The sequence below is a fragment of the Micromonospora sp. HK10 genome, from assembly GCF_000982955.1.
Taxonomy (GTDB): domain Bacteria; phylum Actinomycetota; class Actinomycetes; order Mycobacteriales; family Micromonosporaceae; genus Micromonospora.
The window spans coordinates 1-57,080 of sequence record NZ_KQ058850.1 but is presented as its reverse complement, the minus strand read 5'-3'; the positions used below and the strand labels follow the sequence as shown (position 1 = coordinate 57,080).

General features: G+C 71.3%; 53 protein-coding genes and 1 pseudogene (1 of these 54 running past the window's edge). 29 read left to right on the top strand and 25 right to left on the bottom strand.

From position 1 onward, the window contains the following. On the top strand, nt 1-448 hold the 3' portion of the coding sequence (locus LQ51_RS21020; protein WP_046568261.1) for a response regulator. The gene continues 200 nt to the left of window position 1, outside the view; 448 of the gene's 648 nt are visible here — the last part of the coding sequence; the start codon falls outside the window, past its left edge; its stop codon occupies nt 446-448. A 38-nt stretch (nt 449-486) separates the two neighbouring features. Here the strand turns inward: LQ51_RS21020 and LQ51_RS21015 are convergent, their stop codons facing one another. Next, the gene (locus tag LQ51_RS21015; RefSeq protein ID WP_046568259.1) at nt 487-1,575 is read right to left on the bottom strand and encodes an epoxide hydrolase family protein; all 1,089 of its coding nucleotides are present in this window, start codon (nt 1,573-1,575) and stop codon (nt 487-489) included. 120 nt (nt 1,576-1,695) lie between these two features. Between LQ51_RS21015 and LQ51_RS21010 the strand changes: the two genes are divergently transcribed. Both LQ51_RS21010 and LQ51_RS21005 read left to right on the top strand, forming a co-directional pair. Further along, on the top strand, nt 1,696-1,914 hold the full coding sequence (locus LQ51_RS21010) for a helix-turn-helix domain-containing protein (protein WP_046568257.1): 219 nt from the start codon (nt 1,696-1,698) through the stop codon (nt 1,912-1,914). Then, a complete protein-coding gene (locus LQ51_RS21005; RefSeq protein WP_046568256.1) occupies nt 1,914-2,621 on the top strand; it encodes a Clp protease N-terminal domain-containing protein in 708 nt (235 codons plus the stop codon). Before LQ51_RS21010 ends, LQ51_RS21005 begins: the two co-directional genes overlap by 1 nt. A 60-nt stretch (nt 2,622-2,681) precedes the next feature. On the opposite strand, the gene aceE is transcribed toward LQ51_RS21005, so the two are convergent. From aceE to LQ51_RS20990, 3 genes are all read right to left on the bottom strand, one after another. Then, nucleotides 2,682-5,384, bottom strand: a complete 2,703-nt coding sequence (gene aceE, locus LQ51_RS21000; protein ID WP_046568255.1) for a pyruvate dehydrogenase (acetyl-transferring), homodimeric type — start codon at nt 5,382-5,384, stop codon at nt 2,682-2,684. A 162-nt stretch (nt 5,385-5,546) separates the two neighbouring features. Next, the gene (locus tag LQ51_RS20995) at nt 5,547-6,566 is read right to left on the bottom strand and encodes an Acg family FMN-binding oxidoreductase (RefSeq protein ID WP_046568254.1); all 1,020 of its coding nucleotides are present in this window, start codon (nt 6,564-6,566) and stop codon (nt 5,547-5,549) included. 76 nt (nt 6,567-6,642) lie between these two features. Next, complete coding sequence (locus tag LQ51_RS20990) at nt 6,643-7,167, bottom strand: universal stress protein (RefSeq protein WP_046568253.1); 525 nt, start codon at nt 7,165-7,167, stop codon at nt 6,643-6,645. Here LQ51_RS20990 and LQ51_RS20985 point away from each other — a divergent pair. The 3 genes from LQ51_RS20985 (at nt 7,150) to LQ51_RS20975 (ending at nt 10,062) form a co-directional block, all read left to right on the top strand. After that, the gene (locus LQ51_RS20985) at nt 7,150-7,878 is read left to right on the top strand and encodes a helix-turn-helix transcriptional regulator (RefSeq protein ID WP_197087860.1); all 729 of its coding nucleotides are present in this window, start codon (nt 7,150-7,152) and stop codon (nt 7,876-7,878) included. The two genes, LQ51_RS20990 and LQ51_RS20985, sit on opposite strands and share 18 nt — an antisense overlap. Nucleotides 7,879-8,179: 301 nt before the next feature. After that, nucleotides 8,180-8,686, top strand: coding sequence for a SigE family RNA polymerase sigma factor (locus LQ51_RS20980; RefSeq protein WP_231605819.1), 507 nt, complete (start codon nt 8,180-8,182; stop codon nt 8,684-8,686). Further along, nucleotides 8,683-10,062, top strand: coding sequence for a WD40 repeat domain-containing protein (locus LQ51_RS20975; RefSeq protein ID WP_046568251.1), 1,380 nt, complete (start codon nt 8,683-8,685; stop codon nt 10,060-10,062). The genes LQ51_RS20980 and LQ51_RS20975 overlap by 4 nt, the downstream gene beginning before the upstream one ends. Before the next feature lie 141 nt (nt 10,063-10,203). Here the strand turns inward: LQ51_RS20975 and LQ51_RS20970 are convergent, their stop codons facing one another. Next, nucleotides 10,204-10,626, bottom strand: coding sequence for a hypothetical protein (locus tag LQ51_RS20970; protein WP_046568249.1), 423 nt, complete (start codon nt 10,624-10,626; stop codon nt 10,204-10,206). Nucleotides 10,627-10,732: 106 nt separating this feature from the next. Beyond that, a complete protein-coding gene (locus LQ51_RS31445; protein ID WP_052745016.1) occupies nt 10,733-11,221 on the bottom strand; it encodes a hypothetical protein in 489 nt (162 codons plus the stop codon). 114 nt (nt 11,222-11,335) lie between these two features. On the opposite strand from LQ51_RS31445, the gene LQ51_RS20960 reads away from it, so the two are divergent. Continuing rightward, entirely contained in the window at nt 11,336-11,878 is a 543-nt protein-coding gene (locus LQ51_RS20960; protein WP_046568247.1) for an NB-ARC domain-containing protein, read from the top strand. Between the two features lie 84 nt (nt 11,879-11,962). Here LQ51_RS20960 and LQ51_RS20955 read toward each other — a convergent pair whose 3' ends face one another. Then, nucleotides 11,963-12,628, bottom strand: a complete 666-nt coding sequence (locus tag LQ51_RS20955) for a response regulator (protein ID WP_046568245.1) — start codon at nt 12,626-12,628, stop codon at nt 11,963-11,965. Continuing rightward, nucleotides 12,625-13,782: a sensor histidine kinase gene (locus LQ51_RS20950; protein WP_231605818.1), complete on the bottom strand. Its 1,158-nt coding sequence runs from the start codon at nt 13,780-13,782 to the stop codon at nt 12,625-12,627. The genes LQ51_RS20955 and LQ51_RS20950 overlap by 4 nt, the downstream gene beginning before the upstream one ends. Before the next feature lie 169 nt (nt 13,783-13,951). On the opposite strand from LQ51_RS20950, the gene LQ51_RS20945 reads away from it, so the two are divergent. Genes LQ51_RS20945 through LQ51_RS20935 form a run of 3 tightly spaced genes read left to right on the top strand, consistent with a single transcriptional unit; the run spans nt 13,952 to nt 17,860 of the window. After that, nucleotides 13,952-14,716, top strand: a complete 765-nt coding sequence (locus LQ51_RS20945; RefSeq protein WP_046568244.1) for an ABC transporter ATP-binding protein — start codon at nt 13,952-13,954, stop codon at nt 14,714-14,716. After that, nucleotides 14,710-17,124 carry an ABC transporter permease gene (locus LQ51_RS20940; protein ID WP_046568242.1) on the top strand — a complete coding sequence of 805 codons (2,415 nt, stop codon included), beginning with the start codon at nt 14,710-14,712 and terminating at the stop codon, nt 17,122-17,124. Before LQ51_RS20945 ends, LQ51_RS20940 begins: the two co-directional genes overlap by 7 nt. A 43-nt stretch (nt 17,125-17,167) precedes the next feature. After that, nucleotides 17,168-17,860 carry a cytidylate kinase family protein gene (locus tag LQ51_RS20935; RefSeq protein WP_046568240.1) on the top strand — a complete coding sequence of 231 codons (693 nt, stop codon included), beginning with the start codon at nt 17,168-17,170 and terminating at the stop codon, nt 17,858-17,860. A gap of 147 nt (nt 17,861-18,007) precedes the next feature. Here LQ51_RS20935 and LQ51_RS20930 read toward each other — a convergent pair whose 3' ends face one another. The 4 genes from LQ51_RS20930 to LQ51_RS20915 form a co-directional block, all read right to left on the bottom strand. After that, nucleotides 18,008-18,580 carry a DUF3592 domain-containing protein gene (locus LQ51_RS20930; protein WP_156313188.1) on the bottom strand — a complete coding sequence of 191 codons (573 nt, stop codon included), beginning with the start codon at nt 18,578-18,580 and terminating at the stop codon, nt 18,008-18,010. A 404-nt stretch (nt 18,581-18,984) separates the two neighbouring features. Continuing rightward, complete coding sequence (locus LQ51_RS34040; protein WP_052745012.1) at nt 18,985-19,338, bottom strand: nitrilase-related carbon-nitrogen hydrolase; 354 nt, start codon at nt 19,336-19,338, stop codon at nt 18,985-18,987. Nucleotides 19,339-19,548: 210 nt separating this feature from the next. Then, nucleotides 19,549-20,238, bottom strand: a complete 690-nt coding sequence (locus tag LQ51_RS20920; protein WP_046568239.1) for a DUF899 domain-containing protein — start codon at nt 20,236-20,238, stop codon at nt 19,549-19,551. Nucleotides 20,239-20,340: 102 nt separating this feature from the next. Continuing rightward, on the bottom strand, nt 20,341-20,733 hold the full coding sequence (locus tag LQ51_RS20915; protein ID WP_046568237.1) for a nuclear transport factor 2 family protein: 393 nt from the start codon (nt 20,731-20,733) through the stop codon (nt 20,341-20,343). 179 nt (nt 20,734-20,912) lie between these two features. Between LQ51_RS20915 and LQ51_RS20910 the strand changes: the two genes are divergently transcribed. Continuing rightward, entirely contained in the window at nt 20,913-21,323 is a 411-nt protein-coding gene (locus LQ51_RS20910; RefSeq protein WP_046568236.1) for a VOC family protein, read from the top strand. 243 nt (nt 21,324-21,566) lie between these two features. Beyond that, entirely contained in the window at nt 21,567-21,935 is a 369-nt protein-coding gene (locus LQ51_RS31430) for a hypothetical protein (RefSeq protein WP_052745011.1), read from the top strand. 74 nt (nt 21,936-22,009) lie between these two features. Here LQ51_RS31430 and LQ51_RS20900 read toward each other — a convergent pair whose 3' ends face one another. The 3 genes from LQ51_RS20900 to LQ51_RS20890 all read right to left on the bottom strand — a co-directional run bounded on the left by LQ51_RS20900 (nt 22,010) and on the right by LQ51_RS20890 (nt 23,780). Further along, nucleotides 22,010-22,462, bottom strand: a complete 453-nt coding sequence (locus tag LQ51_RS20900; RefSeq protein ID WP_046568359.1) for a hypothetical protein — start codon at nt 22,460-22,462, stop codon at nt 22,010-22,012. A gap of 127 nt (nt 22,463-22,589) precedes the next feature. After that, nucleotides 22,590-23,153 carry a sugar O-acetyltransferase gene (locus tag LQ51_RS34395; protein ID WP_046568234.1) on the bottom strand — a complete coding sequence of 188 codons (564 nt, stop codon included), beginning with the start codon at nt 23,151-23,153 and terminating at the stop codon, nt 22,590-22,592. Between the two features lie 63 nt (nt 23,154-23,216). Beyond that, complete coding sequence (locus tag LQ51_RS20890; RefSeq protein ID WP_046568232.1) at nt 23,217-23,780, bottom strand: dihydrofolate reductase family protein; 564 nt, start codon at nt 23,778-23,780, stop codon at nt 23,217-23,219. A 273-nt stretch (nt 23,781-24,053) separates the two neighbouring features. On the opposite strand from LQ51_RS20890, the gene LQ51_RS20885 reads away from it, so the two are divergent. Further along, complete coding sequence (locus tag LQ51_RS20885; RefSeq protein ID WP_052745010.1) at nt 24,054-25,244, top strand: low temperature requirement protein A; 1,191 nt, start codon at nt 24,054-24,056, stop codon at nt 25,242-25,244. Here LQ51_RS20885 and LQ51_RS20880 read toward each other — a convergent pair. Continuing rightward, nucleotides 25,241-25,645 carry a hypothetical protein gene (locus tag LQ51_RS20880; RefSeq protein ID WP_052745009.1) on the bottom strand — a complete coding sequence of 135 codons (405 nt, stop codon included), beginning with the start codon at nt 25,643-25,645 and terminating at the stop codon, nt 25,241-25,243. The genes LQ51_RS20885 and LQ51_RS20880 overlap by 4 nt on opposite strands. A gap of 176 nt (nt 25,646-25,821) precedes the next feature. Between LQ51_RS20880 and LQ51_RS20875 the strand changes: the two genes are divergently transcribed. Both LQ51_RS20875 and LQ51_RS20870 read left to right on the top strand, forming a co-directional pair. Continuing rightward, complete coding sequence (locus LQ51_RS20875; RefSeq protein WP_046568230.1) at nt 25,822-26,373, top strand: P-loop nucleotide/nucleoside kinase family protein; 552 nt, start codon at nt 25,822-25,824, stop codon at nt 26,371-26,373. Beyond that, nucleotides 26,370-27,356 carry a serine hydrolase domain-containing protein gene (locus LQ51_RS20870; protein WP_046568353.1) on the top strand — a complete coding sequence of 329 codons (987 nt, stop codon included), beginning with the start codon at nt 26,370-26,372 and terminating at the stop codon, nt 27,354-27,356. The genes LQ51_RS20875 and LQ51_RS20870 overlap by 4 nt, the downstream gene beginning before the upstream one ends. A gap of 52 nt (nt 27,357-27,408) precedes the next feature. Here the strand turns inward: LQ51_RS20870 and LQ51_RS20865 are convergent, their stop codons facing one another. Next, a complete protein-coding gene (locus LQ51_RS20865) occupies nt 27,409-27,972 on the bottom strand; it encodes a MarR family winged helix-turn-helix transcriptional regulator (RefSeq protein WP_046568229.1) in 564 nt (187 codons plus the stop codon). A 131-nt stretch (nt 27,973-28,103) separates the two neighbouring features. Here LQ51_RS20865 and LQ51_RS20860 point away from each other — a divergent pair, with 131 nt between their 5' ends. Together LQ51_RS20860 and LQ51_RS20855 are read left to right on the top strand one after the other, a co-directional pair. Next, nucleotides 28,104-29,036 carry an NADP-dependent oxidoreductase gene (locus tag LQ51_RS20860; RefSeq protein ID WP_046568227.1) on the top strand — a complete coding sequence of 311 codons (933 nt, stop codon included), beginning with the start codon at nt 28,104-28,106 and terminating at the stop codon, nt 29,034-29,036. Between the two features lie 75 nt (nt 29,037-29,111). After that, on the top strand, nt 29,112-30,200 hold the full coding sequence (locus tag LQ51_RS20855) for an alkene reductase (RefSeq protein ID WP_046568226.1): 1,089 nt from the start codon (nt 29,112-29,114) through the stop codon (nt 30,198-30,200). Nucleotides 30,201-30,693: 493 nt separating this feature from the next. Here LQ51_RS20855 and LQ51_RS20850 read toward each other — a convergent pair whose 3' ends face one another. Then, the gene (locus tag LQ51_RS20850) at nt 30,694-31,371 is read right to left on the bottom strand and encodes a GAP family protein (protein ID WP_231605817.1); all 678 of its coding nucleotides are present in this window, start codon (nt 31,369-31,371) and stop codon (nt 30,694-30,696) included. A 115-nt stretch (nt 31,372-31,486) separates the two neighbouring features. On the opposite strand from LQ51_RS20850, the gene LQ51_RS34290 reads away from it, so the two are divergent. From LQ51_RS34290 to LQ51_RS20840, 3 genes are all read left to right on the top strand, one after another. Beyond that, on the top strand, nt 31,487-31,609 hold the full coding sequence (locus LQ51_RS34290; protein WP_255352246.1) for a hypothetical protein: 123 nt from the start codon (nt 31,487-31,489) through the stop codon (nt 31,607-31,609). Between the two features lie 130 nt (nt 31,610-31,739). Further along, nucleotides 31,740-32,207, top strand: coding sequence for a hypothetical protein (locus tag LQ51_RS32910; protein WP_046568225.1), 468 nt, complete (start codon nt 31,740-31,742; stop codon nt 32,205-32,207). Further along, nucleotides 32,200-33,114: an alpha/beta fold hydrolase gene (locus tag LQ51_RS20840; protein WP_046568224.1), complete on the top strand. Its 915-nt coding sequence runs from the start codon at nt 32,200-32,202 to the stop codon at nt 33,112-33,114. Before LQ51_RS32910 ends, LQ51_RS20840 begins: the two co-directional genes overlap by 8 nt. A gap of 69 nt (nt 33,115-33,183) precedes the next feature. On the opposite strand, the gene LQ51_RS31425 is transcribed toward LQ51_RS20840, so the two are convergent. Both LQ51_RS31425 and LQ51_RS20830 read right to left on the bottom strand, forming a co-directional pair. After that, complete coding sequence (locus LQ51_RS31425) at nt 33,184-33,843, bottom strand: hypothetical protein (protein WP_052745008.1); 660 nt, start codon at nt 33,841-33,843, stop codon at nt 33,184-33,186. Between the two features lie 194 nt (nt 33,844-34,037). Next, complete coding sequence (locus LQ51_RS20830) at nt 34,038-34,436, bottom strand: CPCC family cysteine-rich protein (RefSeq protein WP_046568223.1); 399 nt, start codon at nt 34,434-34,436, stop codon at nt 34,038-34,040. Nucleotides 34,437-34,560: 124 nt separating this feature from the next. On the opposite strand from LQ51_RS20830, the gene LQ51_RS20825 reads away from it, so the two are divergent. After that, nucleotides 34,561-35,136, top strand: a complete 576-nt coding sequence (locus tag LQ51_RS20825; protein WP_046568222.1) for an ArsR/SmtB family transcription factor — start codon at nt 34,561-34,563, stop codon at nt 35,134-35,136. Further along, nucleotides 35,136-36,437, top strand: coding sequence for an MFS transporter (locus tag LQ51_RS20820; protein ID WP_046568220.1), 1,302 nt, complete (start codon nt 35,136-35,138; stop codon nt 36,435-36,437). Before LQ51_RS20825 ends, LQ51_RS20820 begins: the two co-directional genes overlap by 1 nt. Nucleotides 36,438-36,593: 156 nt before the next feature. Here LQ51_RS20820 and LQ51_RS20815 read toward each other — a convergent pair whose 3' ends face one another. Both LQ51_RS20815 and LQ51_RS20810 read right to left on the bottom strand, forming a co-directional pair. Continuing rightward, nucleotides 36,594-37,487 carry an RICIN domain-containing protein gene (locus LQ51_RS20815; protein ID WP_197087859.1) on the bottom strand — a complete coding sequence of 298 codons (894 nt, stop codon included), beginning with the start codon at nt 37,485-37,487 and terminating at the stop codon, nt 36,594-36,596. 29 nt (nt 37,488-37,516) lie between these two features. Then, entirely contained in the window at nt 37,517-42,160 is a 4,644-nt protein-coding gene (locus LQ51_RS20810; RefSeq protein WP_052745007.1) for a golvesin C-terminal-like domain-containing protein, read from the bottom strand. A 272-nt stretch (nt 42,161-42,432) separates the two neighbouring features. On the opposite strand from LQ51_RS20810, the gene LQ51_RS20805 reads away from it, so the two are divergent. From LQ51_RS20805 to LQ51_RS34585, 3 genes and pseudogenes are all read left to right on the top strand, one after another. Continuing rightward, nucleotides 42,433-45,717, top strand: a complete 3,285-nt coding sequence (locus LQ51_RS20805; protein WP_082159565.1) for an AfsR/SARP family transcriptional regulator — start codon at nt 42,433-42,435, stop codon at nt 45,715-45,717. A gap of 149 nt (nt 45,718-45,866) precedes the next feature. Further along, entirely contained in the window at nt 45,867-47,057 is a 1,191-nt protein-coding gene (gene eis, locus LQ51_RS20800) for a GNAT family N-acetyltransferase (RefSeq protein ID WP_046568217.1), read from the top strand. A 54-nt stretch (nt 47,058-47,111) separates the two neighbouring features. Further along, nucleotides 47,112-47,380: pseudogene (locus LQ51_RS34585) on the top strand (DinB family protein); the annotation flags it as partial. A gap of 96 nt (nt 47,381-47,476) precedes the next feature. On the opposite strand, the gene LQ51_RS20790 reads toward LQ51_RS34585, so the two are convergent. Beyond that, on the bottom strand, nt 47,477-48,040 hold the full coding sequence (locus tag LQ51_RS20790; RefSeq protein ID WP_231605815.1) for a GNAT family N-acetyltransferase: 564 nt from the start codon (nt 48,038-48,040) through the stop codon (nt 47,477-47,479). Nucleotides 48,041-48,192: 152 nt separating this feature from the next. On the opposite strand from LQ51_RS20790, the gene LQ51_RS20785 reads away from it, so the two are divergent. Continuing rightward, nucleotides 48,193-48,573: a hypothetical protein gene (locus LQ51_RS20785; RefSeq protein WP_046568214.1), complete on the top strand. Its 381-nt coding sequence runs from the start codon at nt 48,193-48,195 to the stop codon at nt 48,571-48,573. 240 nt (nt 48,574-48,813) lie between these two features. Here the strand turns inward: LQ51_RS20785 and LQ51_RS20780 are convergent, their stop codons facing one another. Further along, entirely contained in the window at nt 48,814-49,146 is a 333-nt protein-coding gene (locus LQ51_RS20780) for a hypothetical protein (protein WP_046568212.1), read from the bottom strand. A gap of 144 nt (nt 49,147-49,290) precedes the next feature. Further along, a complete protein-coding gene (locus tag LQ51_RS20775) occupies nt 49,291-50,418 on the bottom strand; it encodes a barstar family protein (RefSeq protein ID WP_052745005.1) in 1,128 nt (375 codons plus the stop codon). Nucleotides 50,419-51,213: 795 nt separating this feature from the next. On the opposite strand from LQ51_RS20775, the gene fsxC reads away from it, so the two are divergent. The 3 genes from fsxC to fxsT are packed head-to-tail and all read left to right on the top strand — an operon-like array spanning nt 51,214 to nt 57,064. After that, a complete protein-coding gene (gene fsxC / locus LQ51_RS20770) occupies nt 51,214-52,410 on the top strand; it encodes an FxsC protein (RefSeq protein ID WP_046568210.1) in 1,197 nt (398 codons plus the stop codon). After that, nucleotides 52,407-53,144: a TIR-like protein FxsC gene (locus tag LQ51_RS20765; protein WP_046568208.1), complete on the top strand. Its 738-nt coding sequence runs from the start codon at nt 52,407-52,409 to the stop codon at nt 53,142-53,144. Before fsxC ends, LQ51_RS20765 begins: the two co-directional genes overlap by 4 nt. Before the next feature lie 29 nt (nt 53,145-53,173). Continuing rightward, entirely contained in the window at nt 53,174-57,064 is a 3,891-nt protein-coding gene (fxsT, locus tag LQ51_RS20760) for an FxSxx-COOH system tetratricopeptide repeat protein (RefSeq protein WP_046568206.1), read from the top strand. Nucleotides 57,065-57,080 lie beyond the last annotated feature (16 nt).

Below are 57,080 nucleotides of genomic sequence, written 5' to 3'. Positions count from 1 at the left end.
CCGCGAGCTGGCCGCGATCCCGCACGCCCCGGCCGTGATCGTGGTGACCACCTTCGACGACGACGCCTACGTCCTGGACGCCGTCGCCGCCGGCGCGCGCGGATTCCTGCTCAAGCGGGGCAGCGCCCGCGACCTGATCGCCGCGGTGCGCACCGTCGCGGCCGGGGAGGCGATCCTCTCCGCCGAGGTCACCGGCGCCGTCCTCGACCGGGTACGCGCGACCGGACCGGCGACCCGCGTGGAGCTGGCGGCCTACCAGCTGACCGCCCGGGAGACCGACGTGCTCGCCCTGATCGGTGCCGGGCTCAACAACACCGAGATCGCCGAGCGGCTCTACCTCTCGATGAGCACCGTCAAGACGCACGTCACCAACGTGCTGGCCAAGACCGGCAGCCGGGACCGGGTACGCGCCGCCATCCTGGCGATCCAGGCCGGTCTTTCCCCCTGACCGGACCCGGCAGCGGTGCCGCCGGTCGAGCGCCCGGGTCACCGCAGCGCGCCGAAGAAGGCGCGCAGGTCGGCGGCGAGCAGGTCGGGCTCTTCCTGGGCGAAGAAGTGGCCGCCGACCGTGGGCTCGCGCCAGTGGGTGAGGTTGGCGTAGGTGCGTTCGGCGAACGACCGGGGCAGGCCGGCGTCCTCGACGCTGACCGTGATGCCGGCGGGCACGGTGACCATCGGCAGATCCGGGGCCAGGCGGTCGTCCCGGTACGGCCGGAAGGACGTGCCGATGCAGTTGGTGACCCAGTACAGCATCACGGTGGTGAGCAGTTCGTCGAAGTCGAACCGGCGGGAGATGTCGCCGCCACAGTCGCTCCAGCGCTGGTACTTCTCGATGATCCATGCGGCCAGTCCGGACGGCGAGTCGCTCAGCGCGGCGGCGAGGGTGTCGGGCCGGGTCCCCTGGATGATGCCGTAGCCCCAGTCGTCGTCGGCCTTCGCGTCGAGCATCGCGACGAACGCCTCCTCGGCGGCGCTGAGGTCGCCCCTGCGGTCTGCCGGCGGGAACTTGATGTGCTGCGAGAAGACGCCGATGACCCGTTCCGCGTGGCGGGCGCCGAGCCAGGTCGACACGCCCGACCCGAGGTCGCCACCGTAGGCGCCGAACCGCTGGTAGCCCAGATCGGTCATCAGCTCAGCCCACACGTCCGCGACGGCCGCCTCGGTCGTCGGGCCCTCGGCGAGTGGTCCGGAGAAGACGAAGCCGGGCAGGCTCGGTATGACGAGGTCGAAGTCCGCGAGCCGGGACACCAGGGGCAGCATCTCCGTGTACGTGCCGGGCCAGCCGTGGGTCAGGATCAGCGCCGTGGCGCCGGGCGATGCCGAGCGGACATGGACGAAGTGGACCGGCGCGCCGCGGACCGTGGTGACGAACTGGGGGTACCGATTCAGTGCGCGCTCGACCGCACGCCAGTCGAATCCGTCGCGCCAGTACCGCACCAGCGCCGCCAGGTACCCCGGGTCGGTGCCGGCAGCCCACGGCTCGCCGGGGGTGGCCGGCGCGAGCCGGGCCCGTGACAGCCGCTCCCGCAGGTCGACCAGGACGGCTTCGGGCACGTCGATGTGGAAGGGCGTCATCCGGTCATGATCCCACCGGCCGCAAGCGGTCGAACGCCGCGCGCATCGGGGCCCGGGTGGCTGGGAAGGCCCCCGTCAGCATCTATTGACGACGGCGTGGCGTCAGCATATGCTGACGCCATGTCCGCGATCGCCGACCTTGACCGCGCCGCCCGCGGCAGCGATCCCGACACCGCCCTGCGCGCCGTGGCCCGCCTGCGCCGCCTGCTGGAACAGCTGGAAATCGAGCAGGTCGCCGCGGCGCGCCGAGCCGGCTGGTCCTGGCAGGAGATCGCCGTCCGGCTGGGCGTCACCAAACAGACCGTGCACCGCAAGTACCGCCGCTACGAGGAGGCTTGATGTTCCAGGGCGATCACCCCGAGCTCCACCGCGCGGTGGGCCACGCTTCGGCCCTGGCCCGCCGGCTCGGCCACCGCCGCGTCGGCAGCGAGCACCTCCTGCTGGCCCTCGGCGCGGCGGGTGGCGCGGTCAGTGCCGTGCTCAGCCGGCTCGGTGCGACCGGGGCGGCCGTCGAGGAGGCGGTGTGCCAGGCCGGGCCGCTGGGCGCCGGGGCCGCCGCCGACCGCGACACGCTGGCGCCGCTCGGCATCGACGCGGACCGGCTGCTGTCCCGGCTGGGCCCGGCCGGCCTGGATCGGCCGACCGCAGCCGAACCCCGGCTGCCGTTCGGGGCGGCCAGGGCACGACGGCGTTGCGCTCGGATGAACCCGCCGCTCGGCCTCGACGCCCAGGCGGCCTACGAGGCGTCACTGCGGCTCGCGCTCGCCCGCCGCGACCGCGAACACCGTCCGGAACACCTCGCGCTGACCCTCGTCGCGCTCGACCCGGGCGCCGGGTGGGTCCTACGGGCCGCCGGCGTCGACCCCGTGGCCCTCCTCGCCGAGTTGGCCAGCGCCTTTCCCCCACCGCGGCGCAACCCGCTGCTGCGCGCCGAACGCTGGATCGGTCGGCGATCCCGCCACCAGGATCTCGTCCGGCGCTACCAGCGCACGACCGGGCGCGCGGTCACCTCGGACGGCGCAGTCGCCGCACTCATCGCGGGCTGACCCGCATCCGGCTGCCGCGGAACCGGATGCGGACCGGCGACCCGGAATCCGTGCCGCCTCTCATCCGGTGCCGGCGTACGCCGCCTGCGCCTCGCGGAGCGTGGCCCGGTCCACCGGTCCGCTCGCGACCAGTTCCTGCATCACGCGCAGGGCGATCGATGCCGCATCGGTGTGGAAATGCCGGCGCAGGGCCGGGCGGGTGTCGCTCCTGCCGAATCCGTCGGTGCCCAGAGAAGCCCATCGATCGGGTACGAAGCGGGCGATCTGGTCCGGTACCGCGCGCATCCAGTCGGACACGGCCACCACAGGCGCGGTGTGCTCGCGCAGCCGGCGGGTGACGTACGGGACGCGGGGCGGCTCGTCCGGATGGTGCAGGTTCCACCCGTCGGCGGCGAGGGCCTCGCGGCGCAGTTCGGTCCAGGAGGTCACCGACCAGACGTCGGCGGCCACGCCCCAGTCGTCACTGAGCAGGCGTTGCGCGGCCAGCGCGGCCGGCACGGCGATACCGGATGCCAGGATGTGCGCCGCCGGTGCCCCGGCGTTGCCGGCGCCACGGAGCCGGTGCATCCCGGCCACGATGCCCTCGACGTCGACGTCATCCGGTTCGGCCGGCTGGAAGATCGGCTCGTTGTAGACGGTGAGGTAGTAGAAGATGTTCTCCTGCGCCTCGCCGTACATGCGACGCAGGCCGTCCCGCACGATGTGACCCAGCTCGTAGGCGTAGGCCGCGTCGTAGGCCACGCAGGCGGGATTGGTCGAGGCGAGCAGGAGCGAGTGGCCGTCCTGATGCTGCAGGCCCTCGCCGTTGAGTGTGGTGCGGCCGGCGGTCGCGCCGAGCAGGAAGCCCCGTGCCATCTGGTCGGCCGCGGCCCAGAGCCCGTCGCCGGTGCGCTGGAAGCCGAACATCGAGTAGAAGATGTAGAGCGGGATCATCGGTTCCCCGTGCGTGGCGTACGACGTGCCGACGGCCGTCCAGGACGCCGTCGCGCCGGCCTCGGTAATCCCCTCGTGCAGGAGCTGGCCGTCGGTCGCCTCCTGGTAGGACAGCAGCAGCTCCCGGTCGACCGAGGTGTAGGTCTGCCCGTGCGGTGAGTAGATCTTCCTGGTGGGGAAGAGCGCGTCCAGCCCGAAGGTGCGCGCCTCGTCCGGAATGATCGGCACCAGCCGGTGCCCGATCCCGGGATCTTTGATCAGGTCCTTGACCAGCCGTACCAGGGCCATGGTGGTGGCCACCGCCTGGCCGCCCGAGCCACGTTTCACGCTCGCGTACGCGGCGTCGCTGGGCAGGCTCAGCGGCTGGCTCCGGATCACCCGACTCGGCAGGTAGCCGCCGAGTTGCTTGCGCCGTTCGTGTAGGTATTCGATTTCGTCGGAGGTGTCGGCGGGGCGGTAGTAGGGCGGGAGGTAGGGGTTCTCCTCCAGCTGCTTGTCGGGGATGTCGAGGTAGAGGCGGTCGCGGAAGAGCTTGAGGTCCTCCAGCGTCAGCTTCTTCATCTGGTGGGTGGCGTTGCGGGCCTCGAAGTGCGAGCCCAGCGTCCAGCCCTTGATGGTCTTGGCCAGGATCACCGTGGGCTGGCCGGTGTGCTCCATGGCCGCCTTGTAGGCCGCGTAGAGCTTGCGGTAGTCGTGACCACCCCGCTTGAGGTTCCAGATCTCGTCGTCGGACAGGTGCTCGACCATCTTGCGGGTGCGCGGGTCACGGCCGAAGAAGTGCTCCCGCACGTACGCCCCGGACTCGGCCTTGTAGGTCTGGTAGTCACCGTCGGGGGTGGTGTTCATGAGGTTGACCAACGCGCCGTCGGTGTCCGCCGCGAGCAGCGGGTCCCATTCCCGACCCCACACCACCTTGATCACGTTCCAGCCGGCGCCCCGGAAGAACGCCTCCAACTCCTGCATGACCTTGCCGTTGCCCCGGACCGGGCCGTCCAGGCGCTGCAGGTTGCAGTTGATCACGAAGGTGAGGTTGTCCAACTCCTCCCGGGCGGCCACGCCGATCGCGCCGAGGGACTCCACCTCGTCCATCTCACCGTCGCCCAGGAACGCCCACACGTGCTGCTGGGAGGTGTCCTTGATGCCCCGGTGGTGCAGGTACCGGTTGAACCGCGCCTGGTAGATCGCGTTCATCGGCCCCAGACCCATCGACACGGTCGGGAACTCCCAGAAGTCCGGCATCAGCCGCGGGTGCGGGTACGACGGCAGACCACCGCCCGGGTGCGACAGCTCCTGCCGGAACCCGTCGAGCTGATCGGCGCTGAGCCGGCCCTCCAGAAACGCCCGCGCGTACATGCCGGGGGAGGCGTGGCCCTGGTAGAAGATGTGGTCGCCGCCGCCCGGGTGGTCCTTGCCCCGGAAGAAGTGGTTGAAGCCCACCTCGTACAACGACGCCGAACTGGCGAACGTGGAGATGTGACCGCCCACGCCGATCTCGGGGCGCTGCGCCCGGTGCACCAGCATGGCGGCGTTCCAGCGGATGTAGGCCCGGATCCGCCGCTCGATGTGCTCGTCACCGGGGAACCACGGCTCCCGCTCCGGCGGGATGGTGTTGATGTAATCGGTCGTCGTCAGCGACGGCACCCCGACCTGACGCTCGCGGGCCCGCTCGAGCAGGCGCAGCATCACGTAGCGGGCGCGCTTGGTTCCGCGCTCGTCGATGACACCATCAAGCGACTCGACCCATTCACTGGTCTCTTCAGGGTCGATGTCCGGAAGCTGGCTCGGCAGACCAGTGCTGATCACCGGGCGTCGCCCGGGCCTACGTTCCATCGTCGTTCCTTTCTCCAGGGCTCATCCGGGCGTTCGCCTGGAGGCAGCTACCGCCTGGGCGGGCCGGGTGGTGCCGACGAATCGCGGCGCACCGATCCGCTCGGCCCGACCTCGGCCGCGCGTTGCGCTCGGCCGAGGTGTCCCGGTGGCCGGCCGTCGTCGTCAGTGGTCTCGGAAGGCGCCGGGCGCGAGCACCTCGACGACCTGATCGGTCGGTAGTCGAGGGGTGCGCGGCGGTCGGCCCGGCACCGGGTCGGCGACCCCCAGCCGCAACGCCAGGTACGGGCGGTCGCAGGGCTTCAGCATCCGGCGCAGGGCTTCCCGGGTGCCGGGGACCGCGATGACGTCGCTCATCGGCAGCACCGACACCTCCATCGCGGTCGCGGTGAGCCAGCTGGCGGACAGCGTCTCGCCAGCCTGCAGCCACCAGGCCGGATCGTCGCCTCCGCCGTAGAGCAGCGCATACGTCGCGGCCCGGTCGTGGCCGGCCCCGGTCGGCAGGGTTCCTCGATGGCCGAACCCGCGGCCCGGAACGGTGGTCTGTGGCGGCCGGTCCGGCAGCACCTCCGGGGGCAGCCCGACGCCGTCGGTCGTGGGCCGGCTCGTCCAGCAATTCAACTCGTCGCGGGCGAACGGGTCCTGGCTCTGCACCGCGTCGGCTCTCGACACGGCGGCGGCCAGCTCGATGACCTGCTCGGCGGTCAGGATCTGCAGGCCGACGGCACCGGGGGCGCTGGCGGTGATGGCACGGATGATGGGCGATGCGATGGGCTGGTCGCTGACGGGCCGCCGGTCGGTGCGTCGCGTCCGCATGGCCTGTTCCTGCTGGCGCGTGGCCGGGGTGACCGTGGCCGCTTCGAAGCCGTGCAGCACGGCCAGCGGTACGGTCGGGGACATGCTGGGGGTGCGGACGATCCGCGCGGTCCAGCCCTGGGCGGCCAGGGCGACGCACGCGTGGTGCAGGAGGATGCCGCAACTGAGGATCAGCATCCGACCGTCGGGGTCGGTGGCGGTCAGGTGACGACGGGGTTCGGCGAACAATTCCAGCCGGTCCGCACGTACCCGCCATCGCCACGGCTGGGTGTTGAGGATCGATGGGGCGTAGCGCGCGGCGGCGGCCGCGGCGCTGGCGAGCACGTCCGACGGGATTGTCATCTCGGTGTACGACGTCGTGGGTCTCATGGCTGCCTTCTTCGCAACGATGCTCGCCGTGTCCGGCCGGACCGGGCCGGTGCCGTGGCTGGAGGCGGTACGGCGTTCAGCTCCTCGGTGGTATGACCCGGTGGTCCACATCGGCCCAGCCGAGCGACTGGGCAGACGGGCGGTGCGGCACGGCCGGGGCGATCAGGACCGGGCAGGTCGCGCGTTGCACGCACTGGTGGCTGACCGAGCCCAGCAGCAGGCCGGCGAGGGTGCCGTGCGTGGGTGCGCCGAGGACCAGCAGTTGCGCGGATCTGGCGGCGTGGAGCAGCTCCTCGACGGGAAGCCCTCGTAGCACGCGGGGGCGGATCGGCACCGAACGGCCGTACTGGCGGGTCACCTCGACCAGCGTGTCCAGCAACGCCGTCTCGGCGGCGCTGGCGAGGTCATCCACGGCGAGCGCGACCGGCAGGTAGGCGTAGTGGGCCGGTTCCGGCGTCCAGACGTTCACCGCCTCGACGTCGGCGGCGGTCCGCTCGGCCTGCTCGAGCGCCCAGCGCAAGGCGGTCTTCGATCCGGAGGAGCCGTCGACGCCGACGACGATCGTTCGCCGGCGCGACCAACGGTGATCATCCTGCCTCATCATGTCGCCTCCCTGCGGTTATTTTTTACCATACTCGTTGTGTATATTCATGGGGTGCCTGACGACGTGACCTTCGGCGCACTCGCCGTCCCCAGCAGACGACAGTTGCTGCAGGCGCTGCGGTCCGCCGCCGCGCCGCTGGACGCCGCTGCGCTGGCCGCTGCCACCGGCCTGCATCCCAACACCGTCCGGTTCCACCTCGACGTGCTGATCAGGACGGGCTTCGTGCGGGAAAGTCCAGCCCGGCAAGGCCGGCGTGGCCGGCCGCGCACCGTGTACGAGCCGACAACCGCCGGGACGCAGGACACCGGGTACGCGCTTCTCGCGACCGTCCTCGTCGACCACCTGGACAGCACCGACGGCGGCGAAGCCGCCCGGAGCGCCGGCCGGGCCTGGGCGCACCGACTCCGCCCGAAACCCGCTGACCGGCCCGACGACCCGCAGGACATCACCAGTACGGTCACCGCGCTGTTCACCGAGTTCGGCTTCCAGCCCACCGTCACAGCGGACGGCGGAGACACGCGGATAACCCTGCATGCGTGCCCGTTCCGGCCGCTGGCGGAAAACCATCCGGGCATCGTCTGCGCCATGCACCTCGGGCTGCTGCAAGGCCTCGTCGAACAGGGCGGCCGGACGGCGATCGACGCGCGCCTGACCCCGTTCGTCCGGCCACACGAATGTCAGGTTGACCTGGTCACCGCGGGGGCGTAGCTCGCCGGCCCGACGTGCCGGACGCCCCGGAAACCGTCGGTGCACCGCGGTGACTACAGTGCGCGCTGATCGGGTGCTCGTCTTCACCGCGCAGTCTCGCGAGCCCGGCATCGCGGCCGCGCGCGACGCCGTGCAGTGGATGCTGGCCCTCGACTGAGCCGGGACGACCCCCGCCACGCCCGCCGTCGGCCCACCCGGCGCAGTACACGACCTGCGGGCCTCGACCACCGCTCAACTTCGAGCACGACCCCCACAACCGGAACGGGCACCGACCCACTCCTAGTGTTGGTGGGAGGCTGGCTTGCGGAGTGAACGGGAGTACGTCGAGTACGTGCAGGCGCGCATGCCCTGGCTGCGACGGCTGGCGTACCGGCTGTGCGGGCAGTGGTCGGCCGCGGACGACCTGGTGCAGGAGTGCCTCGTCGCGCTCTACCGGCATTGGCGCAAGGCGTCGGCAGCGGAGTCGGTCGACGCCTACGTGCGGGCGGTGCTGATCCACGCCTACCTGGCCGAGCGCGAGCGGTCCTGGACCCGCCGGGTCCGACCCGTGGCCGACGTGACCGGGCCCCCCGTGACGCCGCTGGCCGGCGCCGACCACCGCGTCGACCTGCTGGACGCGCTCACGAAACTGTCTCGCGGGCAGCGCGCGGTGCTGGTCCTGCGCTACTGGGAGGACCTCGACGTCGCGCAGACCGCCGCGGCACTGGGGTGCTCGACCGGCACCGTGAAGAGCCAGACCTCGTACGCCATCGCGGCGCTGCGCCGCCTGCTGCCCAACTACGTGCCCGGAGGGGTGGACACGCCATGAGAGAACTGTTCGCCACCCTGCCGGACGAGCCCCCGCCGCTGCCGCCCGGATACCTGGACACCGTACTCACCCGGGCTCGCCGCTCGGTCCGGCGCCGCCGGATGGCCGCCACGGCGGCGTGCGCCGCCGTCGTGCTCGTCCTGGCCGGTCTGGTCGCGCCCGGCGTTCCGCTCCCGGTCCGGCCGGCAGCCCCGGCGGCCACGCCGAGCCTGCCGGACCGCTTCGCCGGGTACTCGATGCTCACCAGCACCGTCACGAAAGCCCCGCCCGGCCGCGCGATAGCCCTCTACGGTTACGGCAACGGCGAGACGTTCAACATGTTCCAGTCGCTGATCGTCGGGGCCGACGCGGACACGTACCGGCGGGTCGACGCCATGGAGGAGCGCGACCGCCCCTCGGCGTTGCTCGCCCCGGACGGCACCCGCGTGCTGCTCGGCGACGATCGCGGCGCGACCCGCGACCTGCTCCTGGTCGACCTGGCCACGGGCAAGCGCCGGTCGATCCCGCTCGGAGACCCGGTCGGCGTGCGGCTGCTGGCCTGGTCGCCGGACGGCCGCCACGTCGCCTACAGCGCTGCCCCCCTCAGCCACTCCGGAGAGTTCGGCACCGTGAACGTCGTCGAGGCCGAGGTGGCCCGCACCGGTACGCTGCGCCTGCTCGACCTGTCGAGCGGGCGGAGCACCGAGGTGCCTGCGATCAGGCCGGCGTGGACGGCGGCGTTCGCGGCGGACAGCCGACGGCTCGCCGTACAGGTGGGTCAGACGGCCCACCTCGTCGACCTCGACGGCCGCGAGCTTCGCCGGGTGCAGATCCCGCGCGGACGCGAGCTGGCGGCCGAGGTCGGCTGGTCGCCGGACGGTACGTTCCTGGCCACCGTGCCCTGGCTCGCGGACGGGCCGTTCACCGGCAGCACGGGTGGCGACACCAGTCACGGTGTCTTCCTGTGGAAGGTGGGCGACGTCCAGTTCCTGCCCCTTTCCGGGGTCCGGACACCACCGGCGGCGGTCCCGGACGTCGTGCAACTGCTCGGCTGGCGCGCGGCGGACAGCGTGGTCGTCGCCACCGTCAACGACGCGGGACACGCCTCGCTGGCCGAGGTGCGACTCGATGCCGGCTCCCGGCGGACCCTGTCCTCGTTCGACACGGGTAGCAGCTGCGAACTGGGCTCCCAGAGCTGCCAGCTTTTCGACCTGCACCTCGCCACCGGCCTGCTGCCCGACCTGACCGTCCGGAACGCCGGTCGTCCGCAGCGCGGCCCCCGGCCGATGCTCGTGGACGCGCTCATCGGGGTCGTCGTGCTCGGCGGCGCGCTCCTGTTCTGGCGCCGCAGATCGCGTCCGCCCCGGCGGACATCACCGGCTGCGCGAACGCCGTGACCATCGCCGGCAAGATAGCCGGCGACGGGCCCGAGCCGCCCGAACCACCTGCCAGCGATGTGCCGCAAAGCACGGGAGCGGCCGGTGCGGCCCGCGCGAGACCCCCGGCCCCTCGGCCTCCTCGGCGGTGCCGTCCGGGGATCAGCGGCAGGTGATCTCCCGATCGAAGTGGGCGCGCAGCGTGTCGTAGCTGAGCAGCCCGTCGTCGGTGTCGAAGGAGAGCGCCGTCGGCGGCGTGTCGGCCGGGAACTGCGCCACCTGCTCGGGCAGGGCGACCGCGTCGGAGTACGACCGCCCGTCCGCCGTGTCCACCGCGACCGAGAGCGTGCGGCCGAACTGTGCGGGCGGGGCCCGCCGGACGGTGCCGAAGCCGGCCCCGAGGACGATCAGCCCGTCACGGGTGTCCGCCCCGGCCGGACCCGCTCCGACCGGGTCCGCCGCCTCCCAGAGCAGCACCGAGTTGCCACTCTTTTCCGGCGGGGGAACCGCGTGCACCTGGATGGCCTGCACCGTGTCGCCGGGACAGATCGGGGTGTAGACGGCCAGCCGGTCACCGAGACGCACGAAGCCGATCTGGTAGTCCGGGCGGGGCGGGTGCTGGCAGGCCGCGCCGACCTGCTGAGGCAGAGCAGCAGCCCCGCCAGCAGCCAGAGCCGGCGCCGTCCGCGATTCAGCATTGGCCGTATGACTTTCCCTTGGCGTCAGCCGCGACCTCGTACCGGTTCTGGCACGGGTCATTGCCCACCCAGATGTTCTCCACGGTGTACATGTAGCCGAAAACGTTACCGTACTTCTTCCACTGGGCCACGTGCTCCTTCTCGTGGGCGATGGTCTTGGCCGAGAACGGTCCCGGATCGTCGGTTAGGAAGGTGTTGCCGTAGGTGGTGCCGCCACGCTGGGACAGCGCACCTCCGCCGCCCCGGCAGACCCGCAGCCCGTCCTGCATCGTGCAGTTACCGCCGTTGATCTCGGCGATACCCGCGACGAACAGGCCGGTTGCCTGGGCCTGGGCGTTGCGTAGCCAGCCCGGCTGGGCCTGGGCCAGGGTGCCGACCACCTGGTGGTTCCAGAACCGGACGACCGGCCGCGCGGTGTTCACGTACCCGTTGATGACCGTGTTGGCCGCCCGCTGCTTGGCGGCCGGTGCCGACCCCCGCACCCTCGCCGGGTGCCTCGCCCGCCCCGACCTGCACCAGCGGCTGCGCCCCGGGCGTGGTGGAGATCTTGATCAGCATGCACCGACCCGGCGGGCCAGGCCCCGGCGACGGCCCAGGTGGTCCGCACCTTCCTGGCCGCGTTGGGGGTGCCGGCCCACCGTGTCCCCGCTGACCTGGCCGGGCAGGTCAACCTCTACCGGACCCTGCTGTACGGCCGGCGCATGCTGGTGCTGCTGGACAACGCCCGCGACGCCGGGCAGGCGCAGCCGCTGCTGCCCGGCGCCGTCGGCTGCCTGATCGTGGTGACCAGCCGCGACCATCTGCTGCCGCTGGTCGCCCGGCAGGGGGCGTACCCGGTGCCGCTGACCCCGCTCACCGCCGAGGAGGCGTACGAACTGCTCCGCCAGCGGCTCGGCACCGGGCGGTTGGCGGCCGACCCGGCGGCCACCGGCGACCTCATCACCGGCTGCGCCGGCCTGCCGCAGGCCTTGGCGATGGTGGCCGCGCACGCCGCCACCCATCCGGAGCTGCCGCTACGCCAGCTCGCCGACCGGATCGACGGACCGCGTGGGCCCGGACGGGCGGACCGGCGCGGCGCCGCCCGGCCGCTGGTTTCCGCCGGACGGCCGGACAGCGCCGGATGCCTGCCGGCTGGGTGATCCGTCGCGCGGCTCCCTGGTGGTGTCGTCCGGGCCCGTCCCACTGCTCGTCGGTGACCGGGTGCGGCCGGCGCCGGCCGCGGTTCAGCGCGGGCCGCGCCCGACCAGGCCCGTTTCGTAGGCGACGATGACCAGTTGGGCCCGATCGCGTACCGCCAGCTTGGTCAACAACCGCCCGACGTGCGTCTTTACGGTGGGCAGGCTGAGCCGGAGGTGCTCGGCCAGCTCCGCGTTCGACAGGCCACGGCCGATCAGCGTGAGCACTTCCCGTTCCCGCTCGGTCACCCCGTCCAACCGTCGCGGCAGCGGCCGGGCCGGCTCCGGCCGGCGCGCGAACTCGTCGATCAGGCGGCGGGTCACCGACGGTGCGAGCAGCCCTTCACCGGCGGCCACCACCCGGATGCCGGCCAGCAGTTCCGCCGGCGGGGTGTCCTTGAGCAGGAACCCGCTCGCTCCGGCGCGCAGTGCCCCGTAGACGTACTCGTCCAGGTCGAACGTGGTCAGGATGATGACCCGGGTGCCGGCTGTCGCCGGGTCGGCGCAGATCCGTCGGGTCGCCTCGATGCCGTCCATCTCCGGCATCCGCACGTCCATCAGCACCACATCCGGCCGGTGCTCGGCCGTCAGCGCCACGGCTTCCGCGCCGGTGCCCGCCTCGCCGACCGTGGTGAAATCCGGGGTCGAATCGACCAGCAGCCGAAAGCTGCCGCGCAGCAGCGCCTGGTCGTCGACGATCAGCACCCGGGTCACGTGGCCGCCCGGTAGGGCAGGCTGGCGGTCACCGCGAAGCCGCCGCCGGAGCGCGGTCCGGCGTTGAACTCGCCCCCGTGCAGGGTCACCCGTTCCCGCATGCCGATCAGCCCGTGTCCCTCCCCGACGGCCAGGACCGGCCGGCGGCCGTCGTCGGTCACCTCGATCCGGACCTCGCACGGCGTGACCGTCACCGTCGCCCGGCAGGCGGCTGGCGCCGCGTGTTTGACCACGTTGGTCACCGCTTCCTGCACGATCCGGTAGACCGACAGGCCCACCGACTCCGGCACCGTCGCGGCCGGTTCCTCCCGCCGTACGTCGAGCCGTACGTCGACACCGCCGATCGCCGCCTGCTCGGCGAGCGCGGGCAACTCGTCCAGCCCCGGCGTCGGGGCGTACGGGGTGCCCTCGCGCAGCGCGCCGAGCACCCGGCGGATGTCGGTCAGCGCGGTGCGCCCGGTCGCCTCGATCACCCGCAGGGCGGCCCCCGCCTCGCGCGGGTCGGTCTCGGCGACGTGGTTGGCGACGGCCGCCTTCACCACGATGAGGCTGAGCGTGTGCGCGACCACGTCGTGCAGTTCCCGCGCCACCCGTAACCGCTCCTCGGCGGCGGCCTGGCGGACCAGGTGCTCGCCCTGCCGGGCGGCGAGGGCGCGTCGCTCGCGGACCAGCCAGCCGATCATCCAGGCGGGCACGACCATGACGGCGGCATAGCCGACCGCGCCGGTCCGCGACCAGAGGTCGCTCGCGGTCAGCACCAGGGCGACGCTCACCAGCGCGAGACAACCGGCGCCGCCGAGCACCGCCCGGCGCGTGGTCGCCGAGACGGCCACCGGGTAGACGGACAGGCCGATGGCGAGCCCGGGAGCGGCAGCGGCATAGTTGGGAATCACGCCGGTGACCAGGGCAACGGCGGCGACGGAGCTGATCACGAGCGCGACGGTGACCGGCCACCGTCGCCGGACGGCCAGCGGCAGCCCGAGTGCCATCCCGACGAGCACCGACACCCAGAGCGGCTCGCGGACCCCACCGTGCAGCGGCGATTCCAGTGCCGCGTACGGGCCGAGCAGCCCGCCGACCGCCGCGGAGAGCAGGGCGTCCGCGGTGGCCAGTTCCGCCGGCCGCAGCCGCCGGGTCAGCAGGAGGGCGGTCACCTGTCGAAGCGTATCGACCGGCCGGGCCGGCCGCGTCCACCCGCGGGTGGTCATCCTCGGGCATGACGTCCGGCCACGTCGCCGACCCCGGCTCCGCCCTGCGGATGGCCGGAAAGTGTCCACGCCGGCACGACGCCCCACACCCGCCGGAGCCGGCACCCTGACGGTCATGACCACACAGACGGTGACCCTGACAGGGCTGCGTGCGGTGTACGGCAGGGGGGCCCGGCGGGTGACGGCGCTCGACGGCGTGACGACCAGCTTCGCGAGCGGCACGTTCACGGCGGTGATGGGCCCGTCGGGCTCGGGGAAGTCCACCCTCCTGCACTGCGCGGCCGGGCTCGACAGGCCGGCCGAGGGGACCGTCACGATCGACGGCAGGCGCCTCGACGATCTGGGCGAGAACGAGTTGACCCGGCTGCGCCGGGACCGCATCGGCTTCGTGTTCCAGGCGTTCAACCTGGTGTCCACGCTGACCGCGGCGCAGAACGTCGAGTTGCCGCTGCGCCTGGCCGGGCGCCGTCCCCCGGCCCGGGACGTCACTGCCGCGCTCGACGCGGTGGGACTGGCCGACCGGGCCGGGCACCGGCCGAGCGAACTGTCCGGCGGTGAACAGCAGCGCGTCGCCGTGGCTCGGGCGCTGGTCACCCGTCCCGCGGTGGTGTTCGCCGACGAACCCACCGGGGCGCTGGACAGCGCGGCGTCCCGGCAGGTGCTCCGGCTGCTACGCGGGCTCGTCGACGACCACCGGCAGACCGTCGTGATGGTGACCCACGATCCCACCGCCGCCGCGTACGCCGACCGGGTCCTCCTGCTCGCCGACGGTCGCGTCGTGGACGAGTTGACCGGCGCGATCACCGCGGCGGTCGTCGCCGCGCGGATCGCCGAGCGGGAGACGGTTCCGGCGGAGAGCGTCGGGGAGGCGTCGTGCTGAGCATCCGGCGGTCGGCCGGTGCGTTCGTGGCCGTCGCCATCGGCGTCACCCTGGTCGCGGCGGCCACCCTGCTGCTCGCCTCCGGCCGCCCACGGGTGCCCGACCGGCTGGCGTACGCGGCCGTCGTGGTGCAGAGCCCGGACGCGGGTGCGCCGGCCGACTCGTTCGCGCCGACCCGGCCGTGGTCCGCCGCCAGGACGGCGGAACTCACCGGCAGGTTGGCCGACGTGCCGGGTGTCACGGCGGCGGTGCCGGACCGGACCTTCTACGCCCAGGCGCTCGTCGACGGCCGCCCGCCGGCCACCGATGCGCGGCGGGAGGACGCTCACCAGGGGCACGGCTGGTCCAGCAGCCGGCTGGGTGGACTCCGTCTCACGGCCGGCGAGCCGCCCCGGCAGGCCGGAGAGGTGGTCGTCGACCGCGCATTGGGGCTGCGTCCCGGCGGGCCGGTCACCCTGCTCACGGCGGCGGGACCGGAGCCGTACACCGTCACCGGTCTGGTGGACGCGCCCGGCGTCTGGGTCGCGGACGGGGTCGCCGCCGCGCTCGCGCCCGGCGTCCGGGCCATCGGTCTGCTGGTCGCGCCGAGCACCGATGCCGAGGAGGTCGCCGAGACCGTTCGCGGTGTCGTCGGCGGCGACGGACGGGTGCTGACCGGCGACGCGCGCGGCGCCGTGGAGCCTCGGGGTGACGCCCGTACCCGCTGGATCGGCCGGCAGGTGCTCACCGCCATGGCGGCCCTCGCCGGCTTCGTCACGGTCTTCGTGGTCGCCTCCACCTTCGCGTTCACCGTGGCGCAGCGTCGCCGTGAGCTGGGCCTGCTGCGCGCCGTCGGCGCCACTCCCCGTCAGGTCCGCCGCCTGGTCCACGCCGAGGCGCTCGTGGTCGGTGCCACGGCCGGAGTCGCCGGCCTGCTGGCCGGCGCGGCGATCGCTCCGGGGTTGGGTCGGCTGCTCGTGGACGTCGGCTTCGAGCCGGCGACCTTCCAGGTCCGGTACGAGCCCTGGCCGCTCGCGGTCTCGTTCCTCGCCGGTCCGGCGATCGCGCTGCTGGCCGTCTGGGCGGCGTCGCGTCGAGCGGCACGGGTCAGCCCGCTGGAGGCGTTACGCGAGGCGGCGGCGGACCAGCGACCGGTCGGGCGGCTGCGCGTCGCCACCGGGGTGCTCCTCGTCGCGGCGGGGGCCGCCCTCAGCCTGGGCACCGCGACGTCCGACGACGCCCGCAGCGGTGCCACATTCGCCCTCTACGCGGTGATGGCCCTGGTGGCCGGCGCGACCGTGCTGGCGCCGGCGGTCGTCGGCCCGGTGGTGCGGCTGCTGCGGTCGCCGGTGCGTCGGCCGGGTGGCGCGATCGGGATGCTGGTCCGGGCCGGGGCGTTGACCGCGACCCGGCGGACGGCTTCGATCGCGGCCCCGGTGCTGCTCACGGTCGCGTTCGCGGTGCTGGTCTCCGGGATGGTGCGCACCACCACGGCCGCGTACGCGGCGGGCCGGGCCGACAACGTGAACGCCGGCTGGGTCGTGGTGCCCGACCGCGCGCCGGGCCTGTCGGACCAGGCCGTCGCGGCGACCGGAGGCACCGCGCTCCTGCCCACGACGGTCTTCCGGAGTGACCCGGGCACGCCGCCGGAGAACCGGCCGCTGACCGCGCTCGGCGTGGATCCGGCGGGCTTCGCCGCCGCGAACCGGGCGCTCACCGTCGTCGCCGGCACCCTGAACGACCTGAGGGGCGACGACACGGTGGTCGTTCCCGCCTCGGCGAACCGGCAACCGACGCAGCCGTACGCGCTGGTCTTCGCCGACGGGGAGTCGGTGTCGCTGCGCGTCGTCGCGGTGGTCACCGACGACTCGATCCGCGGCGACCTGCTGCTGCCCCGGTCGGTGGTGCGGGCGCACGACCCGTCGGCGCTCACCTCCGCGGTGTACCTGCGGGACCGGATCGAGCCTCCGCTCGGCGCGCGGATCGTCGACGTGTCGGTGTGGGCGGCCGAGGCAGATCGGGCCGAGGATCGCCTCGTCTGGCTCTTCACGCTGCTGCTGATCGGTGTGTCGGCCGGCTACGGTGCGGTAGCGGTGGCCAACACGTTGCTGATGGCCGCCGCCGGCCGGGTGGCCGACCTGCGGCTGATCCGGCTGGCCGGTGCGCTCCGGAGGCAGGTCATCTGGCTGGTCACGGCCGAGTCGGCGCTGGTGGTGCTGATCGGTGCGCTGCTCGGCGGTGCGGTCGCGTTCGTCGGTCTGCTGAGCATCCGTGCCGGCCTCGCCGAGCAGGTCGGCGTACCGGTCGACCTGGTGGTGCCGTGGTCGGTGGTCGGCGGCGTGGTGGGCCTCTGTCTGCTGCTGGCGGTGCTGGCCAGCGCGCTGTCGGCCTGGCGGTCGCTGTCGAGCAGGACAGGCCGGCGGGCCTGAGGTCGGCCCGACACCACCGTCGGCGAGGTAGGAGGGGTAGGACATGGAGCGAGGTATCCGCGACGAGTTGCTCGGCCGTCTGGCGGAGGCGGTCGGGTCGGTCCGCGTCGCCCATCCGATCCGGGTGGCCATCGACGGACCACCCGCCGCTGGCAAGACCACCCTCGCCGATGAACTGGCCGATGTCCTGCGGACGCAGGGCCGCCACGTCATCCGGGCGTCGGTCGACGACTTCCTCTTCCCGCGGGCCCAGCGCTATCCGCGGGGCGAGTACTCGGCCGAAGGCTGTTACTTCGACACCCACGACCACGGGGCACTGAACCGGGTCCTGCTCGATCCGCTCGGTCCGGGCGGGGACCGGCGCTTCCAAGACGCGGTCTACGACCACACCGCGGACGCCGTCCTCTCCCCGCCGACCAGGACTGCCCCCGCCGACGCGGTGCTGGTCTTCGACGGCGTCTTCCTCATGCGCCCGGAACTGGTCGATCGGTGGGAGCTGCGTGTCTTCGTGTCGACGGCGCTCGACAGGACCGTGGATCGGGCGGTGCTCCGGGAGCGCCGGGTGTCAGCACCGGCCGACGTCGAACGGCGCTGGCGGGAGCGTTACATCCCTTCCCAACAGTTCTACCTCGCTACGGTCCGCCCCACCGAGCACGTCGACGTCATCGTGCACAACGACGAACCCCAGCAGCCCGGCTGGGAGACCGGCCCGGCCCGATCACCCCGCTCGGTGTGACGTCTCGGCGAGCGGGTCGGGTCGAACTCGAGGCGAGGCCGGGTGGTCACCGCACGGTGTCGGGGTAGACCTCCACGTCGGCCGCATGTGCTGACAAGCGGATATTCCGCAGCCCGTGCGGTCATCGAAATGGCTCCCGATCTTGATTTAGTTCTTCTTCCGCCACCGTCTGCTCGGCTTGCCTTCTGTCCTGGCCCTGGCTCGCCCGATCTGTTGTCGGCGCTGGTCTCGTTGTTGCTGCTGCCAGTGACGTTGCCTGCGGTCGCGTCGTTGCCGGTCGAGGCGGCTGACCGTGGCAAGCACCATTGATCCGGACAGCACTAGGCCCGCCGCCCCGGTCACGCCTTGGACCCGGCCCCGATGCCCGCTTAACGTCCCGAACTCGGTCACGAAATCACCCGCGTCTTCGGGGTTGACCCAGATCCGCACTTGAGTGCCGGCAGGAAGGCAGGCCTCCCAACAGCCGACCTCAGCCCGACGCTCGGCTCCTGCCAACTCGTAGCGCAGATGCATGGTGTCGCTGTTGCGTCCTTTGTGCACGAACTCGTCGATCACGGCCTGGACTGGCACGCCGTCCGCTCGCAGCCGATCCTCCCAAGCATCGTTGTCATTCCCGGTCTTGAAAGGCAGCCATATCATGACCAGTCCGACCATGATTCCGAGCAGGTAGAACGGGTAACGCACGCGCCACCAGGTCCGGAAGATCTGCACGGTGGTCATGGTGGCAGCCGATCTCCACTTGTCCATGGCACTCTCATGCCGCTCCCGGCGTGCTGGCGTTCATCCGCACAACATGCAGAGCGCCGCCCGGCACACAGACCCGCGGACCACGATGCGCTACGACCAGGCCCGCATGTCCCGCAGGCTATACGGGCTGTGTCTCGGGTAGATCAGTTCCGTGGTATGCCAGGGAGAGCACGTCCTGGCGACGCTGCCCGAGGTACCAGCTTCCGGTCTCGTCAAGATTGAGGGTGTGCCGCAGAAGGTCGGAGCGCCCGCCGGGAAGTTCGCCGAGGACTTCGCCTCGCGGTGACACCACCAGGCTGGGGCAGTGCTGGTCGGGATGGGCGATGTTGGCGGACGCGAGGAAACGCTGGTTCTCGGCAGCGCGGCTGATCAGGTGGCTACGCCACACGCCTTCGGGTTCGCGGGTTGATCTTCCGGTAGACCTGGTACGCGCCGTTGGTCGGGAAGAACAGGCCGGCGTTGCACCATCCGCCCTCCAACGCCAGCAGCGATCCGCAGAAGATGTGCACCTGCTTCTGCTTGGCAAGCTGAGCCACCTGTGCGACGGCGTGGTTCACCGCAGCGGGCTCCATCGCGGCCAGCGGCGCCAGGTCGTCGCCATAGCCGGACAGCATTCCTTCGGGCAGGACGACCACGTCGCCGGCGCGTGTCTCGCTGAGGACCTCCTGCACAGTGATCAGGTTGGCGTCTACGTCCCATACGGCCGGAACCTGGGCGACCACGATCGACATCTGCACCCAGCAATCTTGAACGACCGCCGGACGTCCACGCCCACCGGGCTCAGCCAGCGGCCAAGCACTCGTGAGTTGGGTCCCCTGATCGAGCCGCGCTGAGCGCGACCCCGTCACGGACCGTGCGCGCGTCCGCAACGCGGCGTGAGGATCATGTCAACCGTCTGGTCAGTCTTCACACGTCGCCGACATCTACCAAGGGCCAGATTCTCACGCATCTGGCCCGTAGAGCGCGGCAATGTCTTCGGAGCTGGCCCACCGGCTGTACGTAGGCGACTGCGGCCAACCCTCGGGCGAGTCCTGCCACTCCTCCTGCCGCCCGTAGGGCAGCAGATCGATCAGCGCGAAGGTATAGCTGAGCTGCTCGGTGCCACGGCCGTTGGTGTGCCAGGTGCGATACACGGTGTCGCCATCGCGCAGGAACACATTGACCGCGAATCCGCCGCCGGGCGGTGCGCCGACATCGCCGCCGAACGGACTGTTGGCGGTGGAGTACCAGGTCATCTTGTTCCCGACCCGCCGCTTGTATTCGAGTGCCTCCTCGATCGGACCCTGGGTGACGATCACAAAGCGGGCGTCGTAGTTGTCCAGCACCTCCAACCGGGTGAACTGCGAGGTGAACCCGGTGCAGCCGGGACACTGCCACTGCTTGTGGGGAAACCACATGTGGTGATAGGCGATCAGCTGTGACCTGCCATCGAACACGTCGACCAGCCGGATCGGCCCCTGCTCCCCCTCCAAGGTGTAGTCGGGCATCTCCACCATCGGCAGTCGCCGGCGCTGCGCGGCGATAGCGTCGAGTTCCCGGGTTGCCGCCTTCTCCCGAGCACGCAGTGCGTCGAGCTGGCGCTGCCACGTGCCGGCGTCGACAACGGGGGGTAATGCTGCAGGGGCGGCCATGGCATCTCCTTGCGGATCATGATCGGGCTTACGGTCTACAGGTGTAGACCCCGCCCGGCCGCCAAACTCATCGGTGGCTCGCCACGTGATGGCGTGTCCGGGTCAGCTTCCAGCGGGACGGGCGGTGGTCGGCTGCGCCGGCCGGAACGGCCACTCCTCGAACGAGCTGCAGCGCCCGTCCTCGGCGAACCGCATGATCCACAGGTCGCGGTACGCCTGGTCGACTGGGTCGCCGTACCGGACCTCCACCCGCGCCACCGCGGTGTCGGCCTCGACCGCGACGACCTCACTGGTCATCTGGAACACCTCACCGGAGCCGTCCCGCTCGTCTTCCCACATCCGGGCGATGGCTGGCAGACCGATGATCGGTTTCTGGTAGGGCCCCTGCAGATAGCTGGCCTGCGCGGTGAAGATCGTGGCGAGCACCTGCGTCCCCGGCGTCCGCCACGCTTGCACGTAGGCCGCGATCCAGCCGGTCGCCTGCTTCCTGTCCACGAGTGCCAGCCTGCCATCTGGCCGAGTGCTCAACGGCGTTATCCGGTCATGCCGCGGACCGCGCGTCACCGGGTGCGGCCGGCTGTCCGGAGGTGGCGCCGCACGGACGTACCAATGGGCGTGCCGGTCGCGGCAGCTGATCTGGCGGACGTCCGCCCGCTTTCCTAGGATCGACTGCCATGGAACTGATACGAAACGTGGTCGTTTTCGACGCCGCTGACCTACATGCGGAGAGTGCGTTCTGGGCCGGAATGCTCGATGGGCACGTCTTTGAGGATGAGACGTTCCACAGCATCATCGACGCGGCAGGTGAGTGGCGGATGGGCGTCCAGCTCGCACCGGAGCACGTTCCTCCCGACTGGCCGGAGGGCGCGCCTCAGCAGGTACACCTGGACCTCCACGTCGAGAACCCCGGGCAGGCGCACGAACAGGCGATGAGGCTCGGTGCCCGCCTGCTCCAAGCCGGTGACCTGGAAAGCAACGAGGGGCACCAGGTGTACGCAGATCCAGCCGGCCACCCGTTCTGCATCGGCTGGGGGCATCCCTCCCGAGAGGCGCTGGCCAGGTACGTCCGCGAGAGGTTGGGATAGGCGCGGGTCGGCCACGGCCACGGCCACGGCAGCCTCCGCGGCCCGGCAGTCGACATCGTTTGTCCGGCAGACTGGGCCGATGACGAGCGTTGGCTCCGTACGCAGTTTCGACCCGGCCGAGGGGTGGGGAGTCATCGATGGCGCCGACGTGCCGGGCGGATGCTGGGTGCACTTCTCGGCCCTCGCCATGGAGGGCTACCGCACCCTGACGGCCGGTACTTCGGGCACAACTGGGACGCGCTCGTGGACTGCCTGCACGACTGGCACGGCCACGGGGCTCGCACGCGGGGCATCGCGGTGCTGATCGACAGGGCCGACGAGCTGCTCGATGCCGCGTTTCTGGGTCTCTTCGTATCGGCGCTCTGTGAGGCGGCGTGGAAGGCGAACCTCCAGCTTGACGCCGACGGCCACCCCCACGAGGACCGGCACCCGTTCGCCCTGCACATCGTCTTTCTCCTCGAGGACACCGCGCCCGCCGCCTTCGCCGACGGCGTGGCGAGCGGCGCGGATGTCGGCGTGGCGCTCACGGAGGGACGCCTCACGGCGACCCTGACCGGCACGGACTGGCCCGGCGCAGACCCCGTCACGCCGTTCCGGGGCGACCTGCCATAGCCGCTGATGCCCTAGCACTGCCTGCGGCCTACCAGCACAGGCCGCACCGGGTCCACGCCGCCTGACCACCACCGTCAACGTCCCCTGGTCACCGCGCTACCGGCACGTCCCGGCCGATGCAGCCAGGGCGCAGTCCCCGGCGCCGACGCGATGAGGGCGACCGCGAGCGCCGTGATGATCGCTTGCCCGATCCGGCCGGGCGTGATCCCGGGCGCGGTGTCCAGGACGTAGTTGGCGTACCCGTTCGCCATCGCGTCGCTGGCGAGCACAAGGCAGCCGAGCAACAGTCCTTCGAACCGGCGCAGCGCCAGCAACAGCGCCGCGAGCGGGTCGAGCACGGTCAGCGAGGTGAAGTACCACAGCAGCCAGGTGGGCGTGGACGGGCCTGGACCACCCGGCCGGACCCCGAGCAGGTCGCCCAGGTGAACAATCCCGCCGTACGCGAAGACACCGGCGGCGCCGATCACCACCACCCGAACCCACCGGGGTACGCCGGACCACCGCCGGAGCGATGTGCGTGTCGCCACCACTGCCCCCTCGGTCGGGCGGCGGCCCACCACCCGCGTCGATGCTAACGCGGCACGCAGGGACGGTTGCCTCGCCAGCGGCCACCCCACGCTCAGCGGCCGCCCATGATTCGTTCCACCCGCGGTCTCAGGTGGCGGTGGACGCCGGCTTCAGACGCTTGCGCTCGACAATGCTTGTCGCCGTTACCACACACAGCGGCGGCACGTCCTTCGCGACGACGGCGCCGGCCCCGACGACCGAGCCGCGGCCGATGGTCACTCCGGGGGTGATCGTGGCGGCGGCGCCGATCCACACATCGTCCTCGATGACGATGGGCGCGTGCGTGATGAAGTCGTACCGTTCGTCGATCTCGACGGGATGCCCGGCCGTGCTCAGCGTCACCCGGGGGCCGATCATGACGCGGTCGCCGATGGTGATGCCGCCGTAGTCGAGGAAGAAGCAGCCCTGATTGATGAACACCCGCTCCCCGAACGAGGCGCCAAGCCCGTAGTCGCAGGAGAACGGGGGCAGGATGGACAGCGAGTCGGGGATGGGCTTTCCGAAGATCTCGGTGAGCAGTGCCCGGCGCCCGTCGAGGTCGTCAAACGGCAGCGCGTTGAGGCGGGACGTCAGCGTCATCACGAGCTGTACCCGCTCCGCGAAGGCTCGCGACTCGGGCGTCCGTGTCCGTAGGCGTTGCTCGTTGCGCACGAGACGATCGTGGCACGGCGAGTCGGGTGCGGCGCGGGCAGCTCCGCGTCACCGGCGGCCCTGTCAGTGGGGAGACGCGCGGTAGCGGAGAAACACGACGCCGTTGCCGAACCGCCGCTCGTCGAGGAGCGTGAGGTTGGTGCGTACGCCGGTGGGCAGCCCGGGCTTGCCGCCACCCACGGCCGTGGGCCAGACGAGCAACTGGCACTCGTCAACCAGCCCGGCCCGGATGGCCTGGGCCGCCAGGTCGGCGCCGCCGATCGTGATGTCACTGCCGGCCGTGGCCTTCAGCCGCTGGACGGCGGCAGGGTCGAAACGGCGCTCCAGGCTGGTGGCGCGCGTCGGCACCGCGGTGAGAGTCGTGGAATAGACGATTTTGTCCGCCGCCTGCCAGACGCTCGCGAAGTCCGCCGTGAGGTCGGACTGCGCGGCCAGCGCCGCATCGGTCTCCCAGACGGCCATCGACTCGTAGAGCCGCCGGCCGTAGAGGAAGGTGCCCACCGACCGCAGGAGGCCGGTGGTGAAGGTGAACACCTCGTCGTCGGGCGGGAGCCAGGCGAAAACCCCGTTCTCGTCCTCGATGTAGCCGTCCACTGACACGTTCGTCACATAGATGAGCTTTGCCATTCCTCTACCTCTCGGTGCGCGGGGACCCCGCGCGGATGTCACCATCGCCGGTCGGGGCCAGGCGGACATCTCCGCCTCCCACCTCTCCTACGAACGACTCGGCCCGGATCCGACGCTATCCCGCCGGGAAGTTCCGAGGGATCGCCCGTTTGCGTCCCGGACCGGCCGCAAATCGGCTGCGATGGGGAGGTGACGACGGGTCGAAGGCGTTCGGAACCGGGCCACGGGCTCGGGCTGATACGTTCTCCGGAGAGCACGCAGCAGGCCACGTACGTGGAGCTGTTCTTCGACCTGACGATGGTCTTCGCCCTCAACCGGCTGGTGGCGTCCGCGGTGACGGCGCTGGCGGGGCCGGGGCTCGGCACTGCGGACCTGGCCCGCCGGTGGACCGCGATCGGACAAGCGCTGCTCCTCTTCGCGCCCGTCACCTGGACCTGGATCCTCACCGCCTACACCACCGCCCGGTTCGACCCGCGCTCGCCGAGGACGCAGTGGGCGCTCCTGGGTACCGCCGCGGCCATGCTGATCATGGGAACCGCCGTGCCGGACGCCTTCGGCGCCACCGGCCTGACCTTCGGGCTGACGTACGCGTTCATCCAGATCACCCGGACGCTGTACTTCGGTTACTTCATCCGCCGGCACCCGATGGCCCGGATGCTCCTGCGGTCCCTGCTCTGGTCGGTGCCCGTGGGGCTGCTGTGGATCGCCGGAGGGCTGGTGTCCGGAGCGGCGCGGGTGGCGCTGTGGCTGCTGGCGGTGACCCTCTCGGTTGGCACGGCCCGCCTGGGCTGGCCGGTTCCGGGCCTGGGGCGCGGCCAGGAATCGGCGTGGGCGCTGGCGCCGCACCACCTCGCCGAGCGGGCCCAGCAGTTGGTCCTGGTCGCGCTCGGCGAGACGATCCTCGCGGTCGGCATCGTCTACGCCGGTGGAACGGGCCGGCCCAGCGCGGCCCAGACCGCCGGTCTGGCCGCCGCCTTCGTCACCGCGGTGCTGCTCTGGCGGATCTACTTCCACCGGGCCGGACAGGTGATGGGCGAAGCGGTGGCCGACGCCCGCGAGCCGGCGGCGCTGGGGCGGTTCGTCGGTACCGCCCACACCGTGATGATCTTCGGAATCGTGATGACCGCGATCGGGCACGAACTCATCCAGGTCGGCCCGTCCGGGCGTCCGTACCCGGCGTGGCTGGTCATGATCCTCGGCGGACCGGCCTGTTTTCTGATCGGTCGCGCGGCCCTGGAGCGGGCCGTCTTCGATCGGGTCTCCCCCAGCCGCTGGGTGGGCGCCGCCGTTCTCGTCGTGGCTGGCGTGCCTCTCCTGGCCGGTTCACCACTGGTCGCCGGGATCACCGCCGCGGTCGTCCTGCTCGGCATCGCGCTCCTCAACACGCGGCGGGCCGCCCACCGTCCGCTTGAGGAGCCGCGTCCCGGCAGCGTCAAGGGCATCCAGTGGTGGCGCCGGCCCTAGGGTGGACATCCCTCGGTCGCGCGGCCCGGCGACCCCGGCAGGTCCCTGGCCGTGCCCTGGGCGGAGGCGTCGGCCGGGTGCCGGTCCTCGCCCGCGGCGGGCGCGCCGAGGCGGGTGACCCGTGCGCCGTCGCGGGGGAGCCGCAGGCGCCATGAGCGGCCCTCGGTGGCGTGGTAGTCGACGACGGCGGGGTCGTGCGGCCACGGGGCCGTCGTCGCGCAGAGGGTGAACTGGCAGTAGTCGAAACCGTCGAGGGCGACCTCGTCCGGTAGCGGCTGCGGGGCACCCAGGGTGCGCTGGGCGTCGTGGGTGTACACCGCGATCTCGGGGAGCCGCGCGCTCCCGGTGGCCCCCTCGTCGATGAGCCGCAGATGATCGGCGAAGGTGAGGGTGGAGTGCACGCTGGCTTTCTATCGGCCGCGCCTCGACGGCCGGACAGCGATATTCACCCCGGCCATGCCCCGCGTCGCCGCCGCCTCCGGGCAGAATGGCGCCGTGCCCGTCATCATTCCGGCGACGCGGGATGGACAACAGCGGGCGACACGCGGCGTGCCCGATCGGTGGAAGGCGGGTGACGATGAGACGACCAACCCTGTTCCTGACCGTGGGACTGCCCTGCACCGGGAAAACCACCGCCGCTCGGCGCATCGAGATCGAGCAGGCGGCGCTTCGTCTCACCAAGGACGAGTGGGTGAAGGCCCTGTACGGGCCCGAGAACCCGCCGTCGGCCGGGGACGTGATCGAGGGACGGCTGATCCAGATCGGGCTGCGCGCCCTGGAACTGGGCACCAACGTCGTGCTCGACTACGGCCTGTGGAGCCGGGACGAGCGCTCCGCGCTCCGCCGGGCGGCAGCGGACCGAGGGGCGAGGGTGGAGCTGCGCTACTTCGACGCCACCCCGGCCGAGCAGCGGAGACGACGTGATCAGCGCCAGGCCGAAGCACCGGACACGACGTGGCCGATGTCCGACGACGAACTCGCCGAGTGGGCTGCCACCATCGAGATCCCGACGCCGGGCGAACTCGACGGCAGTGAACCCATCGATGACCCGCCGCCCGGCTTCGCGACCTGGGACGCGTGGCGCAGACACCGCTGGCCGCCCCACCTCGCCGCTTCGGAGTGCCCGTGACGACGCAGTCGGATGACCTTCTCGCCGAGCTGCGCCACGCTGGCCAGCTCGGCGGTCTGCACGCCGTCGTGGCGGTTCGAGGTGGTCAACCCCTGCTGGAGTTCTACGGGACCGGGGAGGACTTCGCCTGGGGCGACTCGTTGGGCGTCGTCGAGTTCGGTCCGGAGGTGCTGCACGACCTCCGGTCCGTCACCAAGAGCGTGACCGGGCTGTTGTACGGCATCGCGCTCGGCGAAGGGTTGGTCCCGCCGCCGGAGGAGCCGCTCCTGCGGCGGTTTCCGCAGTACCCCGACCTGGCGGCCGACCCCCGGCGGGCCCGGCTCACCGTCGAGCACGCGCTGACGATGTCGTTGGGGCTGGAATGGCGTGAAGACCTCCCGTACGACAGCCCGGCCAACGCCGAGATCGCGATGGAGCTGGCACCGGACCGATACCGGTACATCCTGGAGCGGCCGATCCTCGATCCGCCCGGCACTCGATGGGCCTACTGCGGTGGCGCGACGGCTCTGCTCGGCCGGCTGATCGCCGACGGCACCGGTCAGGCGCTGCCGCAGTACGCGCAGTCCGTGCTGTTCGCGCCGCTGGGCATCGGCAGCGTCGAGTGGATGACCGGCGCGGACGGGGTGGCCTCCGCCGCGTCCGGGCTGCGACTCACGCCCCTCGACCTGGCCCGGCTCGGCGGGCTGGTGCTGGGCGAGGGTGTCTGGGACGGCCGGCGGATCGTCCCCGCCGACTGGATCCACGCGATGCTCCGGCCGCGCCGGGAGACCAGCTGGGGTGCACGGTACGGCTATCAGTGGTACATCGAATCGGTCGCGGGTCATCGGGTGCTGGCCGCGATGGGCAACGGCGGCCAGCGTCTGTTCGTCCTGCCCGACCTGGACCTCACCGTGGCCGTCACCGCCGGCAACTACGACGACCCCGACCAGTGGCGGACCCCGCTCGCGGTGCTGGAGCGGGTCATCCTTCCCACCGCGGTCTGACGGCACCGCGCGGACCAGGGCGGCAGCGGGCGTCGGCTGGCGGCCGAGCGGGTCATTCGTCGGCCGGGGCCGGCGCCTGAGGGCTGGACCTGGCCCGGCGCTTGCGTGGCGCCGCCGAGCGGGGCGGCAGCGCGCGCATGTGGTCGCGTACCCGGGTCATGATGTCGCCGAGGTGGCGCAGGTCGTCGCCGGAGAGCGGGTTGAACAGCAGCGACCGCGACACTTCGATGTGGCCGGGCAGGATCCGGCGGAACAGGGCCGCGCCGGCGTCGGTCAGCGCGACGAGCGTGGCGCGCTCGTCGCCGGGATAGCCGCGGCGGGTGATGAGGCCGGCCTTTTCCAGCAGACCCGCCTGGTACGTGAGCCCGCTGCGGCTGTAGACGACGCCGTCGGCGAGCTGGGTCATGGTCAGCGGCTTGTCGGACTGCGCGAGGTTGGCCAGCAACTGGAACTGCACGTAGCTGATGCCGCCCTCGGCGCGCAACTGCTGCTCGACGTGGTGCTGCAGCAGGCTGACCGCCTCCAGCAGGGCGAAGTAGGTCTGCAACTGTTCGGGTTCCAGCGGCAGTGTCCCGTCGTCGTCGCCGCCGTCGCCCGCCGGGTGGGTGGCCGTCATGCCCGCACCCTACCTGCTTTGAACTCGCAGCATTGTGAGCAGCGCCACCCCACCTACCCTTTGCTTCGAAGTTGAAGCGGCCTATGGTCGGAGGTGCTTCGATTTCGAAGCGATAACCCGAGGAGGACACCATGAAGGCAGTGCGCTACCACTCCCACGGCGGCACCGACGTGCTCACCTACGAGGACGTCGACCGGCCGGTGGCCGGAGCCGGCGAGGTGCTCGTGCGGGTGGCCGGCAGCGCGTTCAACCCGGTGGACGTGGCGATCCGCGCCGGCTACCTGCGGGACGTCTTCCCGCTCTCCTTCCCCCACACCCCCAACTTCGACGTCGCCGGGACCATCGCCGAGGTCGGCGAGGGCGTCAGCGGCTGGACGGCCGGCGACGCGGTGCTGGCATTCCTGCCGATGACCGCGCCGGGAGCCGCCGCTGACTACGCGGTCGCTCCCGCCGCGGCGCTCGCCGCCGCGCCGCGTACCGTCGAACTGGCCGACGCCGCGGCCCTGCCCTCCGCCGGCCTGACGGCCTGGCAGTCGCTGTTCGAGCACGCCGGCCTGACCAGCGGGCAGCGCGTCGTCGTCAACGGCGCCGGTGGCGCGGTCGGCGGGTACGCCGTCCAGCTGGCCAAGCGGGCCGGCGCCGAGGTGACCGCGACCGCCAGCGCGCGAAGCCGCGACCGGCTGCTCTCCTACGGTGCCGACCGGATCGTCGACCACACGGCCACCAGCCTCACCGACGCCGTGGCGGGCGAACGCTTCGACGTGGTGCTCAACCTGGCACCCATCACCCCCGAACAGGGCGTCGAACTCGTGGGCCTGGTCACCGACGGCGGCGCCTTCGTGAGCACCACCACCCCGGGCCCGGAACAGCCCGGGCGCGGCATCCGCACGGTACGGGTGTTCGCCCGCAGCGACGCCGCCCAGCTCGCCCAACTGGTGGCCCGCGTCGACGCCGGCGAGCTGCGCATCGACGTCGCCCAGCGGCGGCCGCTGCGCGAGTTGGCCACCGTGCACGACGAGTCCCAGGCCGGCCGGCTGGCCGGCAAGACCGTCCTCATTCCCTGAGCCACTCGCGCCCCCTGCGCGGAGCGCCTGTCTCCCCCGACCACACCGCCCCTCGCACGCGAAGGACAGAAAACGATGACGACCGCGTTCGAACCCGTCGACCTCGCCGGCACCAAGCTGAGCAACCGGATCGCCATGGCGCCCATGACCCGCAGCCGCGCCTACGGCCCAGGTGCCGCACCGACCGCCGACACCGCCACCTACTACGCCCAGCGCGCCGCCGCCGGCCTGATCATCACCGAGGGCATCCAGCCCTCGGTGGTGGGTCGGGGTTACCCGGACACGCCGGGCCTGCACAGCGCCGGGCAGGTCGCGGCGTGGCGCCAGGTCACCGACGCCGTCCACGCCCGGGGCGGGGTCATCTTCGCCCAGCTCATGCACACCGGCCGGATCGGTCACCCCAGCCTGCTGCCGGACGGCCTCGTGCCGGTCGGCGCGTCACCGGTCGCCGCCGCCGGCCAGGTGTTCACCGCGCGCGGCCGCCAGGACTTCGTCACGCCCCGCGAGCTGACCGACGCGGAGATCATCGCGACGATCGACGACTTCGCCACCGCCGCCCGCAACGCCGTCGCCGCCGGATTCGACGGCGTGGAGGTGCACGGCGCCAACGGCTACCTGCTGCACCAGTTCCTGTCCACGAACGCCAATCAGCGCACCGACCGCTGGGGCGGCGCCGTCGCGGGCCGCATCCGGCTGACCGTCGAGACCGTCCGCGCGGTTGCCGACGCGATCGGCGCCCACCGGACCGGACTGCGGATCTCTCCCGCCAACCTGTACAACGACATCGTCGAGGACGGACACCGGGACACGTACCGCGCCCTGGCCGACGCCCTCGACCCGCTCGGCCTGGCCTACCTGCACATCGCCGAGGCCGACGACCGGGACTTCACCTGTGAGCTGCGGCGGCGGTGGAACGGCCCGCTGATCCTCAACCCCTACACCCCCGGAGCGATCACCGGCCCCGAGCAGCTCGCGCTGATCGAGGACGGCACCGCCGACCTGATCAGCTTCGGCGGTCTCTTCCTCGCCAACCCCGACCTGCCCGACCGGCTCGCGGCCGGTGGCCCCTACAACACGCCCGACCCGACCACCTTCTACGGCGGCGACACCCGCGGCTACACCGACTACCCCACCCTCGACGGCGGCCCGGGCACGGTTAGCTGACCGCCGCCACCCGCCGGGTCTGCCTCCGTCAAGCTGGCGGAGGCAGACCTGGTGCTGCTCCCGACGCGCTTCGGCCTCGGCGGACATCAACGCCTGCGCGAGCGTTTTGATCATCGCCTGCAACACGTCAGGCGCCGCGACCGCGATCTGCTCGCACAGCAGGTCAGCAGGGTTCGCTCTCAGATGCGGCCATCGCACATCGCTCTCCTTCATTGGATTGAGCCGTCTCGAAGGATCCGCGGTGGCCGTCTCTCATCTACGCAACACACCCAGCAGGGGAAGTCGTACACCACCTCCTGGACGCAGCCCCGGCCCAGAAGCGGCATCTCCACCAGCGACACCATGTGAAGCCGTAGGTTCCGACAGTGGCATTGCAGACTCGCGCCCGTGTAGCGGGACGGCCAGCACCTCACTTACCGGCGACGAGGACCAGGACGTGAGGGCCAAGCCGACCACCAACCTCATCGATGCGTACGTTTGGCTTGCCAGCAGGTCAGCTGATCAGCTTCCACACCTCGAAATGCGCGAGGCAGTTGAGCACCAGCAGGGCGCCGGCACCGGCCAGGAGGTTGAGCCAGAGGGAGGTGGCCTGGGCCGCAAACCACCTCCCGAGTGCCTCCATCTGATCGGCCATCCGGTCGCCAAGTAGGCGATAGCCGACCAGAATCAGCAGCGGCGGGCTTACCATGATCAGGTTGTAGGCCGCGAGGATCGCCAGGGCCTCGGGCAGCAGCGTCTTGGCACCGTTCATGATCCCGATGGCACCGAGATAGGGCAGCGCAGTGCCGATTTCGACGACGGTCACCACGACGCCTAGCAGCGCGACCGCGGCGTAGCTGTGCGACCTGGGCCGGCGCGGCTGTGGCGGTTGCGGTCGGCGCAGGGCCAGCAGGCCGTACGTGACCAGCCCAGCACCTACCACGCCCTGCCCGATGTAACCGAAGTCGCTGGCCACCACGCCGCGTACGGCGTGCCCCAGCCGGTCGGTCAGCGAACCTACGCCGACGAACAACAGCAGGCCCAGCGCTAAATAGGAGAAGTAGATCGAGGCCATGTAGACGAGCACCCGGGACGTGTAGTGCTTGGTGGCGAGCAGCAGGTAGACGGTGACCGCGAGGGCCGAGGGATTGAGGCTGTCGAGGACCGCGAGCCCAGCAACGGGAATGAGCACGAGCTACCGCATCCGTACTAAATCGACAACGAGGGATCGGCGTGACACTCCGCGATTCTTCCTCGTGCTGACAGTGCTGGGGGGACTGGGTCCCGTAGCCGGCGAGCACACGGTCATGTGGGTCACCGAGGAGCTCACCACCGTGGACGAGACAGTGACCGCCGCGCAACGCGCCGTCGACGCCTTCCCCGGTCACTACTCACTCTTCGACGACATCGGCTTCCCCCGCCAGCCGTAGATGTGACCCTCCCCCACCGCCGGCGCCCCTGTCCTTGGTTGACCATCTGTTCTCCCGCCGGCTCGCGCCGCCACCTTGACACTCGACGTCAAGTGCTTGACGATGGCTGTCAAGCAACGGAGGAGGCTGGATGCCACCGAGCCAAAGGGACCTTGTCGAACAGCTCACCAGGTTGATCGACATCCGCCTGCTCGACCCGCTCGAGATCCTGCTCGACGGCCACGATCGCGTCGACTCGCTGCGCGCCGTCGTCCACGAACGGGCACGATCCTGGGCCAGCACCATGCTCAGCGGCGACGATCAGGTGGCGGTTGGCGCGATCATGCGGGTGGTCTCCACCCTCTATCCAGGGGATGGTCCGTTCGACCCCCCGCTGGACTGGTGGCGAAGCCCGCTGGGCCAGGTGGTCGCGCGGCGTGTGGGTCACCCCACCGCCGAATCGGTGTCGTACGCGGTGGCCGGCGCCATGCTCGGCATCACCCGGCAGGGCGTCCACGACCTGGTCTCCCGCGGCAAGCTGGCCCGTCACCCCGAGCGCGGCGTGCTCTGCGCCTCCGTCCGTGACCGATTGCTCCAGGAGGGGACAAGACGTGCCTGAGACCTTCATCGACTCCGGGACCGTGCCGATCGCGATCCGCGACTTCGGCGGGTCCGGACGCCCGCTGCTACTGCTGCACGGCGCCGGCGGCAATCTCGCCCAGATGATGGCGCTGGCGCAACACCTGCGGGCGGCGCACCGGGTGGTCGCCGCCGACCTTCGCGGGCATGGCCGGTCTGGAGACGGTACGTGGGGCTGGGACGAGGTGCTGGCCGACCTGGCCGCGGTCACCGACCACCTGGCTCTGGCCCCTCCCGCGGTGGTCGGCGTTTCCCTCGGCGGGATGGTGGCCGCGCTCTGGGCGCAACGCCATCCGGAGTGTCCCGGCGCGGTCAGCCTCGACGGCAACCCCCCACCGGCCCGCCCGGAGCAGCTCGCCGGGATGGATCCGGAGCAGGCAGCGACGGAACTCGCCAAGCTGCGGGCCATCTTCGATGGGATGGCGGCCATGACGGCCCAGCCGCTCAGCGCCGAGCAGGTGGCCGCGGCCCTGGCTGGACAGCGGGCGATGGCCCAACGGTACGGAGCCGCGCCGGAAGGCTGGGCGGCTGCCTTCGAACGCAACCTGGTGCCCCACGAGGATGGCCGAAGCCTGCTGCGCCCCGGCCCCGAGCTGACCGAGCAGCTGCGCGAAGCGATGGAGTCGCTCGACCTGATCCCCGTCTACCGGGACACCCGTTGCCCCTTGCTGCTCGTACTCGCCACCGAGAACCTGCCCGAACAGCAAGCGTTCCACGAGCTGTACGCCGCGTACCGCCGCGCCACCGCCGAGCACCTCGCCAGCCTGGACAATCCGTCCCTGCGGGTGCGGCACCTCGCCGGGGCCAGCCACGCGATGGTCGCCGAACGCCCGCAGGAACTCGCCACCCTCATCACCGGCTTCCTCGGCACGGCAGCTTCTGACTGAGCCGGGCACCGCGGTGACAGCTCGCGATCCACCACGGTCCGCGACCGCCTTCGGGTCACCCGCTGCGGGCTAGGGCCACGCCCGGGACCCCTCGAACGACACGTGCACCGCGGTCCCCTCGACGAAGACGCTGACGCACAACGAACGCTGATCAAGTAGCCAGCCAGTCGGTCGGCAGGACCGGCCGTCATTCCCGAGGCGCCACCCTCGGCTTGCCAGATGTTGTCGGACCTGCTCGTAGACGCCGCTCGCCGGCTGCCCGGGGCGGCCGGTCACGGTGATGAAACGACCGCATGCACCCGACCCGCACGCAGTACCAACCGGTTCCTCGACGGTGGCGTTGAGGCCGGCCGGCACCGGCAACAGTTCGTCGGCCGAGGGGATGAACGGCTCGCTATTGAACGTGTAGAAGGAGAACGGCGCGCATACGCACGCCACGAACGAGGCCAGCACGACCGCCATCCCGTACGCCCTCGAGCCACGGGGTCGTTCGGCCCGGCCGAGCCGCCGGCGCTCGACGGCTCGGCCCACCGCGATGATCGACACGGCGACGGGAAGGTAGCCCACGCTCAGCTCCGCCTGCGCGCGGGGAAAGGCGACAACGACCGCAGCCGCGATCACCGCCCAGCCGAGCAGCACCAGGCCGACGATCCACCCGATCCGCCGGGTCCGAGCGACACGCCACCACACGACGACTGACAGCGCACCAGATACGGCGAGGGCGATCACCCCTTCAGCATGATCGGTTGACCGTCCAGCCGGAAGCCCGCCGTTCGGACCTGCCCCGCAACCCGTGGCTCAGCCGCTACCGGCGGAGCCGTGTCAACTGCCGCCGTCGCTTGTCATCGCCCGTCAACGCACCCGCATCGGCGTTTCGCCACGCAGGAGCGACTCTGACCGAGCCGGCGTGCGGCCCAGCGACGTCACGTCGTCTCTGGCGCCGATCGGCGGCGTCTGCGCTCCTCCCAACGGGCTTGTCGCTCGGCATAGGCACGCCGCGCATCCGCCAGGCTGACCGGCCGTTCGGCGTACGCGCGCCGCGCCTGCGTCAGACTGAGCGAACCGTTGGGGCCACCCCGCACCGTGTCCGCGTCTTCGTCATCCTGCCCGTCGTCCTCCCAGCCGCAGGCGAAGCAGATCTCGAACTGGCCCCGCCCGTCGAGCGTCGGGTGCCGACAGCAGGGACACGCGTACGGTCCGCCAGCCGCTTCGGCCACTACGGATCGCTCGTTCAACGCCTCAACGTACTGCTCGAACCACCTGGTGCGGCTGGCGGGTTCCGCTCCGGACGGCCTGTCCTGCTCACCGGCATGCTCGTCCATCCGCCGCACCTCTCGTTGTCGATCCGGCCCGTAGCGGAACAGTCTCAGCGACACCGGGGGTCCGGGTAACACCTTCCCAGAACATATCTTGGCCAAGAAACGTTGGCCAAGGTATGTTGGGTCGATGTCGTCCAGCCAGAAGAGGCAGATCACCGACCCGCAGGCGCTGCGCGCGCTCGCCCATCCCATCCGGCTCAAGCTCCTCGAGCTGCTCACCGTCGACGGTCCGGCCTCTGGTCGAAAGCTGGCGGACCGCACCGGCGAGTCCACGGCTTCCATCAGCTATCACGTCGGTCAGCTGGCCAAGTGGGGTCTCGTCGAGCCCGCACCCGAACTGGCCGAAGGACGCGAACGCCCGTGGCGCGCAACCAGCCGAGGGATCACCTGGTCGGCGACCGGTGACGGCTCACCGGAGTTCGTCGCCGCCTCCCGGGCACTGCGAGAGCAGTTCATCGCCCAGCGGCTCGCCGCCCTGGACGACTACCAACGCCACCAGGACGACTTCGACGCCGGCTGGCAGGAAGCGGCCTGGGTCGGCGAGGACATCGGCTACCTCGACCCCGACGAGCTGGTCGAGGTGACTGAGCGCATCAAAGCCGTCATCGGCGAGTACACCGCCGCCACCCGACCCCGCTCGGCGCGCGCCCGCCGCGTCGCCTTCTTCGGGTACGCCGTCCCCACGCACGAGGGCCCGAGCTGATGCTGCGCACACCAGGACTGCTCGCCCTGTTCCTCGCGAAGCTGCTGTCCACCTTCGGCTCCTGGCTGACCCTCCTGGCGCTGCCGTGGTTCGTCCTGGTGACCACCGGCTCGCCGGTCAAGATGAGCGCAGTCCTGGCCGCGGAGTTCCTCGGCGTCGTGACCCTGGGCCTGCCCAGCGGCAGGGTCGTGGCCCGGCTGGGCGTACGGCGCACCATGCTGATCTGCGACGCGGCGCGCGTGCCGCTGATGGCGCTGATTCCGCTGCTGCATCAGGCGGGATGGCTGAGCCTGCCGGCCCTGCTGACGGTCTCGTTCGGCCTCGGTGCGTTCACCGCGCCCTACGTCTCCTCGCAGCGCCTCATCCTGGCCGACCTCCTCGGCCCGGCCCGGGGCACCGACGAGAAACTCCTCGCCCGGGCCAACAGCCTGATCGACGGTGCGACCAGAATCGCCGCCCTTGCCGGGCCCGCCCTCGGCGGCCTGCTCATCGCCCTGCTCGGACCCGCCCAGGTCCTCTGGATCGACGCCGGCACGTACCTCGTCTCCTACCTCATCCTGGCCGCCTTCGTCCGACCGCCCGCCACTGCGGTCACCGCCGCGGACAGGGAGTCCTCCCGGGCGAGCGACGAGCAGACCGGCACATTCGCGGGCTTACGCCACGCGCTGCGCCATCGCGCCCTTCGGCTCTTCGTACTCGCCCTGACGTTGGTGACCATCTCGGTCCCCGCTGTCTTCATCTGCCTGCCGGTGCTGGTGATGAACGACCTGGGGGGCGACCCTCGAATGCTGGGGCTGCTCATCGCGGCAAACGGCGCCGGCCTCGCCATCGGCAGCCTCGTGGCCATCACCGGCCTGGGCCGGATGAGCAACACCGCCCTCACCGGCGCCGCCGTGCTGCAATGCGCCCCGCTGTGGCTGCTGCTCATCGACCAGGCAGCCGCAGTGGCCAGTGGACTGTTCCTGGTAGGACTGGCCACGCCGCTGCTGGCCGCGACGCTCAACACCCGCGTCACCCTGCGCACCCCGGCACCCATCCGACCTCACGTGATGACCGCAGTGACAACCAGCGAGAACCTGGCCGCCTTCATCGGATACACCGCCGCCGGACCGGCACTGCACCTCAGCGGGCTACGCACAGTCTTCGCCGCGATCGCAACCCTGGCCACCCTCGGCGCGATCACCTTCGCCATGGCCCTCCGCGCCGACCACTCACCATCGGTCAGTGCAGCTGGGCGGATACCGGAGGTTGCGAACACCGCGCACCGTCAGGGCTACGGCAAAACCTACTCCCGGGGATGAAGTGGTGACCTCGTGCGCCCGACGTGCGGGCGGCGGGCCGTGGAATCAGCTGTCGCGCTGCCTCCACGGCCTGCCGCACCGGAGAGGGTTACGGCTCCTGCTCGTCTGTGGCCGGGCGGCCCGGGCCGAAGGTCTTGGCGACCCGGCCCGGCGCTGTCAATCCCACCACTTGTCGGTGCAGGCCTCCTGCCGCTGGTCGTAGGAGTTGTACACACACGCCCAGTACACGGCGTTAGGCTCGTAGCCGCGCACGATGGAGTATCGCGTCTGCCCGGGATCGACCCGGAGCGGCGTCACCTCGGCGCCGGCGGCGGTGTCCTTGAACAGCTGCAGGAGGGCGCTGGAGACGGTTCCCGACGGCCAGGTCAGTCGGGCCCAGAACGATCGGCAACCGACCGAGAAGAGAAGGACCAGGCGCACACCGCCGTAGGTCTGCTCCTTGACCTCGTCGGCGCCGCTGCTGTCGCAGTCGTTCTGGTCGGGCCACTGTCCGTCGCACGCCATGGCGTAGCAGCGGGCGGTCGGCCATGACTGGGCGGAGGAGCCGTTGCACCCCCACATCTGCAGGTCCTGGCCCTGGGTGAAGGTGCTGCTGGGCACGTCCACGCAGACGCCGCCGTCGTTCGCCGCCTGCAGCCGGTAGCTCTGACCGCTGTACCGCGGGATGCTCCAGCGCTGGTTGACGGTGCCGTTGCAGTCCTGCACCTGCACGCGGGAGCCCGAACCGTTCCCCGTACGGCCGAGGCACAGCCACCGGTTGTAGCCGGGGTGCAGGTACTGCCCGCCCTCGGTGGAGGCCTCCTGGAACCAGATCTGGTTGGAACCCCCGTGGTCGCCGTAGAGCTGAACAGCGGCACCGTTGCCGCCGGAGTGGTCGACGTCCATGGCCAGGCCGTAGTTGCCGCCGGCGTGGAAGGTCCACTTCGCCCAGCTACCGGGGAACGACGAGTCTATCGGTGGTGCCGCGCTGGCCGCGGTCGGGAACAGCACCATCGCCAGCGCGATGATCAGGCCAGTGGCCGACGCCAGGGATCGGCGAAGTCGATTCATCTGTCCTCCTTGTACCGGTAGCGGGTTGATCAGCAGACGGAGAAGGTCCGGGGTGTGTCGGTGTCGAGCAGCGGCACGGTCAGGAAGGTGCCGCCGTTGGAGAGCAACTGACGACCGGGGCCGAACGAGCCGCTCGGAATGGCGCATCGGCTGGCCATCCCGGTGAGCGCCCCGGTCACCGCCGCGTGCTGGGCGATGGGGACGAGCGTCAGCTTGGTGCTGTTCGGTGAGGTCGCACCGGCGCCGTGCGGGTCCCAGGACACCCCGAGTTCCGTGGTGAAGAACGGGTACTCGGCACAGGCGTAGCCGCTGGGGCGGGGTGCCGGGCATTGGGTCTGCACGATGCCGTCGCGGTTCATCCAGTCCGTCAGGAACCCGCCGATCTGCTTGGCCTGGCTGTCCACGTACGCCTGCCGGACCCACTGTGGGTTGGCGGCGATCGCGAAGTTCACTGTGGCCGCGGGGCCGGGGGCGTCCTTGGCGGTGGTGAACAGGATCGGCTCGTGCATGCACGGGTCGCCGTACAGGCCGGCGGCGGCGGTGAGGGCCAGGCAGCGCCGGGCCGCGGCGAGCGCCTGGCTCGAGGTGATGGTCCAGCCGTCGGCGGCCCGGGACGCCACGTACGCCTGGATCCGTTGCTGCACCGCCGACTCGCCGCTGGCGCCGGCGAGCGCCTGGTTGATCAGGGCGGCGAACTGGGCCTGTCCGGACGCCAAGGGGTGGAAGCTGCCGGAACCGGGGGTGGCGGTGCCGCTGCCGGTGGAGGAGGTGGGTAGGGCGCCGGCCACCCACGGGTCTCCACCGCACAGCCAGTGATCGTTGGAGCCGGCGCCGCGGCGCCACTGGTGTGTCGGGTCGACGAAGCTGATGTCGATGCCTTCGCCGCGTACCTGCGTGACGGTGCTGCTGACGGCGGCGCTCAGCATCCCGCCCATCGCGTTCATGAACCGCATGGTCTCCGGACCGACGCCGCCGCACAGCGGCACGTCCGGCCAGTCGCCGAACAGTTGCGGGTACCCCATTACGATGATCTTGGCGTTGGGTGCCCGGCGGTGGATCGCCCGGTAGGTCGCGGCCAGATGCCCGGGAAGCAGGTCGGAGATGACCTCGCGTTCGAAGACGTTCAGCGGCTTCGGGTCGAGCACGCCGCTGCCGGCGGCCCTCAGTTTGTAGCTGTCGGCGTAGCAGCCCTCCACAGGATTGACGATCAGGCATCCGCGCAGCACGTCCGCGAAGCGGGCGTCGTTGCCGCCGATGGAGAGGGTCACCAGCGTGGTGTCCTCGTCCAGGTAGCCCTGGTCGACCTGTTCCACTTCGCCGTAGTGCTGGTCCCGCTGCCCCCACGGGGTGTACCCCGCCCGGTCGTACTCGGTGTTCGTGACCGAGTCGACGGTGACGCTGGTGCTCATGGATCCGGCGCAGGCGATGAACGCGTACGACGCGGTGCCGGCGGCCGCCTCGGCGGCGATCGTCTGGCTGTGCCCGGGCGAGCGCACCAGCCGGGAGTACGCGCCGGCCGACCGGTGGCAGGCGTTCGTCCGGCCGGGGGTGATCCGCCGGTAGTCGCTGTCCAGGTCATACGGCTCGACGCCTTCGCCCGAGGAGTACGAGTCGCCCAGGGCGACGTACACCGCGGAGGGCCTGACGGTCGGGACGAACGCGACCGCGTCGAACGCGACGTTGTCCTCGCCCTTGCCGTCCTGCGTATCCGTGCTCAGCCGCACGCTCGGCACCCCCGCCACCGGAAAGACGCCGAGGTCCACCCAGGTGTTGGCCTGCCTGGCCTGGTTTACCACCCGGAACCGGCGGAGGCCGTTGCCCAGGTCGATGACGTACCGGGCCTGTTGGGTCCAGGCGCCGTGGTCCGGGATGTGCACGCGGATCCGGGTCCATCCGTTCATCGCCGTGTACGGGCGCCAGGTGGCCGTCACCTTCATCGAGTCGGCGCGATCCCCGGGCAGGTGGGTGTAGGCGAACCAGAAGTGGCTGCCGAACCCGCCGCCGAGCTGATGGAAGTCCACCTTGGACGGGTAGTTGCCGGCGGCATCCGCGCCGAAGTCGAGGGTGAACGTGCCGCCGTTGGCCCAGCCGGACTTGTCGCAGCCGGGGCGGATCGGGGGGACCGCCGCCGCGACGTCGTCGACGATGACGGCGTTGGCCGGGAAGCCGGTGCGCGAGCAGGACGGCGGATACGCGGTGCCGTCGGCCTGGTACTCCCAGCCGGGGTCGAACCGCAGCAACTCCCGCCCGCACGCAGCCGAGCAGTCGCTCTTCCAGCCTCGCGCCTCGTGGTACCAGCACTTCAGGTCGTACTGGCCCGCGGCGTTGCGGTGCGCGCACGGGCCGGCCGGCTCGCCGGCCACCTCCGGGTCGGTGGGCGTGATGACCGCCCCGTACGCGCAGTCGTTGCTGGTGTCGCAGAACAGGTCGACCGGCGGTTTCACCGCGGCCCGGTTGGCCGGTGCGGTGGCCTCGGTGCCCGGCCACCAGGCGGGCCGGAAGGCCGCCACCAGCGTGTTCGGCGCCTCGAGGATCTCGACCGGGTGGCCGGCGAAGCCGAGCACCTTCTCCGGGTACGGCCAGTCCTGTGGGTGGGCGGCGTCGGCGTAGGTCTTGTCCATGAACGGGTCGCGGTTCTGCTTGTAGCGCGGGTTGGCCGGGTTGTTGGCCCAGCCGACGCCCCACGCGCCGCCGTTCGCGGCGGCCTCGCTCTGCGGGTGGAAGCCGCTGTTGTACGCCCAGACCGCGAGGAACCAGTTCTCCAGGTACTGCGGCTTGCCGTCGTTGACGACGAGCCCGGCGGCCCGGGTCTCGTTCCACTTCTGAGCGAGCATCCGCACGCCGAGCGCCACGTTGACGGCGAAGTCGAGCGCGATGGCGCGCTGCGTCTGGTACGGGTAGGCCGTTTCGCCGGGCCGCTCCGAGCCGACCAGTCGCATGCCGTCGGTGATCTGCATGACGCCGTACCCGCAGTCGGCCTTCGACCAGTCGATCTGCCAGTCGTTGCTCGACGTGCTGTCGTAGAGCGGGCGGCCGTAGTAGTTGCCGATCAGCGGGTTGCCCGTCTCGCCGGGCACCACGTGGGAGGACGCCTGCCACACATTGGATTCCTGCGCCGCGACGCCGAGAGCGACCTGGGCCGGGATGTAGCCGCCGCCGCTGAGCTGCACGGCCGGGAACAGGCCCTGCGGCGTGTAGGCGGGCATGCCCAGGTTCTTCCAGTTGGCCGGGCGCTGCACGGTCAGCACCTGACGGACCGCCTGGTCCACCGCCCACTCGACCTGCCGGGGCTTGGGCTGCGTCACCTGGTCGAAGGCGTTGTTGCGGGGCACCGAGCAGGTCCGCTCGGTCTCCAACGGGTCACTCGGCGACCCGGTGCTCGCGGCCATGGTCCGGGCGGCGGCCGGGCGAGCGGCGGCGGTCGCCAGGGCGGGGTGGCGCTGGCGACCGGCACCGCTGCGGTCCTGTGCCGGCGCGGCCGGGTCTACCTGGAAGCTGACCCGCCGCCCGGTGCCACGCACGGTCACCGTGAGATCCACCGTCCGCGCCGCGTCCGGGTTGGCCACCGGTACCCGGGGATCGGTCGTCCCGGACCAGGTGACGGCCTCAAGAACGGCTCGGCCCTCGGTGGAGACCTGCGCGTACTTGGTCGCCGCGGGCAGCAGCGTGACCGTGTCGGGGTGCCGTTCCGTGGCCCAGGTCGCCGGGCCGGTCACGTAGGCCTGGCCGCGGGAGCGGGACAGCTCCACCTGGGTCAGCGGGCCGCGGGCGAGCGTGACGACGGGCGCGGTGGTGGCGCCGGGCGCGGTGGTGGCCACCCGCCGGACCAGGGCCTGATCCGCCTGGCGATCGAGGAAGACCACTCCCCCGTCGGCGTCCGGAACCAGCCGGTACGGCACGGCGCCGGTGCGGGCCAGGGTGCGCAGGCGCCCGGTGCGCTCGACGCGCAGCAGACGGCCCTGGCCGGCCGCGAGGATGCCACCACCGGGCGCGGGGACGGCGGACGTGACCTGGTCGGGCACGACGGTGGCCGGGCCGGCGCGGCCGCTCGACGCGTCCACCTGGACGATCCGGGTGGCGAGACCGGCGGGCTGGTCGTCGCCGCTCTCCTGGGTGAACAGCACGGCCTCGCCGGTGCCGCAGCCCGGGCTGAAGTAGGCCAGAGTGGCTTGGAAGGCCAGCTTGCGCACCGCCCCGGTGGCCAGGTCGACCACGGCGGTGAACCCGCCCCGCGCGCCGAGCAGCGGGGTGTTGGTGAAGGTACGCGGCGCGTAGGTGACGGCCAGTCGCCGGCCCGACCCGGTCACGCAGGCGTTGCCGATCCACTGGTCGGCCTCGAAGCCGGGCTCGGCGAGGGTGGTGACCGTCCGCCAGCTGTAGCCGTCGCGAGCGGACGCGGTGAGGATGTGGAACCCGTTGCCGTCGCCGGAGGTGGCGACGAGGCGGTCGGTGGAGCGGCGCCAGCCGGGACCGAGGATCGCGTCCCGCTGTGCGGGCTCGACCGTGGGCCGGCCCGACGGGCGTTGGGTTGGCGGCGCAGGGGTTTCGGCGGCCGCCGCGGCCGGAGACGACCCGGCCGCGGCGGGTGGCGCCACGGCCCCCAGCGTCAGCGCGACGGACGCCGCGAGCGCGGCGGTCGCGGCGCGCGACAGGGATGACCGGCGACAGATCATGCGACTGTCCCTCCTGCCCGGACCTACGAGTGCCGGCTCCGGGCCGGGCCCTCCGGGTCGGGCTGATCGTCGGCGACCGGCCGTCCCGCGGGCGGGTTCGACCGGTGGCGGACGCGGACTGTCGCGGCCGCAGCCACGAACCGGGCCGCGATCGCCCTGGCGGGTGTTTGGTGCAGGTTGGCAGAGGCGTCCGGTGGAGGGTCTTATCAAAGTCTTATCGACGTATTTAGGATCTTGACTGGGGAGCCACGACGCACCCGGCGGGGGAACACATGTCGAATGCTCAGGTGCTGGGCCCGGTACGGATCGTCGCCGCGGGGCGGACGGTCGACCTCGGGCCGCCCAAGCGGCGGCTGGTCTTCGTCGCCCTGGCCGTCGACGCGGGCCGCCCGGTGCCGGTCCGTACGCTCATCCGCCGGGTCTGGGGCGAGGACCCGCCCGCGGACGCCCGCAACGCGCTCTACGGGCACGTCATGAACCTGCGGCGGGTGCTGGCCGCCCTCTCACCCGAGCGGCCCACCCTGCAACGGGACGCCAACGGGTACCTGCTCGACGTCAACCCGGAGTGGATCGACCTGCACCGGTTCGTCCGGCTGTCGGATGCGGCCCGGGCGGTGCGTGACGATCCGCCGCGGCACGCCGAGATGCTGCGCGAGGCGCTGAGGCTGTGGCAGGGCACGCCGTTCACCGGCGTGTCCAGCCCATGGCTGGGCGAGGTCCGGGAGGAGTTGCGTGAGCGACGGCTGGACGCCGTGCTCGCCTGGGCGCACAGCGAACTGCGCCTGGGAAACCACCCACCGATCCTGGCCCGGGTACCGGCCCTGCTGGGCGAGTACCCGCTGGTCGAGCCGCTGGTGGCGGTGCTGATGCGGGCGCTGCACGCGGCCGGCCGCACGGCGGAGGCGCTCGAGCGCTACGCCGCCTCCTGCCGGCAACTCGCCGAGGAACTCGGCGTCGACCCGGGGCCGGAGCTTCGCGAGGTGCACCTGCAGCTGCTGACCGGCGCGCCGGATGGCCGCCCGACACCGGTCACCGCAGCCCCGGACGACCGCCAGAAGCCGCCCACCGCAGCGCTGGGCAACCGCCCGACGTCGCCGACCGCAGCGCCGGAGCCGGTGGCGCCGAGCGGTGCGCCGCCGCGGCAGCTTCCACCGGCTTCCACGCCGTTCGTCGGACGGGAGCGCCAGGTGCGCGCACTGGACCGGCTCGGGGCACTGGTGGTGATCTCCGGCATGGCCGGGATCGGCAAGACCGCCCTGGCGGTGTGGTGGGCGCACGAGGCGCAGGCCCGCTTCCCGGACGGTCAGTTGTACCTCGACCTGCGCGGCTGGGGCGACACCCCGCCGCTGACCCCGCTGGACGCGCTGACCCACCTGCTCGTCGCGCTCGGCACGCCGCCGCACCAGGTCCCGCCCGACGACCGGCTCGCCTCGGCCATGTTCCGCACCGCTGCTGCCGGGCGCCGCCTGCTGGTCCTGCTGGACAACGCCAACCACGCCGACCAGGTGCGCCCGCTGCTGCCCGGCGGGCGCGACTGCGTGGTGCTGGTGACCAGCCGGCGCCGGCTCACCGGCCTGGTCGCCCGGGACGGCGCCGCCGAGCTTCCGCTCGACGTGCTCGCACCGCAGGACGCCGTCGCGCTGGTCGGCAGCCTGCTGCGCGACCGCCCGCAGGAGGCGTGGGAACTGGCGAGAGCGTGTGGCGGTCTGCCGCTCGCGCTACGGATCGCGGCGGCCAGCGCCGCCCTCGTCCCCGGCGCACCACTGGACCTGCTGCTGGACCGGCTGCGCTCCGAACGCCGGCTGGACGCGCTGACCCTGCGGGACGACGCGCACGCGGCCGTCGAGGTGGCCTTTCGGCACTCGTACGCCGCCCTGGACCCCGGGCAGCGGCGGCTGTTCCGGCTGCTGGGTGAGCTGCCGGTGACCGAGTTCGGCGTGGAGCTGGCACGCACGCTCGCCGGCGAGGACGCGGCCGCCTGCGCCGACCCGGCCGACGTTGACGACAGCACACGGGAACGGTACGAGCGGGGCGACCCGGTCGACGCGCTGGACCGGCTCGTCGACGCCCACCTGGTGATGAGACGGGCCGCTGACCGGTACACGATGCACGACCTGCTGCGCGACTACGCGCGGCAGCGGGCCGCAGCCGAGGAACCGGAGGACGGGCGGCGGGCCGCCCGGCGGCGCTGCTACCGCTGGTACCTGGACCGGGTGTTGGCGGCGGCGCAGACGCTGTACCCGCAGATCGTACGGCTGTCACCGGAGGCGCCGACGGTCTTCGGCACGGCGCGGGAGGCCGCCGCGTGGCTGGACACCGAGCAGGCCCAGCTGGTGGAGGCGATCGGGAGGGCCGCGGAGCACGGCGAGCCTGCCGCGGCCTGGCTGATCGCCGACGCGCTGCGCGGCCACTTCCTGTCCGGCCGCGCGCTGACGGCCTGGCTGAAGGTCTGCCGGATCGGCCTGGCCGCCGCCCGGGCCGAGGGGGACCTGCGGGCTCAGGCCGCCATGCAGCTGGGGCTGGCCCAGGCGTACGCGGCCGGGGGCCGGCACCGGGAGGCGATCGAGACCTGCCGGCAGGCGGCGCGGCTCAGTCTCACGGCGGGCTGGTCGGCCGGGCGGTCGGCCGCGCTCACGGTGCTGGGGGTGCAGCACTCCCGCCTCGGCCAGACGGAGAAGGCCGCCGCGTATACCAGCCAGGCGCTGGCCCTGGCCCGGGCCAACGGCAAGCCGTCCAGTGTGGCGATCAACCTGAACAACCTGGCCGTCATGAACATGCTGCTCGGCCGGCTCGACCTCGCTCGGGAGCAGCTCATCGAGGCAATGGACCTGCACCACGCTGCCGGCACCCGGCGCGGCACCGCGGCGGTGCTGGTCAACCTCGGTACGCTCCACCAGCGCGAGGGGCGGTTGGAGCAGGCCGAGCGGCGGCTGCAGGACGCCGCCATGATCTATCGACAACTGGCCGACCGGGCTGGCGAAGCGAGCGCGCTGGGTTACCTGGCCCTGGTCCAGCGGCTCACCGCCCGACCGGACGAGGCACTGCGTACCGCCCGCTCCGCCCTCGGCCTGCTGCGCGGCAGCGGCGACGCGCATGCGGAGGCGCTCGTGCTCACCAGTCTCGGCGCGGTGCGCCACCGGGCGCACCAGACCCGGCTGGCCGTCGCCTACCAGCGCCGGGCCCTGCACCTGGCCCGGTCGGCGGGTGACACTCAGTACACCTGCGTCGCCCTCATCGGGCTGGCCGAGGCGCAGTCGCGTGCCGATCCGGCGGCCGCGGCGGAGGCGGCCGACGAGGCGCTGCGCCTCGCCCGAACTGCGGGCTACCCCCAGTTCGAGGGGCAGGCGCTCACGGCGCTGGCCCGCGTGCACCTAGGCCGGGGCGACATCGCCACCGCGGTGAGCCTGGCAGGCCAGGCGGCGGACCTGCACCGCCGCACGGGCCACCGCCTCGACCTCGCGCACAGCATGAGTGTCCTGCGCCGCACCCGGCAGGGGACAAAGACCCACTCCCGTCCGGAGCATAGCCCCAGGCTCTGCTCTGACTGTCCCGGCTGAGTCCACCGCCGGCCAACGCCGTTGATGTCGACTGCGATGTCAACGACTGTGCAGCACGGCTCCCGCCTCGGGCCTCCGCACAATCGACTTCCCTTCCGCCCGATCAAAATCGCTGCACCGGCCCGATCAGCCGCGACTATGGTGGCCCGATGTCCGCCACCGCGCACGTGCGTGAGCTCACCCTCGACAACCTCACCGACGCCTGGCAGCTCGGCCGGCACGCCTTCGGCTTCGACCCGCAGCCGCCACCGCAGGTCACCGTCGCGCTGCCCGGCCTGACCCGCTACGGCGCGTTCGACGCCACCGGCCGGATCCTCGGCAGGGCGGTCGACCTGCACCACGAGCAGTGGTGGTCCGGACGCGCGGTGCCCGCCGCCGACGTCGCCGGGGTCGCCGTCGCCCCCGAGGCCCGCGGCCGGGGCGTGGCCCGCGCCCTGCTCACCGGCCTGCTGCGCGGCGCCCACGACCGGGGCGCCGCCGTCAGCGCCCTGTTCCCGACCGTCACCGCCCCCTACCGCGCCTGCGGATGGGACGTCGCCGGGGTGCTGCGCACAGTCGACCTGCCCACCGTGACACTGCCCCGGCACCGCCCGGCCGCACACCTGAACGTCCGCGCCGGTACGCCCGCCGACCTGTCCGCCGTCGCCGCCCTCTACGAACGACTCGCCCGGGACCGGCGCGGGATGCTCACCCGACGCGGCGCCCTGTTCGACGCGCACACCAGCACTGACACCCTGCCCTTCGACGGCCTCACCCTGGTCGAGGAGGACGATCACCTCGTCGGCTACGCCGCCTGGAACCGTGGGCGCGGCTACGGCGACGACGCCGTGCTCACCGTCGAGGACATCTTCGCCACCACCGCCGACGCCGCCCGGGAACTCGTGGGCGTCCTGGCGAGCTGGCACAGCGTCGCCCCGAAGGTGCGGCTCCGCCTGCTCGACGGTGACGCCGTCAGCGCCCAGCTGCCGCTGGAAGCCGCCCGCGAACACGAGTCGCAGCCGTGGATGCACCGACCGGTGGACGTCACCCGCGCCGTCGCCGTGCGCGGCTGGCCCGCCCACGTACGCGGCACCGTCGAGTTCCACCTCACCGATCCGCTCGCCGACTGGAACACCGGCACCTGGCGGCTGGCGGTCGCCGACGGGGCGGCCGAGCTGACCCGGATCAGCGGCGACGCCGACCTGCACCTGACCGTACGCGGCTTCGCCCTGCTCTACAGCAGCGCCAGCACCGCCGCGTCCGTCGCCGACGCCGGCCTGCTGCACGCCACCGGCGCCGACCCGCGGGCGCTGGACCTGCTCGCCGCCGGCGGAGCGGCGCACCTGCTCGACTACTTCTGACCGCCGTTCACCATCGCCAGCTCAGACCACCGCAATCACACCGCCCAGACCCGGGCACTGCACGCCTTCGACGACATGTATAGGAAATGGAACGCGGGGTTCGCGACCTGTCGGACGCCGACTTGGAGAATCCGCCCACGATGGGTCCCGAGCGGTTTCCCATGGAGAACAGAATCCTGCACGTCAACAGAGAGCTGATCCATCACGGCGCCGAGATTTCCCTGCTGCGCGACCTCTACCGCTGGCAGGACGAGCCGTACCTGGCCGAACGTGACCTTCCGGCCCTCGGCGATCGAGCTTCAGAAAGCTACGTGCCTCCGTGACGCTCCTGCGGGAGCAAGCTCCAGTGAAGCTGAGCGACTTCTGGCACCGGACGGGCACCGGGGCCGGCCCGTCAACCGTCGGCCCTGGACTCCACGTCAGCCACGCGGCGTCGCCGAGCGCGACAGCCACTCTCGGGCCAACACCGCGAACACGAGCCGGTCCGCCCACTCGCCGCGGAACAGGTAGCTCTCGACATGCCGCGCCTCGCACCGCATCCCCAACCGCGTCATCAGCCGGGCCGACGCCTCGTTGCTGGCGTGGCACCGGCCGTAGACGCGGTGCAGACCGAACTCGTCGAAGCCCCAACCCAGCAGCGCCGCCACGGCCTCGGTGGCCAGCCCACGGCCGGAGAACTCCGGGTTGAAGACATACCCGATCTCAGCGGTACGGTCGGCCTGGCTCCGCCAGACCAACTCCACGGTCCCGGTCACCCGCCCATCCACCTCCGCGGCCAAGGTCAGGACGTCACCCTCGACACGCAACCCGTCCTCGCGGGACATCGCCGCCACCGACTCCCGCGACTGCTCACGGCTACGCGGACCGTTGCCCAGCATCCAGCGACACACGTCAGGCCGACGCTGGAACGCGTGCACATCATCGAGGTCGCCCATCGTGACCGGCCGGAGGGCAAGCCGGCGCGTGCGGATCGCGGTGAACACGGCCGCAGCGTACGGGATCCCAGCGCGCACGGCCGGACAGTTTCGCCAGAGCCAGGCCGGGGACAGGCAGCCGCCCATATCAGTGGAAACCGTGCCTCCTCGTGGCCGCCGCGCACGCTCCGGACCCATGATCGCCGGTATACGATCCGCCGGTGATTCGATCTTTCGCCGCGAGTCTGCTGGGCGCCACGCTCCTGCTCGCCGCTTGCAGCGACGCCAAGCCGGAGCCAAGCCGGCCCAGCCCTGACGCCTACGGCCGCGGTGGTTGCGTTCGGCTGGCGCAGCTGGTGGAGAAGAACGACCGGTTCTATTCCTCGAACCTCACCGCAGCGTCCCGCGCGGTTCGTTCAAGTGACCCCGCCGTCAGCGCAGCCGGCAAGCAGTTGGTGTTGGCCGCGAAGGAAGCTGGCGACCTGGACGTGGGCAGCCACGGCAAGGCCGACCTGACGCAGGCCGAGGCCGGTATTGCCGACGCTCAGCAGAAGCTGATGACCGCGTGCCGCGACCTGCTAGGCGAACAGCCCTGGTCCTGACCCTGCGTCGACGGGCCGTCCCGCGCCCCTAACCCATTCACATCCTGGTCATCGTCCGCAGACGCCGGCCACGGGGTGCACGCTGCAGCACGGGCACGTCGACAAAGCAGCCGTGTCAAACGCCGTCGTCGTTCGCGGGCCTGACCTGACGGTCCCGTCTCGGCGGTCTCGCGTGGCCTCGGCTGGCCCCACAGTCCCGGTCAATGGCGCGCTGGGTCAGTCCTGGTTCCTCGGCCAGCGCTACCAGCGGCGGGCCGAGCGCCATTCGTCCGCAGCCTTCCGCCCGGCCTTCGCCGCCCGCCGGTCCGCCCTGTCCAGCTCACGCCGCCGGAAACCCGTGTACAGCTTGTAGCCGGCATACACGGGCAGGAGTAGGGCGCCGTAGAAGAAGCTGTAGCTCCCTCCCTGAAACTGAAATGCCAGGTAGATCGCGTAGGCGGCGGATGCCAGAGCGCCGAAGCCGCTGAGAATCCGGTACTCGAGCGAGGTCGCCCCGAACCCAGTGATTGCCACGAGCAGAAGAACGATGGCGCTCACGCCGAGCGCGACGATGTAGAGCAACAGCGCTGCCATAAAGACCTTCCCTGTGGCAATCCCCTGGCAAGTCGGACGGGAGCCTAGCCGCCGCCTATTTGCGGCCTGCGGCCCGGTCGCTGCCTCGACCACACCGCATCCGGAGGTCCTCGACCGCTCCCCCGTAGCAGCGACGGCCTCGGATCAACGCAGGTCGATTTCGACGCCGTGTTCCGCGAAGATGCCGAGCAGGTACTCCATGGTCACGGCCGGTGCGAGTCGTAGCCGGTCGTAGCCGTCGACGAGGTGTTCCCGAGCGACGGTCGAGTCGTGCCACGCCAGCCGGAACGGCGTCGATGCGCCGAACCTTCCGCACAGGCAGTCGTCGAAGGCGTCGAGGTTGCTGCCGAAGTATCCGCCCGGGCCGTTGATCGCCTCGCCGATCGCGCAGTAGAACCCTTCGATGTCGGTGACGAACCGGCCGTCGAGGTCGTACCTGGTACCGGCCGGTCTGTCCTGCGCGACAGAGTGGTGGGCGGCCGCGACCATGGCCCATTGATGCCGCAACTCCCGGCCGTAACCGGACCACATGTTCTTCTGGGTGGGCGGCCCGTGGCGCCAGCGCGTGAGGATGTCGAGGACTCCCGTGGGCAACGGTTCCTGTGGGTCGCTGTCGACAGTCACGTCAAGAAGCCCGTTCCCGAACCGCGACTGCTCGCCTGACTCAACCGTTCCGGACACCACGACGTCGATAACCCGGTGGGCAGAGCCGTCGGCCGCGATCGTGTGCACCTCAGCGCGGATGCGACGGCGCCGCACGCTGGCCCTGGTCGACTGCCCGACCGCGTCGAGCGCGGCCAGCAGTGGCGGCTCCGGCCGGCAGCCGAGGAGCCGGACCTGCGGCACCGGCGGTGGAGCCTGCTCGCGGAACACGCCGCTGACGTCGCGGCACGTGCCGTACCCCGTCCCGTCACCACCCAGAACGACGAATTCGGCGACCTTGCCGGGACGAACGAGGGCGTCCGTGCGGTTATGAACGTGGACGAACCCGTCGAGGTCGATGTCCACAGTTCCGACCCTCGCCCGGCTTGGCCGGTGCCCGAGCACGACCACGTCACCGAGGTCCTCCCCCGACCAGGACGGCGAGATGCCCGGCGATGGCGCAGGCTCCGTTATCGCGACGTCACCGAGCCAGGCCCGTTCGGTGCCGAGGTCCTCGGCGGGCAGCCGGTCGAGCAGGTCGGCGAGCGCGCCGTCCGGAGCGCAACCGACGAGAGTGAACCGTTCCCGCGGTCGCGGAGGCAGATCGACGAACAGTCCTTCGATCTCCACACACACCGCTAACGGCACGTCGTCCTCGTAGACGCTGTCGAAGCCGACGTCGCCAAGCAGCAGCCACCGCGGGCCCGCCGGAAATTCCTTGTCCGGTACCGCTGCAGCGGCGCACGGTCATCCTCGGAGCCGGCGCTCGTCGTCACGCCAGGACTCTAACCGGGCTACCGCCGCTCGTGGGTGTCCGTCTCCGTCCAGAGCGAGCGCCGGGGGGCTGTAAGACGAACGGCGCAACTCCTGATCAAGGAGCAGCACCTGATGTCCGAAGGATCGATCGCGCTCGAGCATTCCAGATCACGTGCCGGATTGTTGTGGGGTTACTACTCGTCCTGGCGGTCCTCGGCGTGTTCTTCGGGCTCTTCGCGCACCTGCCCGCCGCCGAACCGTCTTCTTCTTGTCTGCCATGACGTGGTCCTACCCGGACCGGATCAACGTCCCGTCCAACGGACCACACCCAGGTCAAACACGGAAATCTACGCAGTCCCCGACCTGGTCGAGGCCCTCGATTGGCTACGCGCCGTCCCCGACACCCAAGATCCGCAAGACAGAACCTGGCCGGCCGCGGCTGTCGGAATCCGGTCACCATCAATGAGCCGGTACGCCGAGGCCCGGAATTCGTGGTGACGAACGGCCCGACGACGGCCATCGCGAGCTCGCCTGATTACGGTTAGTAATCTGGGCCCTGGAAACGATTGCGTGCCCGGCGGCACGCGTGTATTTATGGATGCCTGGAGGATCCAGCGACCTGCTCCGAGACCGCGCCTCCGTGTCCGACTGAGCGTGTCCGGAGGGGTTGTGACCCTGATTTTCGTCAGTTACCGACCAGACGAGGACGGCGGCTATGCCGAGGCCCTGCTCGCTGATCTGTGTGACGCGGTCCGGCTACTGGGTCAAGCGGAGCGGCCGTTACGGGTCTTCCTGTCCACCGACGAGTCGGTGATCGGCGACGATTGGAGCGCCGGGGCCCGCGACGCGCTGACGGACTGCACCGTGTTTCTCGCGATCTGCTCGCAGCGATACTTTCTGACCGAGCGTTGCGGACGCGAGTGGTGGACCTTTCAGGACCGGCTGGCGCAGCACGAGACGGTCACCGGTCGCCGGCCCCGGGCGCTCGTTCCGATCGCGTGGGGCGACAGTGGGCTGCACGGTGACCTGCCAGCCGACAGGTTCACCACCGACATCGCCCGACATGACGATGTCCGGGCTCTGGTGCGGCTCAGGAGCAACCGGGACCGGTACCGGGAGTTGATCGATCATCTCGCTCGGCACATCGTGGAGGTCAGCCACAATGATCCGGTGCGTCCCACGGCGGCGCTGCTTCCCTACCGGGTCACCCCGAACGCCTTTCGGGTTTTCGGTCGTCGCCACAATCACCCGGCCGTGATCGGACCCGGGTCCTCGCCTCCGGCGGTGCGGTTCGTCCTCGCGGCGGGTCGGCGTGACGAGATGGCGCCGGTGCGGGAGGACGTCACCTATTACGGCGCCCACCGCACCGACTGGCAGCCATACCGACCGCAACGCTCGGACACCATCGCCGTGCAGGCGCAGACCGTCGCGGCGGATCATCTCTTCCACTCGGATGTCGTCGACAACATCGAGGACATCGTGGAGGTGCTGGAGCGGGCGGACGGCGACGACGAACTGGTCGTCATGTTGGTCGACGCGTGGGTGGTGCGGCTCGCCGCGCATCGCAAGGCGCTCCGCGCGGCCGTGCGGCACCGCGATCCGGCCGTGGCGATGGTGGTGCCGGTCAACGTCACCGACGCGGAGACCACGAGTGCCCGGGAACAGTTGACCGCGACGCTGTCCCGACTGCTCGCGGCCCGGTCGGGACCGATGCTGCGGGTCGGGCCTGAGTCGGCCGAGGAGTTCGAGCAGGAGGTGGGCAGCATCCTGGAGACCGCGCGCAACCGTACGTTCCGGTCCGCGCATGTCCGCAGAGTCGCCCCTGGCGCTCCGGCCGGGAGCCGTCCGATGCTCGACGCGCCTTGAGCCGCTTGTCGGCCGGCGCGGCCGGCAACGGGTCCGGCCCCGAATTTCTGTTCTTCGTCAGCTTCGCCGGAGCGCACGAAGCCGACAGTGAGTCGGTCACCACCTTCTTCAAGGATCTGTGCAACGAGGTGCGGGCCGCTCGTGGGACCCGCTCGGACGACCCAGCCGGCTTCCTGAGCATCGTGAGCCTGGGGCTCGGTTCGGACTGGTCGGAGGAGATCCGGACGGCTCTGGGCACCTGTCAGGTGTTCCTCGCGCTGTGTTCGCCCGGATATTTCGGCAGCGTCTGGTGTGGCAGGGAGTGGAGAGCCTTCGCCGACCGGCTGGCTGTTTATCGGCGGATGACCGGTCGGTCCGCGCCCTCGCTGCTTCCGCTTCCCTGGCGATCGACGCGGATCCCGGCGCATCTGACGGACATCCAGCACACCGACTCGGTTCTGCCGGCCGTGGTGTTCGCCAAGGGTCTGTTCCGGGTGATGCGGCAGACCCGGTACCGCGACGACTACGATGAGTTCATCGCCGAACTCGCCGGGTTGATCGTGGAGACGGCACGGGAGCACGTCATCCCGGCGTCGCGGCCCGGCACCGACTTCGACAAGCTGCCGTCCGCGTTTCCCCTTGTCCCCCAGCCCCGCGACGGCAAGGACGCCGCGCGGTCCGATCCCGACCGTGGTGCTCGACGTCGACCAGGCCTCGGCGACCCGGACGAACTTCCCCGCCTGCATGGCAGCTGACCGCGTCAGCGATCCTGAAGGAGATTCCGGTGCCCAGTACCGACCCAGCGTCCGCCACCGGTGAGCCGCGGCAGGGGCGCATCATCACTTTCTACTCCTACAAGGGCGGCAGCGGTCGGACGATGGCGCTGGCCAACACGGCGTGGATTCTGGCCAGCAACGGCTTCAAGGTGCTGGCCGTCGACTGGGACCTGGAATCGCCCGGTCTGCACAGGTATTTCCACCCGTTCATGAAGGACCAGAAGCTGCGCCAGACCGAAGGTCTGATCGAGTTCCTCCAGCGGTACCGGGCGGCCACGTTCACCTCCGACAGTTCGCCGTCCTGGTTCGACGAGGTGACCCGGCTCGGCAGCGCGACCATGTCACTGAACTGGGTGTTCCCTCAGGGCGGGGTGCTGGACTTCATGCCCGCCGGTAAGCAGGACCAGCAATACTCCGCAAAGGTGTCGAAGTTCGACTGGGACCACTTCTGGCAGGAGCTCAACGGCGAGCGTTTCATCGACGCGCTGGCGGCGAGGATGCGCCGCGAGTACGACTTCGTCCTCGTCGACAGCCGGACGGGGCTCAGCGACAGTGCCGGGATCTGCACCGTCACGCTACCGGACACGGTCGTCGACTGCTTCGCTCTCAGCACCCAGAGCGTCTCGGGGGCGGTCAGCGTCGCCAGATCGATCGTCCGCGCCAAGGACTCGATCAAGGTCTATCCACTGCCTGGACGGGTCGAGCCTTTCGAGCAGGCGAAGCTGCAGCGGGGCAGAGACTACGCGCAGCGCAAGTTCCGGCAGTACGTCGAGGCGCTGGGAGTCGAGCCGGACCGGTACTGGCGCGGCGTCGAGGTGCCGTACAAGCCTTACTACGCGTACGAGGAGATCCTGGCGGTCTTCGGGGATCGTCCCGGCGAGCCGAGCACACCGTTGTCGGCGTTCACGGCGCTCGCCGGTCTGCTGGCCGGCCGCGACCTGACGGTGCCCGAGACCCCGGAGCCGCAGCGGCTGTCCGTGCTGGCCCGGTTCGAGCGGACGGCCAGCGCGGGTCCGCTGCGCATCGTGGTGCACTACGCGGCCATCGACCGGATCTGGGCCGAGTGGATCGGTCAGGAGCTGGGCCGGATCGGTCACGTCTGCGTGCTCGTCGGTCCGACGGTGGCGCAAGCTCCGGAGCTTGGCGACGTCGACCGGGTCGTGGCGCTGCTGTCCACCGCCGGGTTGACGTACGAGGACGTCTCCCGGTATTGGCGCCGGGAGATCGACCGGGCCGACCTGCGCCAGGAGGAGGTCCTGGTGTTGACGCGGCTGAACGGGCCCGCGCTGCCGGTGCCGGCCGCGGTGGCCGGCACCGCCGACGTCGGCAACCGGCGCGTCGATGACGCGATGCAGGAGGTGTTCACCGCGCTCGGCATCCGGTACGCGCCCCGGCCCGCCGCCGTGGGTCAACCCGGCATCCGTTACCCCGCGCAGGCCAGTGAACGGTTCCGGGTGCCGACCCGGCGGAACCTCGCGTTCGTCGGACGCGACGAGACGTTCGAATGCCTGCGGGATCGCCTGCTGGACATCAACGGGACCGCGGCCGTGGCACTCACCGGCATGAGCGGCATCGGCAAGACGCAGATCGCATTGGAGTACGCCTACCGTTTCGCGGCCGCGTACGAGGTCGTGTGGTGGATCTCGGCCACCAGCGCCGAAGAGGTGAGCGCCGGCTTCGAAGGGCTGGGTGAGGAGCTCGGGGTGCCGCGCGGGCAGGAGGGGGCGGGCCGGCTCGAGGCGGTCGCCCGGGCCCTGCGGGATCGGGGTTCCGGTAGCCGGTGGCTCATCGTCCTGGACAACGCCGAGGACCCGGCCGAGTTGGCCGACCTGATCCCGACCGGGGTCTGCGACACGATCGTCACCACCCGCAACCAGTTGTGGTCCCGTACCACAAGCGAACTCCAGATCGACGTGTTCGACCGGTCCGAGAGCGCGGCACTGCTGGCCAGGCGTGGGGCGCGGCTGGACGACGAGGAGTCCTCGGTGCTGGCGGAGCGGCTCGGTGACCTCCCGGCGGCGATCGAGACGGCGGGCTACTGGTTGGCCAGCACCGCCGGCAGCATGGCGGACTACCTGAGGCTGCTGGAACAGCACAGCGTCGAGGCCCTGCGGTTGCCCGAGTACGACACGCCGGTCACCGCGACGTTCTCGGTGGCGATCAACTCGCTCCGCGACCGCAAGCCGTCGGCCGCCCAGCTCGCCGAGCTGTTCGCCTTCTTCGCGCCGAACCCGATCCCGACGGCGATCCTGCGATCCGAGCGGATCGCATCGAGGCTCGCCGCGCAGGACGCGGCGCTGCGCGATCCGCTGCTGCTCAGCACCCTCATCCAGGACATCGGCCGGTTCGGGCTGATCAAATCGGATCCGGCGAACCACAGCATCAGCATGCATGTGCTCACCCAGCAGGCGATCCGGCACAGCCTGGGCCCCGCCGAGCTTGCCGAAGCCCGGGTCGTCGCCCAGGAAGCGCTCGCCGACATCAACCCCGGAGACGCCGACAACGCAGAGAACTGGCCGCTGTACGAGGCGCTGCTGCCGCACGTGCACGCCCTCGACGCGGTGACCTCGACCTCGGCGGCGGTACGGCAGCTGATCATCGATCTGGTTCGCTACCTGCGGCTACGCGGCTACTATGCGGCCGGCGAGCAACTTGCCGAACGCGCGCTGGCGGCATGGAAGGAACTGTTCCCGGATCCCGACGATCTGATGACGCTGCTGCTGCGCTTCCAGTACGCCAACATCCTCGGCGTCACGGGCCGGACGCAGCGCGCGTACGAGATCGACACCGAACTGATGCACCGGTTGGCGCGGGTCGTCGGCGAGGACCACCCGTACACCTTGATGGTGGCCGGCAGCTACGGGCGGGACCTGCGTCAGCAGGGCAGGTGGGCCGACGCCAGGGAACGGGAGTCGCGAACGTACGAGCTGATCCCGACCGTACTCGGCGAGGACCACCCACGGACTCTGATGGCCGCGCACAACTACGCCCTGACCATGCGGCTCGCCGGCGACTACGCGCGGGCGGAACGGTTGGACCTGCAGACGCTGCACAAGCGCCGCCGGCTGCTGGGCGAACGCCACCCGTTCACGTTGTCCAGTGCGGATGCCTACGGCACGGACCAACGCGACAACGGGGACCTCCGCGGCTCCCGGATGACCCTGGAGATGACGTGGAAGGCCTACGAGGAGGTCCTCGGCGAGGAGCACCAGGACACCCTGCAGACCATGCGGAACTACGCGACGACGCTGCGCTGGAACAACGAGCCGGGTCTCGCGGCGAGCCTGCTCGACACCGCGCTGCCGCGCTACGAACGAGCGCTGGGCGCCACGCACCCCGCCGCCGTCGCGTGCCAGCTGGAGCGGGCGAACGTGGCCTCCGACCTCGGTGACGACAGCCTCGCCCGACGCCTGGCCCGCGACGCCGAGCGGGCCTACCAGCGGCTGTTCGACTCGAAGCACCCGCTGTATCTGGTGGCGCTGAACAATCTCTCGGTCTTCACCCGCCGCTGCGGCGACGTCCCGACCGGTCGCGCCATGGCCGAACAGGCGGCCGCGGGATTTCAGGAGGTGCTGGGCCCAACGCACACCATCACGGCGCTCAGCCTGGTCAACGTCGCGAACGCCGCGGCGGCCGACGGCGACGGCGAGTACGCGCGGCGGATGGACGCGCAGGCGTACGACATCCTCCGGGAGGCGCTGAAGCCGGAGAACATCGCCCGGATCGGCGCGCGGGTGAACGTGACTGTCGGTCGACTCGACGGCGGCGACTACGACGAGTCCGCCTGGAGCGACGCGGTGGCTTTCGCCGCGGAGGTGTTGGGCAACGACCACCCGATCACCAGACTCGGCCGGGAGCGGCTACGGATCGACCTCGACATCGAGCCGTTCGTGCTTTAGCAGGTACCGCTGCCCG

Bases quoted from the DNA above. Each gene is read 5' to 3' on its own strand.
- LQ51_RS21010 (WP_046568257.1), top strand. From the start codon at position 1,696: ATGTCCGCGATCGCCGACCTTGACCGCGCCGCCCGCGGCAGCGATCCC.
- LQ51_RS32910 (WP_046568225.1), top strand. From the start codon at position 31,740: ATGCCACCGAGCCAAAGGGACCTTGTCGAACAGCTCACCAGGTTGATC.
- LQ51_RS21015 (WP_046568259.1), bottom strand. From the start codon at position 1,575: ATGACGCCCTTCCACATCGACGTGCCCGAAGCCGTCCTGGTCGACCTG.
- LQ51_RS21005 (WP_046568256.1), top strand. From the start codon at position 1,914: ATGTTCCAGGGCGATCACCCCGAGCTCCACCGCGCGGTGGGCCACGCT.
- LQ51_RS20930 (WP_156313188.1), bottom strand. From the start codon at position 18,580: ATGACCACCGTGCAGATCTTCCGGACCTGGTGGCGCGTGCGTTACCCG.
- LQ51_RS34290 (WP_255352246.1), top strand. From the start codon at position 31,487: ATGTGGGTCACCGAGGAGCTCACCACCGTGGACGAGACAGTGACCGCC.
- LQ51_RS20875 (WP_046568230.1), top strand. From the start codon at position 25,822: ATGAGACGACCAACCCTGTTCCTGACCGTGGGACTGCCCTGCACCGGG.
- LQ51_RS20975 (WP_046568251.1), top strand. From the start codon at position 8,683: ATGAGAGAACTGTTCGCCACCCTGCCGGACGAGCCCCCGCCGCTGCCG.
- LQ51_RS34040 (WP_052745012.1), bottom strand. From the start codon at position 19,338: ATGTCGATCGTGGTCGCCCAGGTTCCGGCCGTATGGGACGTAGACGCC.
- LQ51_RS20855 (WP_046568226.1), top strand. From the start codon at position 29,112: ATGACGACCGCGTTCGAACCCGTCGACCTCGCCGGCACCAAGCTGAGC.
- LQ51_RS20815 (WP_197087859.1), bottom strand. From the start codon at position 37,487: ATGAATCGACTTCGCCGATCCCTGGCGTCGGCCACTGGCCTGATCATC.
- LQ51_RS20810 (WP_052745007.1), bottom strand. From the start codon at position 42,160: ATGATCTGTCGCCGGTCATCCCTGTCGCGCGCCGCGACCGCCGCGCTC.
- LQ51_RS20825 (WP_046568222.1), top strand. From the start codon at position 34,561: ATGTCGTCCAGCCAGAAGAGGCAGATCACCGACCCGCAGGCGCTGCGC.
- LQ51_RS20860 (WP_046568227.1), top strand. From the start codon at position 28,104: ATGAAGGCAGTGCGCTACCACTCCCACGGCGGCACCGACGTGCTCACC.
- LQ51_RS20890 (WP_046568232.1), bottom strand. From the start codon at position 23,780: ATGGCAAAGCTCATCTATGTGACGAACGTGTCAGTGGACGGCTACATC.
- LQ51_RS20820 (WP_046568220.1), top strand. From the start codon at position 35,136: ATGCTGCGCACACCAGGACTGCTCGCCCTGTTCCTCGCGAAGCTGCTG.
- LQ51_RS20865 (WP_046568229.1), bottom strand. From the start codon at position 27,972: ATGACGGCCACCCACCCGGCGGGCGACGGCGGCGACGACGACGGGACA.
- LQ51_RS20805 (WP_082159565.1), top strand. From the start codon at position 42,433: ATGTCGAATGCTCAGGTGCTGGGCCCGGTACGGATCGTCGCCGCGGGG.
- LQ51_RS20910 (WP_046568236.1), top strand. From the start codon at position 20,913: ATGGAACTGATACGAAACGTGGTCGTTTTCGACGCCGCTGACCTACAT.
- LQ51_RS20935 (WP_046568240.1), top strand. From the start codon at position 17,168: ATGGAGCGAGGTATCCGCGACGAGTTGCTCGGCCGTCTGGCGGAGGCG.
- LQ51_RS20995 (WP_046568254.1), bottom strand. From the start codon at position 6,566: ATGAGACCCACGACGTCGTACACCGAGATGACAATCCCGTCGGACGTG.
- aceE (WP_046568255.1), bottom strand. From the start codon at position 5,384: ATGGAACGTAGGCCCGGGCGACGCCCGGTGATCAGCACTGGTCTGCCG.
- LQ51_RS20830 (WP_046568223.1), bottom strand. From the start codon at position 34,436: ATGGACGAGCATGCCGGTGAGCAGGACAGGCCGTCCGGAGCGGAACCC.
- LQ51_RS20920 (WP_046568239.1), bottom strand. From the start codon at position 20,238: ATGGCCGCCCCTGCAGCATTACCCCCCGTTGTCGACGCCGGCACGTGG.
- eis (WP_046568217.1), top strand. From the start codon at position 45,867: ATGTCCGCCACCGCGCACGTGCGTGAGCTCACCCTCGACAACCTCACC.
- LQ51_RS20780 (WP_046568212.1), bottom strand. From the start codon at position 49,146: ATGGCAGCGCTGTTGCTCTACATCGTCGCGCTCGGCGTGAGCGCCATC.
- LQ51_RS20945 (WP_046568244.1), top strand. From the start codon at position 13,952: ATGACCACACAGACGGTGACCCTGACAGGGCTGCGTGCGGTGTACGGC.
- LQ51_RS20990 (WP_046568253.1), bottom strand. From the start codon at position 7,167: ATGAGGCAGGATGATCACCGTTGGTCGCGCCGGCGAACGATCGTCGTC.